The organism is Cryobacterium arcticum (genome assembly GCF_003185895.1).
Classification (GTDB): domain Bacteria; phylum Actinomycetota; class Actinomycetes; order Actinomycetales; family Microbacteriaceae; genus Cryobacterium; species Cryobacterium arcticum.
In genome coordinates this window covers 1,188,138-1,244,821 of the sequence record NZ_QHLY01000012.1, presented here as the reverse complement: position 1 = coordinate 1,244,821, position 56,684 = coordinate 1,188,138, and the positions used below count along the sequence as shown (strand labels likewise).

Sequence of the window (56,684 nt, the reverse complement as noted above, 5' to 3'; positions counted from 1 at the left end):
GGGAGTCGTTCTCTGACCACTCGCTCTCGAGCGGGGTGAGATAGGTGTAGCCGAAGGCTGCGGTCGCATCCTCGGCGGTGCCGTCATCGGTTCCGAGGCCGGAGGTCAGCCCGAGGAACTCCGGGAACTCGGCTGCGCAGGCTTCCTCGGCCGCGGCCACGATGACCCCGGCGCCAGGGAAGGTCCCATCGGATGCGGCGCCGACCTGGATCTGGAAGTAGACCTCCCAGTCGTGGCTGTCGGTGCAGGGCACGCCGTCGATACCGGCGAGCAGGCTGCCGGACACGGCGTTGAGGCAGTCCCCGAGCGCAAGGTCCGACGGGCTGAGGTCGCCCCGCACCTCTTTGTCGCTGCCGGGGTCCGCGTCCGCATCCCCGGAGAAGACCGCGGTGACGGCCGCGCATCCGGAGAGGGCGGTCATCCCACCGCAAACCAACCCACAGGCCAGCAGCACGGGAACGGAGAGCCGGGGCAGGCGCACGGTGCGGGTCAGGCCGTCGGGGGGGCCAGCGCCGTGAGCGCCAGCTCGTGCAGGCGGCCGTTGGTGGCCAGCGCGCTGCCGTGCCACGGTCCCTCCTGCCCGTCGACCGAGGTGAACCGGCCGCCGGCCTCCTGCACGATGGGCGCGAGCGCGGCCATGTCGTAGGGCTGCAGGTCGTACTCGGCGGCGAGGTCGAGATGGCCCTCGGCCACGAGCATGTACGACCACAGGTCACCGTAGGCACGGGTGCGCCAGACCTCGCGGGTCAGCGCCACCAGGGTGTCCAACTGGCCGGCCTGGTCCCACTGCTGGATGCTGCCGTAACTGATGGATGCGTCGGCGAGGGTCTGCACACCGGAGACCGCCAGCCGGCGGGGTGCGGCGCCGGGGAAACGGGCGTCGCTCGACCAGGCGCCGCCGCCGGTGGCCGCCCACCAGCGCTTGCCCAGCGCGGGGGAGCTCGCAACGCCGAGCACCGGCACGCCGTCGATGGCGAGGGCGATGAGGGTGCCCCAGATGTCCACGCCGCGCAGGAACCCGGCTGTGCCGTCGATGGGGTCGATGATCCACTGCCGGGTGGTCGAACCGGCTGTGCCGTACTCCTCGCCGAGGATCCCGTCCGAGGGGCGCCGCTCGGCCAACAGCTCGCGGATGGCCCGCTCGACGGCCTGGTCGGCATCCGTGACCGGCGTGCGGTCGGGCTTGGTGGTGACGACGAGGTCGAGGGACTCGAAGCGCGCCATCGAGATGGCATCGGCGGAATCGGCCAGCTCCAGCGCGAGGGCCAGATCGTCGGCGAGGGTGGGCGGCAGGGTCTCGGTCACGCTCCCCAGAATAGTGAGTGCGACCCGACACGCCGATATTCGCCCTCGATTGGCGCGGGGCCGGAAACTGATGGTAATGTCTCATGTCGGCGGGGGAAGCCCCGCCTCAGAAATATGCACCTCTAGCTCAATTGGCAGAGCAGCTGACTCTTAATCAGCGGGTTCCCGGTTCAAGTCCGGGGGGGTGCACCAGAGCTAGCGAGAAAGACCCCGACCGGCCGGTCGGGGTCTTTTTTTGTGCCCGGATGCGCTCGACCGGTCAGGCCCGGGCGATCGACGACTCCCGCGGCACCAGGTGGGTGGCCAGCTGCAGGCGGGAGGAGATCGGCCGCCGACCCTCCGCCATGCCGATCACGGTTTCGAGTGCCAGCTTGCCGATCTCGTGCATGGGCGTGTGCACGGTGGTGAGGTGGGTCACCGAGGCGACGATCGAATAGGTGTCGTCGTAGCCCACCACGCTCACGTCCTCCGGCACGCGCCGGCCCGACTGGTGCACGGCCCGGACGACGGCCATGGCGTCGCCGTCGTTGGTGACGAAGAAGGCCGTGGGCGGGTCGGCGAGCTCGAGCATCCCGGGCACGGCCGCGGCCGCGGTGGCCATACCCGTTTCGGAGACCAGCTCGGGGTCGTAGTCGACGCCGGCGGCGGCCAGCGCCTCCCGGTAGCCCGCCAGCCGTTCACGAAGGCCGGGGATCGCAGCATCCCCACCCAGGAAGCCGATGCGCCGGTGACCGAGCTCGAGGAGGTGCCGGGTGGCGTCCATCCCGCCGCTCCAGTGGTTCGAACCGATGCTCACGACGGATGCGTCCACCAGGTTGGGCGCGTCGACGGCGACGAGCGGCACGCCGTACTGCGCGCAGGCGCTGACGAGAGCGGCGTCGATCGAGGTCGTCACCACGATCAGGCCGGAGTGTCCCTTCGCGGCCAGCCGGCGCACCCAGGCGCGGTTCAGCACGATGTCGGTGCCCTGCTTGGAATCGGTGACATTGGTGACCAGGTCCACATCCAGCGCCTGGGCACCGTCGACCAGGCCGCCCAGGACGCACAGCGAATACAGCGCGACGAGGTTGTCGAATACCGCTGTCACGGTGCGATTGTCGGCGGGGGCGCGCTCGCGGGTGATGGCCACATAGCCGAGCTCCCGCATGACCGACTCCACCCGCAGGCGAGTCTCGTCTGATGTTCCGCCGCGGTGATTGAGTACCTTCGAGGCCGTCGCCTTCGAGACGCCGGCGGCTGTGGCGATGTCGCTGAGGGTGACGCGGCGGGGAATTCGCACGAAGGTCTCCTAAAGGCGTCCGCGACGCCGCGGAAACAGTTTCGTCTGCATGAGCTTGTAGTTCGCGCGCCCGGGCGGCTAGCGTACTTTTGTTCACTGAAATCTACGAAACAGTTTACCTCACTTGAAGGACGAAGATGTCACAGCACCCCCGATCGACGGTTTTCAACGTCGATCCCAACGACGACACGCTGACAACCACAAACGTGGTGGTGGGACGCACGTCGCTTTCGAAGTTCAATTGGCGCATCGCGGTGGCGCTCTTCATCGCGGGGATCCTCTGGATCGGTCCATACATCGGCAGCATCGCGGTTCTGCTGCCCGCCGCCGTGGAACAGGTCGCCCCGGCCGACAAGGTACAGCTTGTGGGTGTGCTGGGCATCCTGGGCGCCGCGCTGTCGCTGGTCGCGAACATCGTGTTCGGTGCGCTGTCCGACCTCACCCGGTCCCGCTTCGGTGCGCGCACGCCCTGGGTCATGGTCGGTGCGATCGCAACGGCCGTCGGCCTGTTCGGCCTGAGCACCGCGCAGAGCCCGACCGCGCTCATTCTGTGGTGGGCCTTCTACATGCTCTTCCTCAACTCGATCATCGCCCCGATGGTCGCCGTCATCTCCGACAGCGTTCCGGTGAAGTACCGCGGCACGGTGTCGGCCATCTACGGCGTCTCCCTCACCGTCGGCGCGTCGCTGAGCACCATCATCGGTGCCCAGTTCGTCGGAACCCCCGGCACCGGCCTGGTCGTCTTCGCCATCGCGACCCTCGCCTCCGGCGTCGTCTTCGCCGTGCTGATGCCCAACCGGTCCAACCGTGACCAGCCGCGCGCCACCCTGTCCGCGCGGGAGTTGCTCAAGAGCTTCTCCTTCCCGCGCACGGGTGCCCGCGACTTCTACTTCGCCCTCGGCGGCAAGTTCTTCCTCCAGGCCGGCATGTTCTCCATCACGAACTACCAGCTGTACATCCTCACCGACTACATCGGCCTCGACACCGGTGGGGCCGCCGGCCTGATTGCGATCAGCGCCACCATCACCCTGGGCGCGTCGATCCTGTTCGGCTTCATCGCCGGTCCATTGTCTGACCGGGTCGGCCGCCGCAAGCCCTTCGTGATCGGTGCGGCCCTGCTCATCGCGATCGGTGTGGTGTTCCCCCTGGTCGCCCCGTTCGCCTGGGCGATGATCGCCTTCGCCGTCTTCTCCGGCTTGGGCAACGCCACCTTCACCTCGGTCGACCAGGCCCTCAACATCGAGGTCCTGCCCGACAAGGCCACGGCTGCCAAGGACCTCGGCCTGCTCAACATGGCAAACTCCGGCGGGCAGATCCTCGGTCCGGTGGTGACCAGCGTGCTCGTCGCCTCCACCGGCGGCTACCAGGCCACCTTCATCGCGGCCTTCGTCATGCTCGCGCTCGCGGCAGGCCTCATCCTGCCGATTAGGAAGGTGCGCTGAGCGCCCGTTCCTCCCGAGCACCCGCCCGACCCGGCCTTCTCTCGCACCCCCCGATCGGAGTTCTCCCATGACCACCACTTCATTCACCGACGACTGGACCTACCGCACCCCCCTCGGCCCGTTCGCGGCCGCTGGGGCGGAGGCCGTGATCGCCACGCCGGTGCGGCTGCCGCACGACGCCCTCCGCGACGCCGATCGCTCGGCCGAGGCGCCCAGCAAGGGCGGAACGGCGTATTCGCCTGCCGGCGCGTACACCTACCTCAAGGAGTTCGACGTGCCCGCCGCGTGGGCCGGCAAGGTTGTGCGACTGGAGATCCAGGGTGCCTACCGCCGCGCCATGGTCTTCCTCAACGATGAATTCGCGGGCAACCGGGCCGACGGGTTCGCCCGCTTCTTCGTCGACCTCACGCCCTTCCTCCGTTTCGGCGCGTCCAACACCCTGCGCATCGAGGTGCGGTCGGGGGAGGACTCCCGCTGGTACGCCGGCGCCGGCCTGCACCGGCCGGTGCTGCTCCACGTCGATGAGGCCGTGCACATAGTTCCCGACGGCGTGCGGGTGACGACGGTGCGGGTGGAACACGACCAGGCGGTCGTCGAGGTTGCCACCACGGTCACCAACCTGGGCCTCACCACCGCGCAGGTGGATGTCAGCACCGACGTCACCGGGCCGGACGGCGCGCGGGTGGAGGGCGACGTGACACCGGTCACCCTCGCCCCCGGCCGCACCTCGGTGGTGCGGCAACGCCTGTACGTCCAGCAGCCCGAGCTCTGGAGAGTGGACGCCCCGGCGCTGTACTCCGCGCACACCCGCCTCAGCGACGGCAGCCCGGGTGTTGTGACCACGGTCGGCATCCGTACCGTCACCGTCGACCCGCACAAGGGCCTCCGCATCAACGGCGAACCCGTGCTGCTCCGCGGCGCCTGCGTGCACAGCGACAACGGCCCGCTCGGAGCGGCGTCGATCGCCCGAGCGGAGGAGCGCCGCATCCAGCTGCTCAAGGACGCCGGCTTCAACGCCATCCGCGCCGCGCACAACCCCGCCTCACCGTCGATGCTCGACGCCTGCGATCGCCTCGGCATGCTCGTCATCGATGAAGCGTTCGACATGTGGACCCGCGGCAAGACCAACTACGACTATGCCGCCGATTTTCCGCAATGGTGGGCGGCCGACCTCGAGTCGATGGTGGCCAAGGACGTCAACCACCCCAGCGTCATCATGTACTCGATCGGCAACGAGATCATCGAGGTCGGCACCCCGCACGGTGCCGCCTGGGCCCGCGACCTCGCAGAGCACGTGCGCGCGCTCGACCCGACCCGCCTGGTGACCAACGGCGTGAACGCCTTCCTCGCCGTGATCGACGAGCTGGCCGACATCCTGGCGAAGGATCAGGGCCTCAACGAGCTGATGGGTGACATGGGTGGTGGCATGAACGCCCTCAGCACCTCGGATGCCGTCACCCGGCGCACCGCGGAATCGAGTTCGGTACTCGACGTGCTCGGCCTCAACTACGCCGAAGGCCGCTACACCACCGATGCCGAACTGTTCCCGCACCGGGTTCTGTTCGGCTCGGAGACTTTCCCGACGCAGATCGGTAGCCTGTGGCCGCTCGTGGTCGATAATCCCAACGTGATCGGCGACTTCACCTGGACCGGCTGGGACTACCTCGGCGAGGTCGGCATCGGCGCGACCGCCTACGCGGAGGACCCGGGGGCCGTCGCCGCGCTCGAACGCGAGTACCCGTACCTCACCGCGTGGAGCGGCGACCTCGACATCACCGGCCACCGCCGGCCGGCCTCGTACTACCGCGAGATCGTGTTCGGGCTGCGCAGCGAACCGTACCTCGCGGTGCTGCGCCCCGGGCGGCACGGCCAGACGGTCACGATGCAGTCGCCGTGGGCGTGGAGCGACTCCGTTTCTTCGTGGACCTGGCCGGGCTACGAGGGTGCACCCGTCACCGTCGAGATCTATGCGGATGCCGACGAGGTTGCCCTGCTGCTGGACGGCACCGAGGTCGCCCGCGGCGCCGTCGGGGGAGTCCGCCCGATGCTCGCCACCCTCGAAACCGTTTACACCCCGGGCACCCTCACTGCCGTCGCCTACACGGCGGGCGCCGAGACCGGGCGCACCTCGGTGTCGTCGGCTACCGGACCGACGCGTCTGACCGCAGCCGCCGACCGCGCCTCGATTCGCGGCGACGACACCGACCTGGCCTACGTCGCGATTGAGCTGCGCGACGCCGCCGGCGTGCTGGTCACCGGGGCCGACCGTGCCGTGCGGGTGACGGTGGCCGGTGCCGGTCTGCTCGCCGGGCTCGGCAGTGGCAACCCGAAGACCGCCGAGCGTTTCGATGCCGACACCCGCGACACGTTCGACGGTCGGGCGCTCGCGATCGTGCGGCCCACCGGAACCGGCGACATCACGGTTACCGTGAGCTCGGCAGAAGACGAGATCGTGCTCGAGATCGTGGCCGGAACCGTCTAGGTCACAGCCCGGTGCCCGTGAGCCACGGCGGGCACCGGTTCGCACCAAACTGTGAGCCCGCTGTGTGTGCCATGAGCCGCGGAACAGCCCGCCCTACCCCGGCGTTATCTCCCTCGAGTTGATCGTTGCAGCCAGCAGCGACACCGCAGAAGGAGAAGCGCATGCCGATCGAATGCCGCAAGACCGACGAGGCCGTCTCGAGCCTGACGCCCCTGCAGTACCAGGTGACCCAGGAGGCGGCCACAGAGCCCGCGTTCCGCAACCGGTTCTGGGACAACAAGAGCGCAGGCATCTACGTCGATATCGTCTCGGGGGAGCCTCTGTTCGCCTCCACCGACAAATACGACAGCCGATCGGGCTGGCCGAGCTTCACCGTGCCGATCGATCCGGCCAATGTCGTGTTGAAGACCGACCGGGAATATGGCATGGTGCGAACTGAGGTGCGTTCCGCCAATGGCAACAGCCACCTCGGCCACGTCTTCGACGACGGCCCCGTCGAACAAGGCGGGCTGCGTTACTGCATCAATTCGGCCGCACTGCGATTCATCGCGGTCGACGATCTGGAAAAAGAGGGCTACGGAGATTTCCGCAGCCTGTTCACGAACGAGGAGAGCACACGATGAGCGGAACGACTGAGAAGGCGACACTGGCGGGCGGCTGCTTCTGGGGCGTCGAAGAGCTCGTGCGCAAGCGCGAGGGCGTTCTGTCCACCCGGGTGGGCTACACCGGCGGCGACACCCCGAACGCCACCTACCGCAACCACGGCGACCACGCCGAGGCGATCGAGATCACCTTCGACCCCGAGCGCACGAGCTTCCGCGAGCTGCTGGAGTTCTTCTTCCAGATCCACGACCCGTCCACCAGGGACCGGCAGGGCAACGACCGCGGTCGCAGCTACCGCTCGGCGATCTACTACGCGGATGCCGAGCAGGAGCGCGTCGCCCGCGACACCATCGCGGATGTAGACGCATCCGGCATCTGGCCGGGCCCGGTCGTGACCGAGGTCGAGCCGCTGGGCGACTTCTGGCTGGCCGAGCCGGAGCACCAGGACTACCTGCAGAACTACCCGGAGGGCTACACCTGCCACTTCGTGCGACCCGGCTGGGTGCTGCCGCGGCGCGAGCAGGTCGCCAACTAACGGTCTCGCTCAACCAAGTACCGGCCCGGTCGTGTTCCACACGACCGGGCCGGTCTATTCTGGCCGGATGACCGAGGCTCACGACTCGCCCAGCCGGGCCACGGGCCCGGTCATCCTGACCTTGCCGTTCGAGGGCCGGTGGCTGGCCAGGAACAGCCCGGCCCGGCGCCTCCCGAGCCACGGCACCGACCTGCTGGGGGAGCGCTACGCCATCGATTTCGTCGGTGTCGATGACGCCGGCCGCACGGCCGCTGCCCGCGACTGGGGCACGTTCTTCGGCACCGAGCCCGCCGAGCGGTTCTTCGCGTTCGGCCGATCGATCCTGGCGCCGGCCCACGGCACCGTGGTGCAGGTGCACGACGGTGAGCCCGATCACGAGGCCCGGCGCTCCCAGCTCAGCCTGTTGCCCTATGTGCTCGGCCAGGCGGCCAGGCTGCGGCAGGGGGTGGCCGCGATCGCGGGCAACTTCGTCGTTCTCGAACTGGCGGACGGTGCCGGCTTCGCGGCCCTGGTGCACCTGCGGGCCGGGTCGGTGCGTGTGAACCCGGGCGAACGGGTGGTCACCGGCGACCCCCTGGCGCAGTGCGGCAACTCGGGCAATTCCACTCAGCCGCACGTGCACGTCCAGGTGATGGACAGCGCGGACCTGACCGTGGCGCGCGGCGTGCCGATGGCCTTTCGGCAGTACCACGAGTGGCCGGCCGGCCGGGGCGATCCGATTCCGACCGATCTCGGCATCCCCGCCCAAGGCGCCGTGGTGGAGTCGCTGTCAGCGTCGTCGTGACCAGAGACGCCAACGCCCGCCCCGTCGGCTCGGTGCGGCCGGGCTGTGTACCGTCGTAGTACACGCCCTGAATCGCACCCCGTTGGGAGACCCATGACCACCTTTCTTCGACTCGGACCGCTCGCACACGAGATACCCGCCATCGAGGTGGATGGTGTGGTTTACGACCTCAGGCCCGTCACCGGCGACATCGACGGGGCATTCCTCGCCGACGACGGCATCCGGCGAGCGCGCGATGCCGCGAACGACGGCGCGCTCCCGGCGCTGCCGAACGCGGCAGAGTTGCGCGTCGGTGCCCCGATCGCCCGGCCGCAGGCCGTGCTCTGCATCGGCCAGAACTACGCGGCGCACGCGGCCGAATCCGGCAGCGCACCGCCCACCGTGCCGATCCTGTTCTTCAAGCACCCGAACACCGTCGTCGGCGGCTTCGACGACCTGATGCTGCCGAAGAGCTCGACCCAGGTCGACTGGGAGGTAGAACTCGGCGTCGTCATCGGCACACGTGCCAGCTACCTCGACTCGATCGAGGATGCCCTCGCGCACGTGGCCGGTTACGTGGTCAGCCACGACGTCTCCGAACGGGTCTGGCAGAAGGACCTCTCTGGCGGCCAGTGGTCCAAGGGCAAGATCGCGGCCGGGTTCAACCCGCTCGGCCCGTGCCTGGTTCCCGCCGACGAGGTGGACCCGCAGGCGCTGCGCATCTGGTCCCGCGTCAACGGAGAACAACGCCAGGACTCCAGTACCGCCGACATGATCTTCTCCGTCGCCCACCTGGTCTGGCACCTCTCGCAGTTCACCGTGCTCGAACCGGGCGACCTGATCAACACCGGCACCCCGGAGGGGGTCGCGATGTCGGGCCGGTTCCCCTTCCTGGCCGCCGGCGACACCATCGAGCTGGGAATCGAGGGCCTCGGCAGTCAGTCGCAGCAGGTCGTGGCCTGGACACCGGCCGGCTGAACCCAACTGGGGCCGGCCCATTGACAGCCCCCGGCGGCGGGACAATCGTAGGCACTTCCAGCACTGTTGCGAAGAAGGGCCGCCCCATGACCGAGCATCCCACTGTCGCCGATCGTGCCGCCCGCGGCAAGGCGGCACGCACGGACACCCCGTTGACCAGCCTGCGTGAGTGGCAGCCGGCACCCGACCGGCCAGACCCCGTCGCCCTCCTCGAGGAACAGAACCTCACCAGGGAAACCGATCTGGTGCCGGTGCGGCACGGCCGCATGATGGTCTCGCCGTTCACGTTCTACCGGGGCGCGGCCAAGATCATGGCCTCAGACCTGCGCCACATCCCGCGGGCCGGGCTGATCACACAGCTCTGTGGTGACGCCCACCTGTCGAACTTCGGCGTGTATGCCTCGCCGGAACGCAACCTCCTGTTCGACCTCAACGACTTCGATGAAACCCTTCCCGGACCGTTCGAATACGACGTGCTGCGGATGTCGGCGAGCTTCACCATTGCTGCGCGCAACAACGGTTTCGCGGCAGCCGACATCCGCGCGGTAACCCTCGCCTCCGTGCGTGCCTACCGGGAGGCGATGGCTGAGTTCGCCGCGATGCGCACCCTGGATGTCTGGTATGCCCGGTTGTCGGAGAAGGAGTTGGTCGAGGCGCTGGGTGCGGCCAGGGGTACGCAGAAAGGCAAGGCGGCACGCAAGGCGTCGAAGGCGGTTGAGAAGAACACCCTGCGGGGCGCCGAGAAAGCGCGGTCCCGCGACAGCCTGCAGGCTCTGGCCAAGCTCGCCGAATTCGTCGACGGACGATACCGTATCGTGAGCCAACCGCCGATCGTGGTGCCGGCCCGGGAAATGGCGGTGTCATTGGGATTCACCCCCGAGGCGACCGAGGCCGCCGTCCGCTCGCAGCTGCAGGCGTACCGGGAGACGCTGCAGGCCGACCGCCGGCAATTGCTCGAGCGCTTCGAGGTGGTCGACGTCGCCCACAAGGTGGTCGGCGTCGGTAGCGTCGGCAACCGAGCGTTCATCGCCCTGCTACAGGGCCGCGACGAACAGGATCCGTTGTTCCTGCAGGTGAAAGAGGCGACGTCTTCCGTGCTCGAAGACCATCTGCCGGTGAGCGAGTACGAACAGCCCGGTGAACGGGTGGTGCAGGGCCAGCGCCTGATGCAAGCCGCCAGCGACATCTTTCTGGGCTGGACCAGAGGGGTGCAGGAGGGGAGGTTCCTCTATTGGCGGCAGCTGCGTGACATGAAGGGCTCTGCCGTGGTGGAAGCGATGGTGCCGCTGGGAATGACTCTCTACGCCAACGCCTGCGGTTGGACGCTCGCCCGAGCGCACGCCAGGGCGGGGGATCCCGTGGCACTCGCCGCGTACCTCGGCTCGAGCGACAAGTTTGACCGGTCTGTCACCGACTTCTCCCAGCGCTACGCCGACCAGAACGAACGCGACTACCAAGCCTTCCTCGACGCGGTTCGTACTGGCCGCCTGGTCGCCCGCGCCGGCGTCTGACCCGCATCCCCGTCTCCGCCCCCACCCGCGCCTAACTGTTCCCCGTGCGGACATGTGCGGCCGGTGCGCCGGGCGCATTTGTCCGGTTCGGCAACCGAAGGCGCCGGTCGGGCGCGGGATCCGGCGCGGGTGCGCCGTACGATGGCAGAACACCGTGCCACCGGCGCCGGTGCCGAGGCGAGGAGGCGACAGCGTGGCGAAAGCCCCCACCGTCTACGACGTCGCCGAGCGATCCGGCGTCTCCATCGCCACCGTCTCCCGGGTCTTCCGGTCGCCGGCCACGGTGCGCGACGACACCCGCCAGCGCGTGCTGGCCGCCGTCAACGAGCTCGGCTACGTGCCCAGCGCCGCTGCAAGGGGCCTCGCCGCCCGCCGCACGAACGTGATCGGGCTGTTCTTTCCCGGCCACGACGAGACCGTGCCCGACAAACCCGTCGACGCGGCCCGCGGCGACACCGTGCCCATCGTCGACGAGGACTCCGACCGGGCACCGGATGCCGAGAATCTCTACTTCGACGAGGTGCTGCGCGGTGCCGAGATCGAGGCCTGGCGCCGGGGGTTCGCCCTCATGGTCGCCGCCGGCCGGGGGAACGCCCGCGAGGCCCTGGTCACCGACATCGCCGGCCGGGTCGACGGCCTCGCCGTGCTCGCCCGAACCGTGCCGGACGAGCTCCTCGCTTATGTCGCCCGCCGCATCCCGGTGGTGATCCTCGCCGGCGCCCAACGCGCCGACGACTTCGACCACGTGAGCGCGAGCAACGGGCCGGGCATGCGCACCCTGGCCAATTACGTGCTGCAGGACCACGGGGTGCACGACGTGGTCTACATCGCCGGCCCCGCCGACTCGCCCGACGATGCGGAACGCCTGGCCGGGTTCCGGGACGCGCTCGCCGACTCCGGCCTGGCCGAGAGCGGCGTGCGAATCCTCCGCAGCGACTTCACCCGGGAGGGCGGCCGGGCGATCGCGACCCGGCTGCTGGCCGAACGGCGCCCGCGCGGCATCCTGTGCTCGAACGACGAGACCGCTCTCGGTGTGCTTGACGTGCTCGAGCGGCGGGGCATCCGGGTGCCGGAGGATGTGCTGGTCACGGGGTTCGACGGCATCTCCGCCGGCCGTAATTCCCGCCCGCGGCTGACCACCGTGCACCAGCCGATGGTGGAACTCGGCCGGGCCGCCGTGCATGCCATCACGGCCAGGCTCGACGATCCGGGCCTCGCACCGCAGTCGTTCACGCTGCCGGTCGAGGTCGTTCTGCGGGAGAGTTGCCCACGCGTGTAACCGGCCCGGTGCCGCCGGAACGGAGCGTGCACGCTTGCACTCCGCGATGTATGCGCATACACTCGAACCAGATCACGCGTCGCTTGACGCAATCAGCTCAACGATGACTGAGGAAAACCGGTAGTAATGATGCAACCATCACGATCTCGGCCCCGGCCGCTCCGCCGCACGCTGGCCGCACTCGCGCTGGCCGTCGCAGCCTCGACGCTCGCCGCCTGCAGTATCCAGATCCAGAGTGCGCCGGATCCGTCCATCCCCGACGACACCATGCTGATCGCCGCCGATAACGGTTCGCCCCTGTTCGAGAAGAACTTCAACCCGTTCATGATCAACAAGCGGGTCGCGGCGTTCTACATGTACGAGCCGCTGATCGTGCTCGACAACCTCACCGGCGAAGAGCACCCGTGGCTCTCCACCGGTTACGCCCAGCCCGACCCCTCCACGATCGTGTTCACGATCCGCGACGGCGTCACCTGGTCCGACGGTGAGGACTTCACCGCCGCCGACGTCGGCTTCACCTTCCAACTGCTCAAGGACAACCCGTCGCTGGACCTGCAGGGCATCTGGAGCTACATCGACACCTTCGAGGTCGGCGACGACACCGTCACGGTGCACCTCACCGCACCGGATGTGCCGGCCGCCCAGCTGATCGCCTCCACGACCCTGATCGTGCCCGAGCACATCTGGGCGGATGTGGAGGACCCCACCACCTGGCGGAACCCCGACCCGGTGGGCACCGGCCCGTACACTCTGGGCAACTTCGCCCCGCAGCAGTACACCGTGGACAAGAACCAGGACTACTGGCAGGCCGATACCGTGGCCGCCGAACACCTGATCCTGCCGGCCACCAACACCCAGCTCGACGTGGCCACCAAGGGCTACGACTGGGCCTACTCGTTCATCAGCGATGTCGAGGGCGCCTGGGTGGATGCCGGCAACCAGAACACCTACTGGTTCCCGCCGGGCGGCACCATCGCCCTGTTCCCCAACCTCACCAAGGCGCCGTACAACGACGTCAACGTGCGCCTGGGCCTCTCCACCGCGCTGGACCGGGCCGCCGTCGGTGACGCCGCGGCCGAGGGCTACATGGACACGGCCGGGCAGACCAACATCCTGCTGCCCAACCAGGAGGACGTGCTCAACCCCGACATCCCCGATTCCGGCCTGATCACGCAGGACACCGCGCAGGCGCTGGAGTACTTCGCCGCCGCCGGCTACACCCAGCAGGGCGGCAAGCTGGTCGACGCATCCGGTGCCCAGCTCAGCCTCACCATCACCACGGCCGCCGGCTACAACGACTGGCTCAAGGGTGTGCAGGAAGTGCAGAAGCAGTGGGGCGCCATCGGCGTCGACGTGAAGGTCGAATCCCCGCAGCCCGCCGCGTACACCCTGGCGCTGCGCAACGGCGAGTACGACTTCGCCATGGGCGCCACCGGCGGCACCGGCAACACCTTCCGTGACTTCAACAACCTGCTCTCCAGTGAATGGGTCAAGCCGGTCGGCGAGGAGGCCAGCAACAACTTCGAGCGGTTCAGCGACCCGGCCGTCGACGAGATCCTGCAGCAGTACAAGGTGGCGCTGGACCCGGCGGTGCAAGCCGACCTCGCAAACCAGCTGCAGGAGGTCGTCTACGACCAGATCCCCTCGATCAGCCTCTACTACGGCGGCTCCTGGGGCCTGTTCAGCAACGCGAAGTTCACCGGCTGGCCCAGCGCCGACGACCCGTACGCCTCGCCGAAGACGTACGAGTCCACCCCGCTTCTTGTTCTCACCAATCTGAAGAAGGTCAATGATGACTAGCACCCAAGCGGCGCCGCGCGGCGTCGATGGCGCCGCGCCCACGGGCACGAGCCCCACGGATGCCGCGCACGCCCCCAGCCCCGCGCTGGCCGCCGTCGGCTACGTGGCCCGCAAACTCGGCCTGTTCGCCCTCACCCTGTGGGCGGCCGTCACGGTCAACTTCCTGCTGCCACGGCTGATGCCCGGCACGCCGGCGGATGCCGCGCTGGCCAAGCTGGCCCAGAACGGCCCGGTCTCCGAGGCCACCAAGGCCGCCATTGAAGCCCAGCTCGGTGTGCCCACCGGCAACATCGTCGAGCAGTATTTCGCCTACCTGCACCAGGTGGTGACGCTGGACTTCGGCATCTCGTACACCTTCTACCCGCAGAGCGTGGGGGAACTGGTCTCGGCCGCGCTGCCGTACACGCTCGTGCTGGTCGGCCTGGTCACTGTGGTCGCGTTCGTCCTGGGCACCCTGCTCGGGGTGCTGGCGGCCTGGAAGCGCGGCACCTGGCTCGACAGCGTGCCCACGCTGGTGGGCTCGTTCCTGAGTGCCTTCCCGTACTTCTGGACCGCGCTGCTGCTGCTCTTCTTCGCCGGTTACGTGCTGCGGCTGTTCCCCACCTCGGGCGCCTACGGCCCCACCGCCACCCCGAACCTCTCGTTCGAGTTCTTCGGCGACGCGCTCTACCACGGGGTGCTGCCGGCTCTCACGATCCTGATCACCTCGCTCGGCGGCTGGATCCTGGGGATGCGCAACACCATGATCTCCACCCTCGGTGACGACTACGTGACCTTCGCCGAGGCGAACGGGCTCAAGCCCCGCACCATCGCCCTCCGCTACGCCGCGCGTAACGCCATCCTGCCCAACCTCACCTCCTTCGGCCTGGCCCTGGGCGGTGTCGTCGGCGGCTCGATCCTGGTGGAACAGGTCTTCGGCTACCCCGGCATCGGCTACCTGCTCTTCAACGCCGTCACCAACCAGGACTACCCGTTGATGCAGGCACTCTTCCTGATGATCACCGTGAGCGTGCTCATCGCCAACTTCCTCGTCGACATTTTGTACGGCGTGCTGGACCCGAGGACCCGACGATGACTACCTCACTGCCCCCCACCACCGCCATCCTGCGCGCGCCGATCACGCCGGCCGGCGAGGCCCCCTCCGCCTGGAAGGTCGTCGCCCGCGTCGCGTCAACGGTCTGGTCGAACGGAAAGGCCCGCATCGGCCTGATCATGCTGGCCGTGTTCGTGCTGCTGGCGATCTTCGCCCCGCTGATCGCGCCATACGGCGCCAGCGAGACCGGCTTCGAACGCAGCGCCGACCCCAGCGCGGCACACTGGCTCGGCACCACCGCCGCCGGTGAAGACGTGCTCAGCCAGTTGCTCTACGGCGCCCAGATCAGCATCTTCGTCGGCCTGGTCGCGGGCCTGCTCTCCACCGTGATCGCCGTGCTGATCGGCCTCAGCTGGGGATACGTGCGCGGGTTCGGCGCCGACGTGATCAACTTCATCGTCAACCTGTTCCTGGTCATCCCGGGCCTGCCGCTGATGATCGTGATCGCGGCCTACCTCTCCGGCGGCGGCATCGGCATGATCATCATCGTCGTCGTGGTCACCGGTTGGGCCTGGGGCGCCCGGGTGTTGCGCAGCCAGACCCAGTCGCTGCGCTCCCGCGACTTCATCACCGCCGCCGTGTTCAGCGGTGAACGACCGTTCCGCATCGTGTTCCGCGAGATCCTGCCCAACATGACCTCGCTCATCGTCGGCAACTTCTTCGGTGCGGCCACAGCGGCGATCCTCGCCGAAGCCGGCCTGGAGTTCCTCGGCCTCGGCGACTCCACCGTGGTGAGCTGGGGCACGATGCTCTTCTGGGCGCAGAACTCCAACGCCCTGCTCACCGGGCAGTGGGCACTCCTGTTCGCTCCCGGCCTCTGCATCGCCCTGCTGGCCACCTCCCTCACCCTGATCAACTTCGGCGTCGACGGCATCAGCAATCCCCGCCTCCGGGAAGGAACGAAGAAATGACCCCCGCACCCTTCACCCCGGCACCGCCCGCTGCCAACGACACCCTGCTCGAGGTGCACGACCTCTCGGTGCACTACGGTTACGGCGAATACGCGACGCAGGCCGTGCAGAACGTCTCCTTCCGGCTGGCCCACGGCGAGTTCGTCGGCCTGGTGGGGGAGTCCGGGTCGGGCAAGTCCACCCTCGGCTTCGCGCTCACCGGCCTCTCCAAGCCGCCGGCGCACATCGAGAAGGGCCGCATCCTCTTCGGCGGCAAGGACATCGCCAGCCTGGATGCCGAGCAGCTGCGCGAGCAACGCCACGGCGGCATCGCCATGGTGCTGCAGTCCGGCATGAACGCGCTCAACCCGGTGCGCAGCATCCGCAATCACTTCGTCGACATCTTCCGCGCGCACGGCCACGTGGAGCGGTCCCGCTGGGCTGCCCGCGCCACCGAGCTGATCGGCAAGGTCGAACTGACCCCGCAGGTGCTGGATCGGTTCCCCGGCGAACTCTCCGGCGGCATGCGCCAGCGGGTGTCCATCGCCCTGGCGCTCTCGCTCGAACCCGAGCTGATGGTCTTCGACGAGCCCACCACGGCCCTCGACGTGCTTGTGCAGCACGCCGTGATGAACACCATCATCGAACTGCAGAAGGCCGAGAACTTCACCGCGATCCTGATCAGCCACGACCTGGGTATCGTGCTCGAGTCCGCGCAGCGGGTGATGGTGATGCACGAGGGCCGCATCGTGGAGGATGCCCCGGCCCGGCAGATCCTGGAGAACCCGCAGGCCGACTACACCCGGATGCTGCTCTCGCACTACGCCGACCCGCGCGCCGAGGTGGTGGAGCTGCCCGGTTTCGCCGACCGGCAGCAGCGCCAGAACGACGGTGCCGCGCGCGCCGACGGGGCCACTCACGCGCCGACGGTCTCGCCGCGCACCCGGCGCACCGACCAGCACACCATGATCGTGGAGAACGTCTCCAAGGTATACCCGGCTCCGCGCCGCGGTGAAGCACCGGTGCGGGCCGTGGACAACGTGTCGTTCACCCTCGAGCCCGGTTCGGCGCTGGCCCTGGTCGGGGCCTCCGGCTCGGGTAAGTCCACCCTCGCCAAGCTCATCACCGCGGTGGAGAAGCCCACCAGCGGCAGCATCCGCTTCGGCGACCTCGACGTGGGCACGCTGAGCCGCCGCAACTTCCGCCAATTGCACCGCGACGTGCAGATGGTGTTCCAGGACCCGTACTCCGCGCTCAATCCGCTGCACACCGTGGAGTACGCCCTCACCCGCCCGGTGATCAACTTCACCGGCCTGCACGGCACCGAGGCCCGCCGCCGGGTGCTCGAACTGCTCGACATCGTGGGCATGAAACCGGTGGAGGAGTTCGCGGCCAAGCTGCCGCACCAACTCTCCGGCGGCCAGCGCCAGCGGGTAGTCATCGCCCGCGCCCTGGCCAGCGACCCGCAGGTGATCATCGCCGACGAACCGGTCTCGATGCTCGACGTGTCACTGCGCGCCGGGGTGCTCGCGCTGCTCGAAGACCTGCGCGAACAGTGGGGAGTGAGCCTGCTCTACATCACCCACGACCTGCTCTCCGCCCGCGTGGTCACCGACAACATCATGGTGCTCAACCACGGCGCCGTGGTCGAGCGCGGGAACACCGCCGATGTGCTGCGCAACCCGCAGGACGACTACACGATCCGGCTGCTCGACGCGATTCCCAACCCCCGCAAGGAGGTGGCATGACCGCCCCGTTCGGCACCCTGCCACTCGCCCCGGCCATCGAGCACTTCACCGTCGACTCCGCGGCCGGTCCACTCACGGCCTTCCGCATGATGCCGTCGGTCGAGCCTCGCGGCGTGGCCCTGCTGGTGCCGGGCTTCACCGGTTCCAAAGAGGACTTCCGGCTGCTGCTGCCGCTCATCGCCGCCCACGGCTGGGAAGTGGTGAGCTACAGCCAGCGCGGCCAGGCCGACTCGGCCGCGCCCGTGGGGGTGGAGCACTACCGGCTCGAGGACTTCGCCGAGGATGCCGTCACCGTGGCCCACACTGTGGGTGCCGGTGCCCCCGTGCACCTGGTGGGCCACAGCCTCGGCGGCCTCGTCGCCCGCGCCGCCCTGCTGCGGAGCCCCGCCCTGTTCACCGACCTCACACTGCTCTGCTCCGGCCCGGGTGGCCGGCCCGGATCGCACGAGGCCGACGCCAGGTTGATCAGCGAGCACGGCACTTTAGGCGTTTGGGCGCTCGACCACCCCGAGGGCACCGTGCTCACGGCGGACGACGAGTTCGTGCGCGATCGCCTGACCGCCTCCTCCGTCGACAACATCCTCGGGGGCATCCGCATCCTCCAGTCCACGCCGGACTCCACCGCCCAGGTGCGCGCCACTCGCGTTCCCACCCTGGTCGCACACGGCGACACCGACGACGCCTGGCCGATCGCCGCGCAGCGACTAATGGCCGAGGAGCTCGGCGCCCAGTACCGGGTGATCCCGCACGCCGGCCACCTGCCCAACCTCGACAATCCCGGCTTCACGGCTGCGATGCTCAACGACTTCTGGGCATCCACCAGCTGACCACGCCGGCCACAACTTCTTCGTACTCCGCACCACCGCAACCCAAGGAGATCCTTCCATGCTCACTTTCCCCGATGGCTTCCTGTGGGGCGCCGCAACCGCCGCCCACCAGATCGAGGGCAACAACGTCAACAGCAACTGGTGGCCCAAGGAACACGCCCAGGGCACCACCATGGTCGAGCCGAGCGGGGACGCCGCCGACAGTTTCCACCGCTACCGCGAAGACATCAAACTTCTCGCCGACCTGGGCCTGAACTCCTACCGGTTCAGCATCGAGTGGGCGCGCATCGAGCCGGAACGCGGTTTCACCTCCCGTTCGGCGGTTGACCACTACCGCCGCATGGTCGACACCTGCCACGAGTTCGGCATCGAGCCGATCGTGACGCTCATGCACTTCACCGTGCCCCGCTGGTTCGAGAACGACGGCTTCTGGCGTGCGCCGGATGCCGCCGACCTGTTCGCCCGCTACACCGAGCTGGCCCTGCCGGTGGTGGCGGAGGGCGTGAACTACGTCTGCACGATCAACGAACCCAACATCGCCGCGATGTTGGCCGGGGGAGAGGACGCCGCGAACCTGGTGGCGCACGGCCTGGCCAACCCCGACCTGCAGGTGGCGGATGCGCTGCTCCTCTCGCACCAGCGCTCTCGCGAGGTGCTGTCGCAGGTGAACGGCCTCAAGACCGGCTGGACCATCGCCACCCAGGCCTTCGTGGCCGTGGACGAGGAGGGCGCAGACGAGAAGCTCGCCGAATACGCCTACCCGCGTGAGGACTGGTACCTCGAGACCGTGAAGGGCGACGACTTCATCGGGGTGCAGGCCTACACCCGCACATTCATCGGCCCCGAAGGCCCCCGCCCGGTCGCCGAGAACGTGGAGACCACCCTGACCGGCTGGGAGTTCTTCCCGCCGGCGGCCGGCATCGGCGTGCGGGCCGCCTGGGAGCTGACCGACCATGTGCCCGTGATGGTGACCGAGAACGGCATCGCCACCGCCGACGACAGCCGCCGGATCGCCTACACCCAGGGCGCACTGGAGGGCCTGCACGCCTGCATCGACGACGGCATCGACCTGCTCGGCTACCTGCACTGGTCGGCGCTGGACAATTACGAGTGGGCCTCGGGCTTCGCGCCCACCTTCGGCCTGATCGGCTGGGACAAGCAGACCTTCGCCCGCACCCCCAAGCCCAGCGCCAGCTGGCTCGGCGAGGTCGCCCGCCGCAACGGCCTCGAGGCCTCTGCCGTTCCCGTCGCCGGCGCCACCGCGGTCTAGCCCCTCCGTTGGTCGAGCTCGTCGAGACCCGGTGAGCCGGTCTCGGTACCGACCTGTCCCGCTGGTCGAGCTTGTCGAGACCCGGTGAGCCGGTCTCGATACCGACCCGTCCCGCTGGTCGAGCTTGTCGAGACCCCGTGACACACAAGCACGTCGCGGGGTCTCGACAGGCTCGACCGGCGATCGCGGCGCGCGGGCGCGGGCGCGTCGCGGTGTCGGCGCGGGTCAGACGAAGCGCTCGAGCACCGTGCCGTCACGCATCCGCTCGACGCGCTTGACGTGCTTGGTGATGTCGCGCACTCCGCGGTACACCGCGAGCTCGGCCACATCCACCACCTTGGTCGAGGCATGCGCCCGGGTGGGGTGGGAGAACTCCTCGATCGACTGAAAGCTGTCGCGGCCGCGGGGCTCGGCGCTGAACCGTTGGGCGAAGCCGGTGTTCACGGTGGTGAGTTCGATGTCGTCCTCATGGGCGGCCACCAGGCTGCGGGTGTCGACGGTGATCACGGTGTGGGCATCGTCCCGGTACGACCGGGCCGCGAGCAGCTCGTTCAGCCGCGTCTTCTGCAGGAAGAAGAACACCCTGTCGTTGAGCATGGCGTACCACTCGCTCGGCGTCAGGTCATCCTCGAGCGCAGCCGCCAGCGACGACTCGTGCATGGCTTTCTGATGGCGGATGACCGCGGTGCCGTAGTCCGGATGCTCGAGCTCCAGAGTTTCGCCCCGGCGCCTGGTGAGGATCGCGGCCTGGGGAGCGCCTTGGCGCACACCCCACCGGGTGACCAACGCACTGACGCTGAGCAGGCCGTGCCGTTCGATCGCCGGCCAGCTGCCGTCCGCCGCCACGTGGTACAGCTCGGGGTAGAGACGGATCAAATCCTTCGTGAGCACGGGGCAAGCGTACCGCGCAGGCTCCCGGCCTTCGAGCGGTGCGGGCGGCGGTCGGCGGTCTAGAGGTCGAAGGCCAGCTTGAGGCCGAGCAGGAGCATCACCACGGCGATGAGGGCGTCGAGCACCCGCCACGCGCCGGGGCGGGCGAAGACCGGGCGCAGCAACCGGGCGCCGAAGCCGAGGCCGGCAAACCAGAGCAGGCTGGCGAGCATGGCCCCGCCGGCCCACCACCAGCGTTCGGCCGGGGTCTGCTGCGAGGCCACGGCGCCGAGGAAGACGACCGTGTCGAGGTAGACGTGCGGGTTGAGCCAGGTGAGTGCGAGCGCTGTGCCGATGGCGACCTTGGTGCCGGTGCGGGTGGCCGAGCCGACGCGATGGGAAACCATCGTCGCGGACCCGCCCGTGCCTGCGGCCCCGCCCGCGCCTGCGCTCCCGGCGACCGGAGCCGCGGGTTCGTCCGCGACGACCAGCGCCCCCGGCCGGAGCGCGCGTCGGGCCGCGAAGACGGCATACCCGATCAGGAACGCGGCGCCCAGGATGCGCACGACCACCATGGCCACCGGAGCCGTCTTCACCAGCGCGCCCATTCCGAGCACGCCCGCGAGGATGAGCACGGCATCGGAGAGGGCGCAGATCAGCACGACCGGAAAGATCACCCGGTTGCGTCCCTCGATGCCCAGTCGCAGCACGAAGGCGTTCTGGGCGCCGATGGCCACGATCAGGGAGAGCCCGGTCAGCATCCCCAGGAGCGCGGGCAGGAGGGTGGTGGTGAAGGTCATGTCTCCACGGTAGGGACCCCACGATAAACAGTCCAGCTAACTTTTCTGATGCTGCGTAAGCTGAGCTTATGCAGCGCTTCACTCTCGACCAGCTCGGCACCCTGCTCGCCCTGGTGGAGGCCGGCACCTTCGATGCGGCCGCGCGCCGCCAGCACGTCACGGCCTCCGCGGTCTCGCAGCGGGTGAAGGCGCTGGAGCAGGCCTGCGGCCGGGTGCTCGTGCAGCGCACCACCCCGGTCACTCTCACCGAGGCGGGCGAGGTGGTGCTGCGCTATGCCCGCCAGATGGCGCTGCTCGAGGCCGACACGGTGCGGGCACTCGAGGGCACGGCGGCGGGGGAGCGGGCCGTGACCGTGGCTCTGGCCGTGAACGCCGACAGCCTGGCCACCTGGTTCCTCGGCGCGCTGGCCGGGCTCGGTGACAACCTCGATGTGGCCTTCGATCTGCACCGGGAAGACCAGGAACACACGCTCTCGCTGTTGCGCTCCGGCGCCGTGATGGCGGCCGTCACCTCGAGCCGCGAGCCCGTGCAAGGCTGTGTGACCGAGCCGCTCGGCACCATGCGTTACCTCGCTGTGGCCACGCCGGCGTTCGTGCAGCGCTGGCTCGGGTCCAGCGGCCCTGGCAGTGCGCTCGCGGCCCTGCCCGACGCCCCGATCGTGGTGTTCGACCGCAACGACGACCTGCAGGATGCGTTCCTCCGCGACCGCACCGGTCGCAGCAGCACCGCGCCGGGTCACTTCATCCCCACCTCGCACGACTTCGCCCGGGCGGTGCTCCTCGGCCTGGGCTGGGGCATGCTGCCCGAGCAGCAGTGCCTGGCGGAGGTCGGCGACGGCCGGCTGCTGCAGCTGGCGCCCGCGCATCCGGTGGACGTGCCGTTGTACTGGCAGCGCTGGAACCTGTCGTCTGCGCTGCTCGACGCGGTGTCGGCGGCCGTGCGGGCAGAGGCTGGGCGCACGCTGCGGCCGCTCGCCGCCTGACGCGCTACAGGTCGCTGTGCGCGAGCGGGGTGCCGCTCGCACTGGCGCGGATCTCGACGCTCCTGATCTGATCGCTGGGCAGGTCGGTCGAGGCCGCGAGGTTCTCGGTGCTCGGGCTGGTCGCCGTCCAGGTGGCGAGCACGGTGGAGGTGCCGGTCAGGTCGGTCATCACCATGTCGTAGCCCTGCGGGCCGTTGTCTTTCCAGAGCTGGTTGAGGTACACGCACGACCAGTCGAACCGGGTGCCCCAGTCGGTCTCGGTGATGGTGAGCGCCGCGGTCAGGGCGTCGGGCTCGAGCGGTTCCATCGCCACGACGTGGGCGGTGGTGGTCACGGTCGGCGCCTCGGCCGGCGTGGTCGGCGGGGCGGTGGTTGCGGCCAGGGGGGTGGTCGGGTTCGCCAGAGTGGCCCCGAGCAATCCGCCGCCCACCGCGATCACGGCGGCGGCCAGGCTGGCGGCGACGATCAGCCGGATGCGGGTGCGCCTGGTGCGCCGCACGGCAGCGCCGGCGAGTCGTTGAACAAGCCCGGGCTGGTGCAGCGCGGTGCGCAGGTGCTCGTCACCGGCGGCGGCGGGGGCGGCCTCGAGGATGGCCACGGCCTCGGCCGCGGGGAGCGCGCTGAGGATCCCGGGCAGGCCGGCGAGTTCGGCGACGGCCGCGGCACAGGCCGGGCAGGTGGGCAGGTGGCGTTCGAAGGCGCGCCGGTCCTCGGCGCTGAGGGCGCCCAGCACATAGGCGGCGTCCCACTCACGGAAGGCGTCTGGGGTGGAGGTCATTGCGTGACCCCTCTTTCCTGTAGGGCGAGCCGCATCGCTCGCAGGGCGTAGTGCAACCGGGATTTGACGGTGCCCTCCGGCACCTGCTCCCGGCGGGCGATCTCGCTGATCGGCTGGCCGAGGTAGTACGCGCTCACGAGCACGGTGCGGTGTTCGGGGGAGAGCGCGATGAGGGCATCCGTGAGCAGCCACCGGTCGAGCACTGCCTCGGTGGCATCGGCAGCGGCGCTCTCGGGCAGGTTGTCGGTGCTGATCTCCCGGGCATACCGGGCGCTGCGCCGGTCGTCGATCACGAGGTTGCGTGCCACGGTGAACAACCATGCGCGCGCGGACTCGTCGTCCTGCTCGAGCAGCGCCGGGCGCTTCCAGGCGCGCAGCAACGCCTCCTGCACCACGTCTTGCGCGAACCCGTAGTCGCCGGTGAGCCGCACGACGTAGCGGAACAGGGCTGGACCGTGGGCATCGTGCAGCGCACGGAGCAGCTCCGCCTGCGGTTCTGCCACGATCACCTCCGGGTCTGTGGGGATTACTGAGCACGCGCCCCGGGCACGTACCTCCCGGTACGTGCCCGCGCGTCTGGCCTAATTCTGCGCGACGTTGAGCGAGAACTCGATCGCGCCGGCATCTTCAACCGAGACGAAGCCCAGATCCGGGGCTTCGACGTCGTAATCGCTGAAGGTGACCGGGATGCTGCCGACGACCTGGCCGCCTGCGTCGGTGAGCGCCGCCTGCAACTCAACGGTGACCGGCTGGGTGACCCCGTGCATGGTCAGTTCGCCGACCGCGGAGACGGTCTGGGCGACCCCGGCAACGGGGCCTTCGATAGTGACCGGCTCGGTCAGGGTGAAGGTGGCGGTGGGGAACTCGGCAACGTTCATCGCGTTGTCCCGGAAGTAGGCGTCCCTGGCGCTCTCGTCGGTGGCGATGCTCGCCACGTCCACGGTGATGGTGGCCGCGGTGAGGGAGAGGGCGTCCACTGTGAGGTCCCCCGTGACATCGCTCGTGCGGCCGGTCACGGTCACGTCCTGGTTCTGCAGCACCTCGTCGACCCGGTAGCCGGCGAAGGAGTCAGCGCCGACGCTCCAGCTGCCGGAGAGGTCGTCGGCGTTCACGGCCGGTGCGGTTGCATCCGTCATCGGGGAGCTGGTCGCGGGCGCGATGGTGGGGGCCGCTTCGACGACGCTGTTGGCGTAGCCGGCGTAGACGGACGGCCCGATCACCAGGGCAGCACCGCCGAGAACGACAACTCCGCCCGCAATCCACAGCCCGATTTTCGTCTTCTTCTGCATGTCACCCTCGTTCGTTGATTGTGCGGATGCGAGTCATCCACCCTGAACAACGAGCCCGCCCGGCAAAAGGTTCACCGATTCCCGAAATTAGTGTGCGCGCCGTCCCTGCCGGTGACGCCGGCTCGCTCAGCCGGCCCGGCCGTTGATGCGCCGGGACAGTTCGGCGGCGGCCCGTTCGACCTCGGCGGCGAGCTCACCCCACCGTTCGGGCGGCAGGCTGGTGCGGGCGAAAGTCACGGCGATACCGGCGGCCGGCCAGCCGGTGTGGTCGCGCACCGCGACGGCGACGGATGCGATGCCCTCGGTGACGTCGCCATCTTCGGCGGCGTAGCCCTGGCTGCGCACCTCCGCCAGGAGTCGGCTGAGCTCGCGGTAGCTCTGCACGGCCGGGGCCGGGTGGTCGCCGTCGTCGCGTGACCGGTGCGCGAAGGCCGACGGGTCGGGGAACAGGGCACGCAGCTGGGCCAGCGGCAGGGTGGCCAGCAGCGCCCGGCCGCTCGCGGTGAGGTGGCTGGGCAGGCGCACGCCGACATCGGTGACGAGCGCCGGGCGGCGCGGCGCCCGCTCCTCCACGAGGTAGATCACGTCTCGGCCGTGCAGCACGGCCAAGTGCGCGCTCTCGCCGATCTTGTCGACCAGGGCGGCGAGGATCGGCCGACCGAGCCTGGCCAGCGGTTCCTGCCGGGAGAACCCGGAGCTCAGCTCGAACGCGGCCAGGCCGATGCCGTACCGGCGGGCCTCCGGGTAGTGCAGCACGAAGCCCAGGTCCTGCAGAACGCCGAGCAGTTTGTACACGGTGGAGCGGGGCAGGCCGAGTGCCGAGGCGATCGTGGAGGCCGGTACCGGCCCGCGCTGGGCGGCGAGGTGCGACAGGATGCCGAGGGTGTGGCGTGCGGCGGGAACAGCATTGTGCGCGCCTGCCGCGCCGGGCTCAGCCGACCCACCCATCCGTACCTCTTTTCCGCACGATTCACTCTAACCATCCGGCCCAGGGCAGCCGGGCGGCCTCAGTCGCTGCGGTGACGGCTTTCGATCCGCTGCAGCCGAGCGGCGAGCTCCGCACTGTCGACGACGGTCGTGACGGTGCCCAGCGGTGTCGCTCTGGTGCGGGTGCGCCCGGGAGTGGGAACAGCGGATACCTGGCTGACCAGCAGTTCCCTGCTGGCGGTGACGTGCAGCTCGTCCTGAACCGTGCGCCCGCTCTGCATCAGCGCGGCGATACCGGGCGGCAGCGAGAGGTCGTCGATGGCGGTCGGTGGAAGCACGGCCCCACGGGATCCCTGACGTGAGGGCAGGCCGAGCAGCTGTGCGGCCCGGTCGCTGTAGTACACGACTCGGCCGGCCCGGTCGGAAAGGACCAGGCCCTCCCGCACTGAATTCAGCGCCGAAGCCGCGTAGCCGTAACGTTGTGCCAGTTCCTCCGGCCCCCAGCCCAACGTGGACCGGCGCAGGTAACGGCCGAGCAGCCCGGCGGCGATCGCCCCCACCAGCAGCAGCGCGACCGTGAGGGCCAGAGTGGCCGGCAGCCGGGCATCGAGGGCAGTCTGCAACGAACTGCTGCGCACCCCGGCCGCGACCAGTCCCACCACGGTGCCGTCGGGGTCGACGATGGGCACGACAGCCCTCACCGACGGACCCACGGTGCCGGCGGCCACCTCGGTCAGTGGCCGCCCGGCCAGCGCTCCAGCGGTCTGCCCGGTGTACGTCCGGCCGATCTCGGCGGCGTCCGGGTGGGTCCACCGGATGCCGGACGGGCTCAGCACCGAGATGAAGTCCGCGTCCGCGTGTTCGCCGACCTCGAGCGTGTAGGCCTGCAGGGCCAGGGTGGGGTCGGGCGACTGGGCCGCGGTCACGACGAGGGGGCTGTCGGCGATCGCCTTGGCGACAGAGAGCATGCGGTCGGCGGTGGCCTCGTAGCCGCGATCGCGGGTGTCGACGAACGCGGCCGTACCCACGAACACCGCCGCGACGACTATGAAGACCACGTAGGCCAGGAACAGCCGCCCGGCCATGCCCCAACCGCCCATGATCGCCCTCTCCGTCGTCGTTTGCAGCCGTCTTCGCCACCTCTATGTGACGCTTATGGGGGTGACCGTACGCCTGCCGGGCCGTCTCGCAAACACATGCGGCCTGATTCTGTCGCCGCGCCGCTGGCAGGGCCCGCCGCAAAGTGCCCGAGCCGTGCATGAATGATCGGCTTGACCAGCACTTTCAAATCTTGACCAGCGGTAAGTGCAAACGCGTTAAATAGTCTCACGCGCCCCATCGTGTTAGGCTCGGCAACGGTCTTACGACCCTTCACCAGGACGCGAACGCGAGAGCCCCCAGCCAGTACGTGGGCGCAGCGCGTGCGTACGGTGAGGCCCAGACGGATGCGACCCCATGGTTGCCCCAGCCCACGCCGCTTGCTGGTGTAGAGGCCGGTCTCGGCCTACCCGTCCGACACAGCGAGTACCCGTGTTGTCGACCGCTCAGGCGGTCCGTTCGGCGTGCTCCGGAGAATCCGTGACCGAAATCATCGCCGTCAAGCCAGAAGAAACCGCCAATGGGGCGGAACCCACGCAGATCAGCCCAGAAACCGCAGCACCGAGCATCGCCGTCAAGGCCGACAAGCTCTACAAGGCCTTCGGCCGGAAGCCGCACGAGATCGTCAAGAAGCTCCAAGTCGGCGCCGGCCGCGACGAGCTCGCGCACCTCGGAACGGCGGCCGTGATCGACGCCTCGTTCGAGGTTCAGCGTGGCGAGATCTTCGTCGTGATGGGCCTGTCCGGTTCGGGCAAGTCCACGCTGATCCGCATGCTGAACGGCCTGCTCGAGGCCACCAGCGGCACCGTCAGCGTCGGAGGCACGAACATCACCGGCATCCCGGCAGCCAAACTGCGTGATGTGCGCCGGCAGAGCATCTCGATGGTCTTCCAGCACTTCGCACTGCTGCCGCACCGCACCGTGATCGACAACGTCGCCTACGGCCTGGAAGTGCAGGGCATGCCCCGCGAGAAGCGCCTCGCCAAGGCGCGCACCATCATCCGCCTGGTGGGACTGGACGGTTGGGCCGACAACCTGCCCGCCGAGCTCTCCGGTGGCATGCAGCAGCGCGTCGGCCTCGGCCGCGCCCTGGCCGCCGACACCGACGTGCTCCTGATGGACGAGGCGTTCTCCGCCCTCGACCCGCTGATCCGCCGCGAGATGCAGGAACAGCTGATCGAGCTGCAGGCCGAGCTCGGCAAGACCATCATCTTCATCACCCACGACCTCAACGAGGCCATGTTCCTCGGCGACCGCATCGCCGTGATGCGGGACGGCCGGATCGTGCAGATCGGCACCCCGGAGGAGATCCTCACCGACCCGGCCAACGACTACGTGGCCCAGTTCGTGCAGGATGTCGACCGGGCCCGGGTGCTCACCGCCGGCAGCGTGATGGAGCCGGTGCGTTCGGTCGTCACGGTGTCCGCTGGCCCGCGGGCAGCCCTCCGCACCATGCGCGACCTGCAGACGTCGGCGACGTTCGTGTTGCGCCGCGACCGCAGCTTCGCCGGGGTCGTGCGCGACCGCGACGTGCTCACCCAGGTCAAGGCCGGCGACGGCGACCTGCGCTCGATCATCCTGGAGGCCACCGCGGTGACCGCCGACACCGCCCTGGTCGACCTCGTCGAGCTGGCCGTGGAGAGCGACCTGCCCATCGCCGTCGTCGACGAGCGCAACCGCCTGCTCGGGGTGATTCCCCGCGTCACCCTGCTCGCCGCCCTCGGCAACGTGACCACGGGCACGGGGGAGCTGCCGGTCATCGAACCGCCGGCCACCATCTCGATGAGCATCATCACCGAAACCCTGCGCGAAACCGCGCCGGAAGGAGTCCAGCCGTGAGCACCGCAGCCCTGATCAACACCGCCATGGTGAACACGGCCGACTTCCGCATTCCGCTGGGCAGCTGGGCCGATTCCTTCATCGACTTCGTCACCGACACCTTCGGGTTCTTCTTCGACTTCGTGCGCGCCATCTTCAGCGGCGCCTACGACCTCGTCGACCTGGTGCTGGCCACCCCGCCGTTCTGGGTGATCATCCTCGTCGCCGCCGCGCTGGCGTTGATGATCCGCGGCTGGAAATTCGCCGTGGGCACCGTCGTGGGACTCGTCGTGATCGTCGGCGTCGACCAGTGGGAGAACGCGATGGACTCCCTCGCCCTGGTACTCGTCGCGAGCATCCTGGCGATCCTCTTCAGCGTGCCGCTGGGCATCCTGTCGGCCAAGTCGAACCTGGCCTCCGGCATCATCCGGCCGATCCTCGACTTCATGCAGACCATGCCGGCCTTCGTCTACCTGATTCCCGCGCTGATCCTGTTCCGGGTGGGTGTCGTGCCCGGCATCGTCGCCACGATCATCTTCGCCATGGCTCCCGGCGTGCGCCTGACCGATCTGGGCATCCGCAACGTCGACCACGAGGTCGTCGAGGCCGGTCAGGCCTTCGGCGCCTCACCGTGGCGCATCCTCCGCCAGATCCAGCTGCCGCTGGCGATGCCCACCATCATGGCCGGCATCAACCAGGTCATCATGCTGTCACTCTCGATGGTCGTCATCGCCGGAATGGTGGGGGCCGGTGGCCTCGGCCAGCAGGTCGTCGCCAGCCTGAACCGCATCGATGTCTCCCTCGGTTTCGAGGCCGGCCTGTCTGTCGTGATCCTCGCGATCTTCCTCGACCGCATCACCGCGGCGTTGGGCACCGGCAACACCCCGATCGGCCGCATCCGCGCCGCACGCAAGCACCGAAGCGCCCCGCTGACGCCGGCGCCGACCAGTGACGAAATCGTGCACGAGGCCGCCAAGCGGCCCGGCGTGCTCATCGGCTCCTGAACTTCCCTCCCTGCACCATCCGCTGCCCTCACCGGCGGCATGAAAGGAACACATGAAGAACCGTTCACTCAGCATGATCGCACTCGGGGCCGCCGGCCTCCTCGCCTTCTCCGGTTGCGCCGCAGCCGAAGCCGAAACCGTCGGCGAGGGCAACTCCGACAACAAGGACCTCACCATCGCCGTGTTCAACGGCTGGGACGAGGGCATCGCGGCCTCAGAGCTGTGGAAGGCCATCCTCGACGAGAAGGGCTACAACGTCGAGCTCGAGTACGCCGACGTCGCCCCGGTCTACGCGGGACTCTCCACCGGTGACTACGACCTCAACCTCGACGTGTGGCTGCCCAACACCCACAAGTCCTACCTCGAGGAGTACGGCGACGACATCGCCGAACTCGGGGCGTGGAACGACGAGGCGAAGAACACCATCGCCGTGAACGCGGATGCCCCGATCGACACCCTCGCCGAACTGGCCGAGAACGCCGACCTGTTCGACAACCGCATCGTGGGCATCGAGCCCGGCGCCGGCCTCACCGAGGCTGTCACCGACAACACCATCCCCACCTATGGCCTCGAGGACATGGACTACCAGACCTCCTCGACCGCGGCGATGCTCACCGAGCTGACCGCGGCACAGAAGTCCGGCGAGAACATCGCCGTCACCCTCTGGGAGCCGCACTGGGCCTACGGCTCGTTCGACCTGAAGAACCTCGAAGACCCCGAGGGCACGCTGGGCACGGCGGAGACCATCCACGCCTACGGCAAGAAGGACTTCTCCACCGACTACCCGCAGGTGACCGAGTGGCTTGCCGACTACAAGATGGACCTCGATCAGCTGTACTCGCTCGAGACCGCCATGTTCGTCGACTATGACGGCCAGGACTACGAGCCCATCGTGGCCAAGTGGATCGAAGACAACCAGGAATACGTCGACTCGCTGACCAAGTAACAGCGTTCGGCACACGAACGGCCCGGCTGTGACCGGGCCGTTCGTGCGTTAACCACGAGAAGCGCTGATCAGGCGGTCGTGCCCAGCGCCGACCCGATGCCGGCCGCCCAAGCCTTGGCCTTGTCGACAGCGTCGGCCGCAAGGGGGCCCTCGGTGCCCTGCACGGTGAAACCCTGCGGGTCGGCCACGATGGTGGCGCCGGCCTTCTTCAGGGCCTGGGAGATCCGCCCGGCGGCGTCGCCGTGGAACAATTTGATGCGGGTGTCGAACCCGGCCGCCCGCACGCCGGCGAGCGAGCCGGGAGCGAGCCCCTGAAGAAACTCCTGGATCTTGGTGGTCGGACGCCAGGAGTTGATCGGGCTGCCCACGACCAGCAGATCGATGCCGGCCAGGTCGGCGGCGGTGACGTCGACGACGTTGAGAAGCAGGGCCTCCCCACCCAGCTCCGACACGATCAGTTCAGCGATCGTGCGGGTGTTGCCGTAGTTCGAGTCGTAGACGACACGGGCGCGCATGGATGCTCCTTCATGAGGGCGGATTCGTGGGGCGGATGATCCGCCACGCCCCAGTGTGGCCCTGTTCAGCCGGGTCGCCCGACCGGATCAGGCCGTGGCGCGCAACTCGGAACCGATGAACGCCGCCCAGGCAGTGGCTTTGCGCCGGGCGTCGGCCGCGAGCGGGCCGCGCGAGCCGGTCACCAGAAAGCCCTGCGGATGCGCCACGATCGTCGCACCCGCCCGCTGCAGGGCGTGCGAGATCTTGCCGGCGGCGTCGCCGTGCAGAAAATGCTTGACCCGGGTGTCGAAGGCCGCCGCGCGCATCCCGTCGAGCGAGCCCGGGGTGAGGCCGGCCAGGAAGGCCTGGATCGGCTCGGTGGAGTTCCAGCCCACGATGGGGCTGCCGATGACGAGCACGTCGATGCCCTCGAGCGCGCCGGGAAAGAAGCCGGTGACGGGTGTGGCCGTGGTGCCAGAGCCCAGTTCGCCGGCGATCACCTCCGCGATGGTGCGGGTGTTGCCATAGTGCGTGTCGTAGAGAACGGTGGCGCGCATGCGGGGCTCCTCTTCGTCGGGACGGCGCTGTTCGACACGCCCATGGTGCCCCGGCCGGCCACGACCGACAAGGGCGGCCCCGGCCCCGCTCAGTCCACGATCACGGTGCCCGGCGCCAGGAAGTCGGACAGGGCCGCAGTGATCTCGGCCTCGGCCTCGGCCGGGCTGATCGTGGGCACCCCGTCGCCGGGCTGGGCACCGTAGGCGCCGAACGACGCGTGGCTGGCGCCCTCGATCTGCACGAAGGTGGTGCCGGCCGGCAGCAGCCCGGCCGTGTCCTCGATCTTCGCCGGAGTACTCAGCCCGTCTTCGCTGCCGCTGATGCTGAGAACCGGGAGCTCAGGGGTCTCGAGCGCGGAGGCGCAGTAGCTGCCCAGCAACACCAGTCCGCTCACCTCGGGTTCGTCGTTCGCATCCTGGGCGAACATGCAGGCGCGCACGCCACCGAGCGAATGCCCGCCCACGAGCCAGCGGTCCACGTCGGGCGCGGCCGCCGTGAAGGTATCGAGGGGGCGCAGGTCGAAGAAGGCGAGGTTGAGGGTGGGTTTGGTGATCACCACGGTGAGACCGGTCTGCTCCACGGTGCCGGCAAAGGTGGCCAGGTAGGCGTACGGGTCGACCTTCGCGCCGGGGATGAAGACCAGCCCGGTGCCGGAGGCCTCGCCGGTAGGAGCGAGGACGACGCCGGCCGCAGTGTCGGAGACGCTGACGGCGGGATTGTCGAGCACGGCCTGGGCCGCATCCCGGTCGGCCGGCATCACCAGTTGGGTCCAGATCAGCACGGCGACAATGCCCAGGAGCAGCGCGGTGAGGGCCGCCCACCCGGCGAAGCGGATGCGGCTGGCCAGTCGGGACCGGGATTTCTTCGTCGGGTGGTCCACTCAGTCGTCCAATCCGCGTGCGGCCAGTGCCTCTCCGATCGCATCGGCGGCGTACAACGAGCGTACGACAACGGGCACCGCCAGGGCGACGATCGAGCCCTCTGCGCCGCGGGCGCGCCTGGCCTCGAGCACCTCCCGCACGATCGCGGCCACCAACGGAATGCAGCGGATGGTGAGCGCGACAAGCAACCCCACCCGGTCGGCGTCCACCCAGCGGAAGAACGGTTTGAGCAGCACCTGGAAGGCCTCGAGTACGGCGGTGACGGTGGTGGTGAGGGTGAACAGGGCCGCGAGGGCGACCGCCACCACGAGACGTCCGGCCATCAGCCCCGCGGTGAGCCAGCCGGCGGCCGAGCCGCCGGCCACCAGAACCTGCACGGGAACGGCGAAGAGCAGGATCCACAGGATCGGGCCGACCTGCGGCCAGGCCGCGGTGGGCGGCATCCCGGCCAAGGCGTAGAGGCCGACGACGGCTGCGGCTGCCCAGACGAAGACGAGCGGGTCACCCACCACGCCGATCATCAGCATGCCCACCGCGAGCAACCCGAGCTTGAGCAGGGCGGGGGCGCGGTGCACGAGCGAGTTGCCTGGGCGGTAGAGGCCGATCATCTCGGGCCGTCCGGGTGGGCGGCTGCGCCGGGTGCGCTGGTCACGACAGCAGGCTGAGGTAGGTGGCCAGGGCCACAGCGGGCACGTCGTCGGCCACGACCCTGCCCTCGTCGATGACGATCACCCGGTCGAAGCCGTCGAGCACGTCGAGGTCGTGCGTGACCACGATCACCTGCTGGGTGAGCGACACCAACAGGCCGGTGATCAGCCGGGTGTTGCGAGCATCCAGCAGGGTGGTCGGTTCGTCGGCCACGACGATGCTCGGCCCGGCCACGAGCACCGCGGCGAGGGCCAACAGCTGCTTCTGCCCTCCGGAGAGCCGGTGGGCGGGGCGCTCGGCCAGGGCGGTGAGACCGAATCTGTCGAGGGCCTCCGCGGTGCGCCGGGCGATCTCGTCGGCGGGCAGGCCCCGGCGGCGCAGGGTGAACGCCACGTCTTCCTGCACCGTCGGCATCACGATCTGATTGTCGGGGTTGGTGAAGATGAAGCCCACCTCGCGGCGCACCAGCTTGGCCTGGCGGCGTACGTCCAGGCCGTTCACCGTGACGGTTCCGCTGTCGGGGGTGACCAGGCCGTTGATCATGCGCGCCAGCGTCGACTTGCCGCTGCCGTTGGCGCCGACGATGCCGATGCGTCGCTCGGTGAGGTTCAGGTCGATGCCCTGCAGCACGGGGTGCGCATCGAACCCGTGCGACACCGACTCGAAGCGGATGCCGGCAGCGGTCACGCTCGCGCCCGGGCAGCGGCCGAATCGGCGGGAACGCTCTCGGTCCGGCGACGGGGGATCAGCCCGGGGTAGGCACGGTGCACCTGGGCGGCCACGAGCACGGTGACGACCACCTTGACCAGGTCGCCGGGCAGGAACTTGGCACTGTCGAGCAGGGCCGCCCAGAGCGGCAGGCCGAGGTTGATGGCCGTGACCGGCACGCCGATCAGGTAGACCGCCACGATGCCGCCGAGCGCGGTGGCGCCCAGCGCCGGCCAGAACGGGTAGCGGGGCAGCAGCCGGGCGGTGAGGTAGCCGATCACGACCACGCCGAGCAGCCAGCCGTAGGGATATCCGGCCGAGGGGGACGAGGTGAACCAGACCAGGCCGCCCCGGCCTCCGGACAGCAGCGGAAGGCCGGCCGCGGCGAGCACGAGCAGCAGCAGCACGGCCAGGAAGCCCTTGCGGGCCCCGAGGATCGCTCCGGCGAGCATCACGCCGAGGGTCTGCAGGGTGATCGGCACGATGCTCGCACCGAGGGAGATCGCACCCGGGAATCCCAGGGCGGCGATGAGGGCGGCGAAAATGGCGATCTGCGCGAGGTCGCGCACGCTGAGGCGGGCTGTCATGGTTTTCAATCTAGGATTCGCCCGCGGGGTGCCGCAGTGGAATACCTACAAAGAATCCCGCCGAACTCTGCTGTCGGCTCTGATTCGCGGGCCGTAGCCCGGGCTGAGCGCCTATCGGCACGAGGGGTGCGGATTTATGATCACAGCAGCCGGCCGGCGAATCCACCGACGCCGGGTCGTGAAAGGCACATCATGGGTTTCCTGAGTTTCCTCTTACTCGGCCTGTTGGCCGGCGCCCTGGCCAAGCTGATCCTGCCCGGCACGCAAGGCGGCGGCTGGTTCATCACCCTGTTGCTCGGTGTGGTCGGCGCGCTCCTCGGTGGCTGGTTGGCGGGGCTGATCTTCGGTGTCGACATGGGCTCGTTCTTCGATCTGCGCACCTGGGTGATCGCGATCCTCGGCTCGATCGTCGTGCTGCTCATCTACGGTGCGGCCACCCGCAACCGAAGCAGCAGCTCCTCCTGACCGGCTCGTGTGGGCCGCCGCCTCGATCGCGTCCGCGGCCCGCACGAGCGCCAGGTGGGTGAGCGCCTGGGGCGTGTTGCCGGCCTGGTGACCCGTCGTCACATTGAATTCCTCCGACAGGAGCCCGACATCGTTGGCCAGTGCGACGAGCCTGGTCATCAGGACAACGGCGTCGTCGGTGCGCCCCGATCCGGCGAGCTGCTCCACCAGCCAGAACGAACAGGCCAGGAACGGATGCTCACCGCCCTGGATGCCGTCCAGCGCCGGCGTCGTGCGGTAGCGCAACACCAGGCCGTCGCGCAGCAGATCGGCCTCGATGGCGCGTACGGTGCCGAGCATGCGCGCATCCGTCGGCTCGCAGAAACCAACCTGGGGTAGCAGCAGCAGCGAGGCGTCGACCTCTTCGCTGCCGAAGTACTGGGTGTAGCACCCTCGGGCCACGTTGAAGCCGCGCTCCTCGATGTCCCGCCGGACCTCGTCCCGAATGCGCCGCCAGCGGTCCAGCGGGCCGGGCAGGCCGTATTCGGTGATACCGCGCACCGCCCGGTCGAATGCTGCCCAGACCATCACCCGGGAGTGGGTGAACTCTCGGGCCGGCCCGCGCACCTCCCAGATGCCCTGGTCCGGCCGCTGCCAGTTTTCTTCGAGGTACTTCATCAGGGCGAGCTGCAACGGCCAGGAGAACTCGGTCTCCTCCACGCCGGCGCCCCGGGCGGAGTGCAGGGCCATCATCACTTCGCCGACGGCGTCGGCCTGGAACTGACCGACGGCACCGTTGCCGACCCGCACCGGCGCGGCGCCACGGTGCCCAGGCAGGCTTTCCAGCTCGCGCTCGGGCAGGTAGCGCTCACCCGACAGGCCGTACATGATCTGCAAGTCGTTCGGGTCGCCGGCGATGGCCCGCAGCAACCACGCCCGCCAGTCCTGGGCCTCGCTCTCATAACCGTGTGACAGCAACACCTGCAGAGTCAGCGACGCATCACGCAGCCAGACGTAGCGGTAGTCCCAATTGCGGGTACCGCCCTCGATCTCCGGCAGCGACGTCGTGGCGGCCGCGACGATGCCGCCGGTGCGCTCGTGGGTGAGCGCGCGCAGCACGAGCAGCGACCGCACCACGCTGCCGCGGAATTCGCCGGAGTGCACGCAGGCGTCGGCCCAGGATTCCCACCACTCCCGGGTGTGAGTAAAGGCCTCTGACACGTTGAGTGGCGCCGGCAACGGTCGGTGCGAGGGATACCAGGTGAGGTGCAACGGGACGAACTCGTTGGCGCTGACGGTGAACGTGGCCGTGTGCCGGTGATCGGAGGCGTGCAGCGCGGGCCCGCGCACCACCACGGCGTCCGGGCCGGCGATAGCGATCAGCCCGGGCGTCTTCTCGTGGGTGAGCTGGCGCACCCAGGGAACCGTCGTGGCGTAGCCGAAGCGCAGCCGCAGGTCTTGCCGCATCTCCACGTGCCCGGAGATGCCGCGCACCGAGCGAACCACGTCGGCGCGACCGTCACCGTGTGGCATGAAGTCGAGCACCTCGACCTGTCCGGTCTTCGTCGTCCAGATCGTGGAGAGGATGAAGGTGTCACCCACGTACGAGCGGATGCTGGTCGCGCCGGGATCGGAGGGTGCCAGCAGCCACCGGCCGTGGTCCTCCGTTCCGAGCAAGGCTCCGAACATCGACGCGGAGTCGTATCGCGGCAGGCACAACCAGTCGATGCTGCCGTCCCGGCCCACGAGGGCTGCCGAATGACAGTCGCTGATCAGTGCGTAATCCTCGATGTGCAGCGCCATGGAGTTATCCTTCCATGCGCGCCCACACAATCACCCCGCAGCGCTCACGGGAGGGGAAGAGGGTTACGCGACGAGGCGGCGGGCCCGGTCGGCGCCGGTGCGTGCGGCGTTGCCGGAGTCGGGTTCTGCCCACACCGAAATCGGAGCGGGGTTCCACGGCAGTGCGGTCGGCTCCGCACCGGAGGCGACCAGGATCGCGCCGGTGCTCACGGTGCCGGGCACCGCGGTGATGCCGTCGACCGGGGTGTCGGTGCGCGGCTCGGCGATGTTCGCGGGAGCGGCCGGAGCCTCGGTGCGCAAGCGCACGGTCTCGGCGGCCAGGAGCTCGGTGAGGGTCGCCGCGATCTCCTTGGCCTTGAGGCCGTGGAAGATCACATCGGTGTCTTCCTCGGAGCGCGGCACCAGGGTCCAGGCGCCGTCGGCACCCACGAGTTCGGCGAGTGCGGCGTGCAGGTGCTGGTACACCTGGGCGTTACTGAGCTCGGGTGGGGCGGGGGCAACCGGTGCCTGGATGACGGCTGCGTTGCGGCGTCGACGACCGAACATCGTGTGCCCCTTCCTTCTCGAAAACGTAAGAAGTCCAGTTTCGCTCCCTGACCACCGAATCAGGGGGTTGACACGCCGCAGGCGGGCACTCGGGGGGCCCGAACGGCTACTTCTTCTTCTTCTTCTTCGAGGCGGTGTCCGTGCTCGACAGCTGCTTCTCGTCGGCATCCTTGATCACGTTGCCGACGGCCACGGCCACACTCAGCCCCCAACCCAGCCAGGTGAGCAGCAGGCGCCAGTCCCTCGGCCCGTGCCGGGTGGCCTGCACGATGTTCCATCCACCGGTGACGACGCCGATCATGGCGCTGTTGAACAAAAACTTCCGCATGTGTTCCTCCTGGTTCTACGCTACCGGGACAGCACGTTGATCAGGGCTAACGGGCTGCGGTATTCGGGATGTGGATACTAATCTGGCGGGTCAGGTTTCACCGACACATGGAGAGCGATGCGCACGGCACTCATCGGAGCGGGACTGGTTCTGGTTGGGATCATAGCCGTGATCACCGGGGTGCTGCCGTGGCCTGCCACGATGGAGCTGGTCAACCGGGTGCTTCCGATCCTGGTGTTCGTCGTCGCGATCACGGTGGTCGCAGAACTGGCCGCGGCGGCCGGGGTGTTCACCTTCGTGGCGGAACGGCTCACCGTGTGGGCGCGGGGTCGCACCTGGTTGCTCTGGCTCCTGGTGGTGGTCCTGGCCGTGCTCAGCACGATCTTCCTCTCGCTGGACACCACGGCGGTGTTGCTCACTCCGGTGGTGGTGGTGATGGCTCGCCACGTGGGGCTGAGCCCGCTGCCGTTCGCCCTCACGACCGTGTGGCTGGCGAACACCGCGTCCCTGCTGTTGCCGGTGTCCAATCTGACCAACCTGCTGGCGGAGGGGCGCATCAGCGCCATGGTCGGGCACCGGGTGACCCCGCTCGAGTTCGCCGGGCTCACCGCGGTGCCGGCGCTCACCGCGATCCTGGTGACCGTCGGCGCCATCTTCCTGGTCTGCCGCCGGCCGCTGCGACAGGGATACACGATGGCGCCGCCGGGACGCGTGGCCAATCCGGTGCTGTTCGGCACCAGCGCCGTCACCGTCGTGGCTCTCATTCCGGCCCTGTTGTCCGGTTTGCCGGTATGGATTCCCGCGGTGCAGGCCGCGCTCATCCTCACCGTGATCTTCTTCGTGCTCGACCGCTCCACCCTGCGACTCTCGCTCGTACCCTGGCCGCTCGTGCTGTTGGCGTCCGGACTCTTCCTGGTGATGGACGCCCTGCACGAACTCGGGCTGGGGGAGTTGCTCGACGCCGCGGCCGGCACGGGCAATGACCCGCTGAGCCTGCTCCGGCTGGCCGGCGCCGGCCTGCTGGGCGCCAATGCCATCGACAACCTGCCGGCCTATCTTGCGCTGGAGCCCGTCGCGAACACACCCGTGCGCATGGTCGCCTTGCTGATCGGTGTGAACGCCGGCCCGCTGATCACGCCCTGGGCGTCGCTGGCCACGCTGCTCTGGCACGAGCGGCTCAGCAGCCTGGGGGTGGAGATCTCCTGGCGGCGGTACCTGCTGCTGGGCCTGATCGTGGCCCCGGTCACCGTGGTGCTGGCGACGCTGGCGCTCGCCGCGACGGCCTGACTGAACGTTTCCCGACAATCTGACCGATCGTGCAGATGCTGACCGATCGGTCAACTAGCGTGTTCGGGTGACCACAGACACCTCCTCGCGCCAGACGACCAGCGACGAACTCCGATTGACCGCGCTCGAGCAGTTCGCCTCCGTCGGCTTCGCCGGGGCATCCCTGGCGCACATCGCGGAGGTCGCCGGCTACTCCAAGTCGAGCGTGCTCTACCACTTCGCCTCCAAGGAGGCGCTGCTCGAAGCGGTGCTCACCCCGGCCATCGACCGACTCGAGGTCATCCTCGAACAGTTCCTCGCGCAGCCGGAGACGACCGCCACCCGAATGCGCTTCGTCGACGACTTCATCGATTTCATCCTCGAATTCCGCCTCGAACTGCACACCTTCATCAACCAGGCCCAGTCGCTCAAGGGCATTGCCGTGATCGACCGGGCCGGGGTGCTGATCATGCGCCTGTCCAACGCGATCTGCGACAACAACGCCAGCGTCGAAGACCAGATCCGGTTCGGCATGGCGCTCGGCGGTGCCGCTTACACCCTGGTGGCCGGCATGAACTTCAGCACGCCGGTGAACCGGGCCACCACCTCACCCGACGAGATCCGCAGCGCACTGCGCGTGGTGATGATCGACCTGCTCGCCCCCGTCTCGGTGCGGTCGACACCCCCCGCCACGCCCACCCCGCCATCTGCCGCACCGCTTCTCACGCCGATCGAAACCGGGAAATAGACCATGGCAACGTTCCTCTATCGCATCGGCCACTTCGCCTACCGGCGGGCCTGGCTCGTCATCGGCGTCTGGGTGGTCATCCTCGGCGGCATCCTCGGCGCCAACGCCGCCCTCGGCGGCCAGACCCAGGAGTCCTTCGCGATCCCGGGCACGGAGTCGCAGGACGCCATCGACAAACTCGCCGAGGTCTTCCCGCAGGCCGCGGGCGCCGCGGTGCAGGTGGTCTACCAGGCGCCGGACGGCGCCTCGGTGAGCGACCCGCAGTACGAGACCGCGATCACCACGATGGGCACAGCGCTCGCCGACGTCGATGGCGTCAACAGTGTGATCGACCCGTTCTCGGAGTACGCCTCCGGCGCCATCTCCGACGACGACAGCACCGCCTTCACCCAGGTGCAGCTCGCCGGGCAGTCCTCCGATGTGTCCGACGCCACCCTCGACGCCATCACCGACACCGCGGCCACCGCCGAAGCGGCCGGGCTGACCGTTGCCTTCGGCGGGCAGGTCTTCCAGGACAACACCTTCGGCATCACCGTCACCGAGGTCTTCGGTGTGCTCTTCGCCGGGGTGGTACTGCTCATCACCTTCGGCTCGCTGATGGCGGCCGGGATGCCGCTGCTGATGGCCCTGGTCGGCGTGGGGGTCGCCATCGGCGGCATCGGCACCGTGTCGGCGTTCGTGGCGGTGTCAAGCACCGCGCCGATGCTCGCCATGATGCTCGGCCTCGCCGTTGGCATCGACTACTCGCTCTTCATCCTGTCCCGGCATCGAAACCAGATGGCAAACGGCGTCGACCCGCACGAGTCGGCGGCCACGAGCGTGGCCACGGCCGGGAGCGCCGTGGTCTTCGCCGGCATCACCGTGATCATCGCCCTGCTCGGCCTGCTCGTGGTCGGCATCCCCTTCCTCTCGGTGATGGGCCTGGGCGCCGCGTTCGCCGTGCTCATCTCCATCGCGGTGGCCATCACCCTGCTGCCCGCCGTGCTCGGCCTGGCCAAGGGGCGCCTGGCACCCAAGCCCGGCAGCCGCGGTCACCGCCGCGCCACCACGCCCGACACCGGCCGGCCCACCCTCGGCCACCGCTGGGTCGCCATCGTGCTCAAGGCCCCGGTCGTTGCGGTGCTGGCCGTCGTCGGCATCCTGGGCGTCATGGCCATCCCGGCGCTCAGCCTCGACCTCAACCTGCCCGACAGCGAGTCCGAACCCGTCGACTCCACCCAGTACCAGGCGTTCAAGCTGATCGAGAGCGGCTTCGGGCCCGGCTACAACGGTCCGCTGATCGTGATGGTCGACATCACTCAGACCACCGACATCTTCGGCGACCTCGACACCATCACCGCAGAGCTGCGCGACCTGCCTGACGTTGCCCACGTCAGCGACGGCCAGCCCAACGAGACCGTCGACACCGCCATCATCCAGGTGATGCCGGAGAGCTCGCCCAGCTCACCGAAGACCAAGGAGCTCGTGCAGGCGATCCGCGACCTGGCCCCGTCGATCAACGACGACCTCGGCACCCCGGTCACCGTCACCGGCGCCACCGCGGTGTCCATCGACATCTCCAACCGGCTCACCAACGCGCTCGTACCGTTCGCGTTGATCGTGGTGGGCCTGTCGATCATCCTGCTCACCATGGTGTTCCGCTCGATCTTCGTGCCGATCAAGGCGGCCCTCGGCTTCCTGCTGTCGGTGTTCGCCTCCCTCGGCGCCACCGTGGCGATCTTCCAGTGGGGCTGGCTGGCCGACCTGCTCGGGGTGTCGAACCCGGTGCCGATCCTGAGCTTCCTGCCGATCCTGCTGATGGCCGTGCTCTTCGGCCTCGCGATGGACTACGAGGTCTTCCTGGTCTCTGGCATGCGGGAGGAATTCGTCAAGACCGGCAACGCCAGACGATCGGTTGTGCACGGCTTCTCGCATGCGGCCCGGGTGGTCACCGCTGCGGCGCTGATCATGTTCTTCGTCTTCTTCGCCTTCGTGCCGGAGGGCTCCGGCGCCATCAAGGGCATCGCCTTCGCGCTGGCCGTCGGCGTCTTCCTCGACGCCTTCCTGGTGCGGATGACCCTGGTTCCGGCCGCCATGGCCCTGGCCGGCAACGCGGCCTGGTGGCTGCCGCGCTGGCTCGCCCGCATCCTGCCCAACGTCGACATCGAGGGCGAGGGGCTGCGCCAGCACCTGCACGACAGTGCGTGGGCCCGCGCGCAGACCGATGACATCACCGCCGACGGTCTCGTGGTGGGGCTGCCGGAATCCAGGCTCGGTCCGATCGACCTTGCCGTCGACACCGGCTCGCTGCTCGTGCTCACCGGAGCCGACGCGGACCGGCGGGTGCTCGCCGCCACCCTGGCCGGCCGGCTCGACCCGGTCGCGGGGCGCCTGCAGGTGCGCGGGGCTGCGTTGCCCTCCGACCGGGCGGTCGCGATGCGCTCCGTCGCCCTCGCCGACGCATCCGACACCCGGGACAACGGGCTGACGGTGGGCGAGGTGCTCGCCGAACGCCTCGACCTGGTGCAATCGCTGTTTCAGTCCAGAAACCGGGCCGCCGAACTGCAGGCCTGGGTCGACCGGCTCAACCTGGCCCTGGCCGGCTCCGCTTCGGTGCGCCTCTCGCTCGATTCAAACCTGTCGCAGCTTTCGGCGCTGGCCAGGGCGGCCACCCTCGTCGCGGCTGCGCTGACCGAACGCCCCGGCGTGCTGATCGTCGACCTCGGCGGGGGCATTCCCGCCGAGGCCGGACAGAACCCTGCGGCCGTCTTCTCCGCACTGGCACCGGCAGACACCACACTCATCCTCAGCGCGGCGCAGCAGGGCGATGTCGACCCGGCCACCGCGCAGGACCGTGGCCTGCAACGGCTCGACCTCGGCAGCATTCCCACTTCTTCCACCGACACCCGAAAGGCCCTGCAGCTATGAGCACCAGAGAAGCGGCGAGCACCAGGCTCGAGAGGCTCTTCAGCCGCACTCCCGGTCAACGCCGCGGCGCCGCCGTGGCCGGTCTGGCCGCCCTGATCGTGGTGCCCCTCGCCGTGGCCGGCCTGTTCGCCGGTGCGCTGAACACCGTGGACGAGCGCATCGACACCCTGCCGGCGCTCGTGGTCAATGACGACGAGTTCGTCAACACCACCCTGCCCGACGGTACCGAGCAGATGGTGCTGGCCGGCCGGCAACTCGTGACCGAGCTGACCAAGCCCGCCGGCGACGGCGCCTCGACCGGGTTCGCCTGGGAGATCTCCAACGATGAAGACGCCAAGGCGGCTCTCGCCGACGGCACCGCATACGCCGTGTTGACGATCCCGTCCGATTTCTCCGCCTCGGTCACCTCGCTGTCGGGCTCGACGCCTACCCAGGCCGATCTGGCCATCCGCACCGACGACGCCCATTCCTTCCTGGCCGGCTCCGTCGCGCAATCGGTGGGCACCGCTCTGACCGGCGCCTTCGGCACCGAGATCACCAAGCAGTACCTCGGCGGGCTTTACACCAGCCTCGGCACCCTCGGCGAATCGCTGCAGGCGGCGGCGGATGGTTCAGCGCAGTTGGCGACGGGTGTCACCGGTGTGGCCACCGGCCTCGACTCTCTCGCGGACGGCACCCAGGCCACGGCCGACGGTGCGGCCTCGGCCGCCACCGGTGCGGCCAGCTTCGCCACCGGTGTGAATGCCTACACCGGGGGAGTGGACTCCCTCAGCACCGGGCTCGGCAGTCTGGACGCCGGCGCCGCCGGGCTCAGCCAGCTCAGCGACGGGGTGACGCAGTACACCGGCGGGGTGCAGTCCGCCGCCGACGGCTTCACCCAGCTCAGCGCCGGGGCCGGTTCGATCCCTGCCGCCGCGCTCGCCCCGCTCGACCCGCAGACGAAGGCGGCGGTGCAGGGCATCCTCGGCGGAGTGGTGCAGACCCAGGCCGGGCTCGACGCCCTCGCCGAGGCCGGCACGGCGCTCAGCCAGCAGACCACGGGCGCGGTGACCGGCCTCCAGGGCGGCATCTCGCAGAGCGCCGCCGGCGCCGCGCAACTCGCCGCCGGCTCCGAACCGCTGCGCACCGGCGCCGGCGACCTCGCCACCGGCATCGGCAGCCTGTCCGACGGTGTGGCCCAGCTCGCCACCGGATCCGCCGCGGCCGCCGACGGTGCCCACCAGCTCGAGACCGGCGCGAGCGACCTCGCCACCGGCCTGGCCACGGGCGCCGAGAGCGCCTCCGCGCTCACCGGCCTCGACCCGGAAGACACGGCTGCCGTGATCGCCGAGCCCGTCACGGTGGACGCCGCCCGGGACAACCCGTTGGATTCCATCGGCCCGATCATCGGCATGCTGTTCGTGCCGGTGGGCCTGTGGATCGGCGCGCTGGCTATCTTCCTGGTGCTGAAGCCGCTCTCGGCCATCGCCCTGGCCTCCACCGCCACGACCGGCCGGCTGGTCTGGCGTTCGCTCGGCCGCGGCTTCGCGATTGCTGCGGCCCAGGCCGTGGCCGTTGCCCTGCTGTTGCACGGAGTGCTCGGGGTGTCCTGGACCCTGCTGCCGGCCACGCTCGGCTTCTCGCTGCTGATCGCCTTCGCCTTCGTTGCCGTGCACCACCTGCTCACGGCCGCGTTCGGCCGGATCGGCATCGTGGTCTCCCTGGTGCTGCTCGCCCTGCAACTGGTGGCGGTCGGCGGCCTCTACCCGGTCGAACTGGTTTCGGCGCCGTTCCGGGCGATCAGCCCCTTCCTGCCGCTGACTTGGGCGGTGCAGGGCATCCAGGCGATCGTCTCCGGCGGAAGCGGTGCCGCCGTGGGCGGCGCGGCAGCCGCGCTGGCGATCTTCGCACTGGCCTCGGTGGCGCTGTCGCTGCTGGTGGTGGCCCGCAAGCGCGGCGCGCGTTCCTTCGCCCTCGCCGCCGCCTGACCCCTTCCGCGAGCTGTGACCTAAGCCCCAAAATCCTGAGGATTCTGGGGCTTAGGTCACAGCTCGCGGGGTGATGTGGTGGTGTGCTCGCGCGCGAAGGCGAGCGTCTCGGCCAGCAGGGCCAGGCGCTCGCCTTCGGTGCGGGCGGCGCGGGTGTTGATCTCCGCCACCACCGCGCCGGTCCAGTCCCGCGCCGCCAGCGCCCGCAGAACCTCGGCGACGGGCTCGCCGCCACGGCCCGGCACCAGATGTTCATCGAAGACCTTGCCCTCGTCGAGCGAACCCGACCCGTCGCAGAGGTGCACATGCCGCAGCCTCTCGCCCAGGCTGGTCGCCATGGCGAGGCTGTCGTGTCCGCTGAGCGCGCAGTGTGAGAAGTCCAGGGTGACGGCGTCGCAATCCATCCGGGTGGTGTCCCAGCCGGGGGAGTAGGCCTTCATGCTCCGCCCGCCGATCTTCCAGGGGAACATGTTCTCCACCGCGATCTCCATCCCGGACTGCCCGCTCAGCTCCCGCACGATGTCCAGGAACGACTCCGCATACCCGGCCTGCCAGCGAAACGGCGGATGCACGACCACCGTCGACGCGTTCACCGCCGTCGCCAGGGCCACGGTGCGCTCGAGCTTCACCCGGGGGTCGCGGCCCCAGACGAAATGGGTGAGCAGCAGCACCGGGGCGTGGATCGACAGGATCGGCAGCCGGTACTGCTCCGACAGGGCGAGCAGGGCGGCGGCATCCTGGGTGGCTTCGTCCCGCGTGACCATGACCTCGATCCCGTCGTACCCGGCCTCGGCGGCGAGCCGGAAGGAGTCGGCCAGGGGCAGTGGATAGGCGCACGTTGTGCTCATGCCGATGCGAATCACGGCGTCAGCATAGTCTTCGCTGGTAACCTCGAGGTGCAGCCAGGTGCGCCACAAGTGCGGCCACCGGAATGGACGAGTCATCGAAACCGCGCCCGATACCGCCGATCAGAACACCGATCAGACGAACGCCGCCGAGCAGAACCCGCCGGCAGAGCCCCGCCTGGAGCCGGGCCCGGACACCGTCGCGCCCGGGCACTTCGATCTGGTCGTGGTTTCCAACCGGCTGCCTGTCGACTACGAGCTCGCCGAAGACGGCACCGAGAGCTGGCGCACCTCGCCCGGCGGACTGGTCACGGCGCTCGAGCCCCTGATGCGCGCCTCCGACGGCGCCTGGGTGGGCTGGCCCGGTGTGGCCGACCGCGAGTTCGAACCGTTCGAGAACGACGGCATCTCCATCGTGCCGGTGCGCCTGAGCACCGAAGACCTCGAGCTCTACTACGAGGGTTTCTCCAACGACACCCTCTGGCCGCTGTACCACGACGTGATCGCCTCGCCCAGCTACCACCGCGAATGGTGGGAGTCGTACGTGCGGGTCAACCGCCGCTTCGCCAAGGCTGCCGCCGCGGCTGCCGCACCCGGCGCCACGGTGTGGGTGCACGACTACCAGCTGCAGCTGGTGCCGCGGATGCTGCGCGACGCCCGCCCCGACCTCGTGATCGGGTTCTTCAACCACATCCCGTTCCCGCCGTACGGCATCTTCGCCCAGCTGCCCTGGCGCAAGCAGATCCTCGACGGCCTGCTCGGCGCCGACCTGATCGGGTTCCAGCGCCTGGCCGATGCCGGCAACTTCTCCCGCGCCGTTCGTCGCCTGTTCGGCTACTCCACCCGCGGCGTGGCCGTCGACGTGCCCAGCCAGAACGGCCAGCACCGCCGGGTCATCGCCAAGCACTTCCCGATCTCGATCGACGCCGCCGCCTACGAAGAAATGGCCAAGCGACCGGAGATCCAGGCACGCGCCCGCCAGATCCGCGAAGACCTCGGCAACCCCAAGACGATCATGCTCGGCGTCGACCGGCTCGACTACACCAAGGGCATCGGCCATCGCATCAAGGCCTTCGGTGAACTGCTCGAAGACGGCCAGCTGAACGTGGAAGACGTCACCCTGGTGCAGGTCGCCAGTCCGTCCCGGGAACGGGTCGCCACCTACATGCAGCTGCGCGACGAGATCGAGCTCGCCGTCGGCCGGGTCAACGGCGACTACTCCACCATCAGCCACACCGCGATCAGCTATCACCACCACGGCTACCCGCGTGAGGAGATGGTGGCGCTGTACCTGGCCGCCGACGTGATGCTCGTCACGGCGCTCCGCGACGGCATGAACCTGGTGGCCAAGGAATACGTGGCCGTGCGCCACGACGGCGACGGCGTGCTGGTGCTCAGCGAATTCGCCGGCGCCGCCGACGAGCTCAAGCAGGCCGTTCTGATCAACCCGCACGACATCGACGGCATGAAGGCCGCGATCGTGAAGTCGATCACCATGCCCAAGCGCGAACGCACCCGGCGGATGCGGGCCCTCCGCCGCAAGGTCTTCGACAACGACGTGGCCGCCTGGAGCGCGTCATTCCTGCAGACCCTCACCGGGGGAGCGGCCGTGCCCAGCGGAGTGCCGGAGAACCTGGTCAACGCCCTCCGCGACCTGAGCCAGGCCGAGACCATCCTGGTGGCCCTCGACTTCGACGGCACCCTGGCGCCGCACGTGGACGAGCCCGAAGACGCCCGCGCCGTGGACGGAACCCACGACGTGGTGCAGCGCCTGCTGGATCTGCCCGGCGTGCGGGTTGCCTTCGTCTCCGGCCGGGCCCTGGTGAGCCTCAAGCACGTGGCCGAACCGCAGACCCAGGTGCTGCTCACCGGCTCGCACGGCATCGAGGTGCAGCTCGACGAGAACGGCATCGAGCTGGGCCTGGTGCCGGCCGAACTCGAGCAGCTCGACACCCTCACCCGGGTGCTCGAGCGCATCGCCGGCCCGGTGTTCGGCACCTGGATCGAGCAGAAGCCGGCCGGGCTGGCCGTGCACACCCGTCTGGCCAGTGCGCAGGACGGCCAGGCCGTGCAGCGTCAGGCCCGCGACGAGCTGGCCGAACTGCTGCCGTCGCTCACCGTGCGCGAGGGCAAGAACGTGCTCGAGTTCTCGGTGCGCTCCAGCACCAAGGGCGACGCCCTTGAGCGTCTCCGCGTGCACACCGGCGCCGACCGGGTGCTCTACGCCGGCGACGATGTCACCGACGAAGACGCCTTCACGGTGCTGGGCGAGGGTGACCTCGGCCTCAAGATCGGGCCGGGCGCCACGCTGGCCGGGTACCGGGTGCGCAGCCCCAAGGAAGTCACCCAGGTGCTCGCCCTCCTGGCCGATTTCCGTGGTGCGGCCCAGCAGGCCGCCGCGGAGTAGCTCGTGCGTCGCGCATGATGCCGAAAGCAGCATGCGCGACGTTCTAGACTCGGTGCATGCCTGAGTTCGATATGAAACCCCGTAGTCGCGACGTCACGGATGGCATCGAAGCCACCACTTCCCGCGGCATGCTCCGCGCGGTCGGAATGGGCGACGCCGATTGGGACAAACCCCAGATCGGCATTGCCAGTTCGTGGAATGAGATCACCCCGTGCAACCTCTCTCTCGACCGCCTCGCGCAGGCGTCGAAGGAAGGCGTGCACTCCGGCGGCGGCTACCCGCTGCAGTTCGGCACCATCTCGGTCTCCGACGGCATCTCCATGGGCCACGAGGGCATGCACTTCTCCCTGGTCTCCCGTGAGGTCATCGCCGACTCCGTCGAGGTCGTCATGCAGGCCGAGCGCCTCGACGGCTCCGTGCTGCTGGCCGGTTGCGACAAGTCCCTGCCCGGGATGCTCATGGCCGCAGCGCGCCTCGACCTGGCCAGTGTCTTCCTCTACGCCGGGTCGATCGCTCCCGGCTGGGTGAAGCTCTCCGACGGCACCGAAAAAGACATCACCATCATCGACTCGTTCGAAGCCGTCGGCGCCGTCAAGGCCGGCCGCATGAGCGTCGAAGATGCCAAGCGCATCGAGTGCGCCTTCGCCCCCGGCGAAGGTGCCTGCGGCGGTATGTACACCGCCAACACCATGGCCAGCGTGGCCGAGGCCCTCGGCATGAGCCTGCCCGGCTCCGCCTCGCCCGCCTCCGCCGACCGCCGCCGGGACTACTACGCCCACCGCTCCGGCGAGGCCGTCGTCAACCTGTTGCGCCTGGGGATCACCACCCGGGACATCCTCACCAAGAAGGCGTTCGAGAACGCCATCGCCGTGGCCATGGCCTTCGGCGGCTCCACCAACGTGGTGCTGCACCTGCTGGCCATCGCCCAGGAGGCCGAGGTCGAGCTCACCCTCGACGACTTCAACCGGATCGGCGACAAGGTTCCGCACATCGGCGACCTCAAGCCGTTCGGCAAGTTCGTCATGAACGACGTCGACCGGCACGGCGGCGTTCCCGTCGTGATGCGCGCCCTGCTCGAAGCCGGCCTCCTGCACGGCGACTGCCTCACCGTGACCGGTAAGACCGTGGCCGAGAACCTCGCCGAGATCGACCCGCCCGACCTGGACGGCACGGTGCTCCGCACCCTGGACAACCCGATCCACGCCTCCGGCGGTATCACCATCCTCAAGGGCTCCATCGCCCCCGAGGGCGCCGTCGTCAAGACCGCCGGCTTCGACAGCGACATCTTCGAGGGGCCCGCCCGGGTCTTCGAACGCGAACGCGCCGCCATGGACGCCCTCACCGCCGGGGAGATCCTCAAGGGCGACGTCGTCGTCATCCGCTATGAGGGCCCCAAGGGCGGGCCCGGCATGCGCGAGATGCTCTCGATCACCGCGGCCATCAAGGGCGCTGGGCTCGGCGCCGATGTACTACTATTGACTGATGGTCGATTCTCAGGCGGCACAACCGGACTGTGTATCGGCCATATAGCACCCGAAGCGGTGGACGCAGGTCCCATCGCCTTCGTGCGCGATGGTGATCTGATACGGGTCGATATCGCAGCTCGCACGCTTGACCTACTGGTCGACCCAGCCGAGCTGGCCGCCCGCCGAGAAGGCTGGGCTCCACTTCCTCCCCGTTACACCCGCGGCGTTCTCGCCAAGTACTCCAAGCTCGTGCAGTCCGCGGCCCTTGGTGCTACCACGGGCTAACCGACACCATCCGTCACCGACTTAGGGATCTGCCTCTCATGACCACGGAACATCTGCCCGTGCCATCTCCGTCCATTCCAACGCCGTCAGCACCCCTTCCCGGCGCCCCGTCCGCTTCAGCGGGCGAGAGCGCCGCGGGCACGCCAGAGATCCTCACCGGCTCCGGCGCGATCCTGCGCACCCTCAAGCTCCTCGGCGTCACCGACGTCTTCGGGCTGCCCGGTGGCGCGGTCATCCCGCTCTATGACGAGCTGATGAACCAGGACGACATCCGCCACATCCTCGTTCGCCACGAACAGGGCGCCGGTCACGCCGCCGAGGGCTACGCGTCCTCGAGCAACCGGGTCGGGGTGGCCATCGCCACCTCCGGCCCCGGCGCGACCAACCTGGTCACCGCGATCGCCGACGCCTACATGGACTCGGTGCCGCTCCTGGCAATCACCGGCCAGGTGTTCAGTACCCTGATGGGCACGGATGCCTTCCAGGAGGCCGACATCGTCGGCATCACCATGCCGATCACCAAGCACTCCTTCCTGGTGAAGCGGCCGGAAGACATCCCCGCGGCCATCGCGTCGGCGTTCCTGATCTGCAACACCGGCCGCCCCGGCCCGGTGCTGGTGGACATCACCAAGGACGCCCAGCAGATGAGCGCGCCGTTCATCTGGCCGCCCAAGCTCGACCTGCCCGGTTACCGGCCGATCACCAAGGCGCACGGCAAGCAGGTGCAGGCCGCGGCAGCGCTGCTGGCCGGCGCCTCGAAGCCTGTCTTCTACGTGGGCGGCGGCGTCATCCGCGCCAAGGCCTCACCCGAGCTGCTCGAGCTGGCCGAACTCACCGGCACCCCCATCGTCACCACCCTGATGGCCCGCGGTGCGTTCCCCGACTCGCACAAGCAGCACCTGGGCATGCCCGGCATGCACGGAACTGTCGCCGCGGTGCTGGCGCTGCAGGAAGCCGACCTGATCATCGCCCTCGGCGCCCGGTTCGACGACCGGGTTACCGGAAAGGCCAGCGAGTTCGCCCCGAACGCCACCATCGTGCACGTGGACGTCGACCCCGCCGAGATCGGCAAGATCCGGGCCGCCGACGTGCCCATCGTGGGCGATGCCAAGGACGTGATCGCCGACCTCACCGTGGCCTACCGTGACGCCATCGCCACGACCACGCCGGACATCACCGAATGGTGGACCTACCTGAACGGCCTGCGCGAGAAGTTCCCGCTGGGCTACTCCGAGCCGGCCGACGGTCTGCTCGCCCCGCAGTACGTGATCAAGCGCATCGGCGAGCTCACCGGCCCCGAAGGCGTCTACGCCGCCGGCGTCGGCCAGCACCAGATGTGGGCCGCGCAGTTCATCAAGTACGAGCGACCCAACTCCTGGCTCAACTCCGGTGGCGCCGGCACCATGGGCTACTCGGTTCCCGCGGCGATGGGTGCCAAGGTCGCCGAACCCGACCGGGTGGTCTGGTCGATCGACGGCGACGGCTGCTTCCAGATGACCAACCAGGAGCTCGCCACCTGCACGATCAACAACATCCCGATCAAGGTGGCGATCATCAACAACTCGTCCCTCGGCATGGTGCGGCAGTGGCAGTCCCTCTTCTATGACGGACGGCACTCCTTCACCGACCTCAACACCGGTCACGGCACCGCGATGGTGCCCGACTTCGTGAAGATGGCGGATGCGTACGGCGCCCTGGGCATCCGGGTCACCAGCGCCGATCAGGTCGACGACGCGATCAAGCTGGCTCTGGCCACCAACGACCGCCCGGTGGTGATCGACTTCATCGTGAGCCGCGACGCCATGGTCTGGCCGATGGTGCCGCAGGGTGTCAGCAACAGCTTCGTGCAGTACGCCAAGGACCACGCCCCGACCTGGGAAGAGGAGTAGCCATGAGCACTCACGTTCTGAGCCTCCTCGTCGAGGACAAACCGGGCCTCCTGACCCGGGTCGCCGGCCTGTTCGCCCGCCGCGGGTTCAACATCGAGAGCCTCGCCGTCGGCCACAGCGAGATTCCGGGCCTGTCGCGCATCACGATCCTCGTCGACGTCGAAGACGCCCCGCTCGAGCAGGTGACCAAGCAGCTGAACAAGCTGATCAACGTCATCAAGATCGTCGAGCTCGACCCGGCGCAGTCCGTGCACCGCGAGCACCTGCTCGTGAAGGTGCGGGCCGACAACAGCACCCGTTCCCAGGTGCTTGAAGCCGTCACCCTCTTCCGCGCCCGCGTCGTCGACGTGGCCACGGATGCCGTCGTCATCGAGGTGACCGGCGACTCCGGCAAGATCCAGGCCTTCCTGCGCGTGGTCGAGCCGTACGGCATCAAGGAGATCGCCCAGTCGGGCCTGCTCGCGATCGGTCGGGGATCCAAGTCGATCACCGAACGCGTCTTCAAAAACTAACTACTACAGTCCAACAACCAAGGAGAACACCACATTGTCTGAAATCTTCTACGACAAAGACGCCGACCTGTCCATCATCCAGGGCAAGAAGGTTGCCGTCATCGGCTACGGCTCGCAGGGCCACGCCCACGCGCAGAACCTGCGCGACTCCGGCGTCGAGGTCGTCATCGGACTCAAGGAGGGTTCGAAGTCGCGTGCCAAGGCCGAAGAGGTCGGCTTCACCGTCAAGAGCGCCGCCGAGGCATCCGCCTGGGCCGACGTGATCGTGGTGCTCGCTCCCGACCAGGTGCAGCGTCACCTCTACAAGGACGACATCCTCCCGAACCTCGCCGAGGGCAAGGCGCTCGTCTTCGGCCACGGCTTCAACATCCGCTTCGGCTACATCGAGGCGCCCGCCGGCGTCGACGTGGTCATGGTCGCCCCCAAGGGCCCGGGCCACACCGTGCGCCGCGAATTCGAGGCCGGCCGTGGCGTTCCCGTCATCGTCGCCGTCGAGAAGGATGCCTCGGGCAACGCCTGGCCGCTCACCCTCAGCTACGCCAAGGCGATCGGTGGCCTGCGCGCCGCCGGCATCAAGACCACCTTCACCGAAGAGACCGAGACCGACCTGTTCGGTGAGCAGGCCGTTCTCTGCGGTGGCGCGTCGCAGCTGATCCAGTACGGCTTCGAGGTTCTTACTGAAGCCGGCTACCAGCCGCAGGTTGCCTACTTCGAGGTGCTGCACGAGCTCAAGCTCATCGTCGACCTGATGTGGGAGGGCGGCATCGCCAAGCAGCGTTGGAGCGTCTCCGACACCGCTGAGTACGGCGACTACGTCTCCGGCCCGCGCGTGATCGACCCGAGCGTCAAGGAGAACATGAAGGCCGTTCTCGCCGACATCCAGAACGGTGCCTTCGCCGAGCGCTTCATCAACGACCAGGACGCTGGAGCTCCCGAGTTCCTCGCCCTGCGCAAGAAGGGCGAAGAGCACCCGATCGAGGCCACCGGCCGCGAGCTGCGCAAGCTCTTCGCCTGGAACGCCTCGAACGACGACGACTACGTAGACGGCGAAGCCGCCCGCTAGTCAGAACCCGTTTCACCGAAGGGGCCAGTCATCGCGACTGGCCCCTTTGGCGTGCCCTGGGCAGATGCCGATTGCCGCGAGATGACAGTTGAGGCCAGTTCCAGCGCGCTTAACTGCCCTCTCACCAGGGACGCGCTATGCGGCGAGCGTGGATGCCGTCTCTGGGTGCCCGGGGGCCCGGTAGGCTTCCCGCGTGAGCGAGCGTGACTTCCCGGACAACCAGACCAACGGAGCACCGTATGCCACAAGCCGTCGGGCCTTCCGCTCCACCCGGGTTCTTGCGACGGTCGCCGTGGTCGGGGCCGTGCTCTACGTGCTGGTCGACATTCTGCTGCAGCTCTTGCCGCCGCACTACAGCGTGATCTCCGAGGCCGAGAGCAACCTCGCCGTGGGCCCGTACGGCTGGATCATGAACCTGAACTTCCTGGCCAGGGGAGTGGTCACGGTCTGCGCAGTTGCCGCCCTCGCGAGGTTCGGTCCGCGCAGCCGCCTGCAGAGGGTAGGCCTGGCGCTGCTGCTGGTCGCCGGCGCCTGCTCTGCGGCGCTGGCGTTCCTGCCCACCGACATCCCGGCCGCGGATGCCCCGGGTCTGGCCCCCACGACCGCGCTCGGCGCCGCGCACCTCACTGTCGCCGTCGTGGGTTTCGTCACCGCGCTGGCCGGCTTCGCGCTGCTCACGCTCTGGCTGCGCGGCAGCGACCGCCTGCAGGCGGCCTACCCGGCCGCGGCCATCCTCACCGGCGTCGCCCTCCTCGGCCTCGCCTGGCTGGGAATGGCGGCCACCGTCGCACCCGGCATGATCGGACTCGCCGAACGCCTCTGCCTGGCCGGCGTGCTGGGCTGGGTGATCGCGGTGTCCGCGGTCATCCGCAGGTCCTGAGTAGCTGGTGAGGGACTGAGATATTACGGGTCGCAGACAGAGCCGTTTCGTCGTCGGTGCGGCCGACCGGCTCTATAGTCTGGACACATGACTTCTTCTCGGGATAACGACGCGCTCGGCTGGGCCGGCGACGACGATCCCACCCTCGTCTCCGGCCGCAGCGTCGACCCCGAACCCGCACCAGGCGCCGCGCCGACCGCCGAGGCAACCGAGACCGAGCTGCCGGACGGCTGGACGGTCACCGGCTCGCCCGGCGGCTATGTGGATGCCCCGAAAGAGCCCGCAGCGATGTCTTCTCCCGCCCTCGTCGGCCTCGGAATTCTCGGCGGGGTGTACCTGCTCTACACGATCGGTTGGTTCATCGGGATCGGACGCCTCACCAACCCGTTCACCGACCCGCTGGCCCAGTTCATGTTCTCCCTGGGCACCTGGCTGGCCATCGCCGCCCCGGTGATCTGGTTCGCTTCCTCGTTCTGGCTCACCCGTGGCAAGCCTCGCCTGCGCTGGACCTGGCTCATCCTGGGAGTCGTGCTTCTGGCCCCACTGCCCTTCATCGCTGGATCCGGGGGACTCTGATGAGCACTGACGACACCACCACGACAACCGCGAGCGCCACCCGCATCCGCCGCACGCCCGGCTGGCTGGCTGCCACGATCGCCATCTTCTTCGGCTTGTTCTACGCCTACAGCGCCTGGTACGGCCTCGGCAACCTGCTGGGCCTGAACGACGCGGCCGCGGCCTTGGACACCTCCCTGAGCGGATTCGGCTGGGGACTTCTCCTGGCCGGCGTGCTGGTTCCGATCGCGGTATTCGGCCTCGCCTTCTGGCTCGGCCGCCGCCGGGAAGCCGGACCGCAGGCGCTTCTGTTGCTGGCCGGCCTGGCGCTGGTCTCCGCCCTCCAACTCGACATCTTCGTCTTCGGGCTCGGCAGCCTGATCGTCTAGATCGGCAGCGACACCGCGAGCACCAGGGCAATCAGCACCAGCTGGCCGAGGAGCCGGGGAACGAGCGGGATGGCGACAGCGCCGAACCGCTCCTTGTGCCGGGCCGCATAGGCGTTGGCCGGAAACACCGCGACCAGAAACACGGCCAACGCGACTCCGGACGTAACACGGGTGACATCGATCAACAATCCGATGCCGCCCGCGATCTCGCAGAGCCCGGTGACGATCACCAGGGTGCGTGGCGACCAGAACCCGCCGAATCGCAGGGCGGGCGGGATCATCGCGGCCATCGTGCGCTGCACGGCCGGCGTGAAATGGGTGATCCCGGCGAAGACGAACACGGCGGCGAGAACGACCCGCAGCACCGTCAGGACGTTGGTCACAGTCTCTGGGCTCATCGCTCTATTCTGCAGCCAGTAAAGTGTTGTGGTATCTGGCGCCCCATGCGCGAGGCGCGAGCTTCCCTCGCCTGACGCTTTCTAAGGATCTGTTTTCGTGTCGAAGCCCGTTGTACTAATCGCCGAAGAACTCTCGCCCGCCACCGTCGACGCCCTCGGGCCCGACTTCGACGTTGTCAACGTCGACGGCACCGACCGTGCCGCCCTGCTCTCTGCGCTGGCCTCTGCCAACGCCATCCTCGTTCGTTCCGCGACCAAAGTCGACGCCGAAGCCCTCGCCGCCGCCCCGAACCTGCAGGTCATCGCCCGCGCCGGCGTCGGGCTCGACAACGTCGACATCAAGGCCGCCACCGCGGCCGGCGTCATGGTGGTCAACGCGCCCACCTCCAACATCATCTCCGCCGCGGAACTGACCGTCGGCCACATCCTCAGCCTCGCTCGCCACATCCCGCCCGCTCACGGCGCTCTGGCGCAGGGCCAGTGGAAGCGCTCCAAGTACACCGGCATCGAGCTGTATGAGAAGACCGTCGGCATCATCGGCCTCGGCCGCATCGGCGCCCTCGTGGCCGCGCGCCTGCAGGCGTTCGGCGTGAACATCATCGCGTTCGACCCGTACATCACCTCGGCCCGCGCCCAGCAGCTCGGCGTGCACCCGGTGACCCTGGACGAACTGCTCGAGCAGTCCGACTTCGTCACCATCCACATGCCGAAGACGCCCGAGACCACGGGCATGATCAGCGCCCCGCAGCTGAAGCTGATGAAGCCCACCGCCTACGTCGTCAACGTCGCCCGCGGCGGCCTGATCGACGAAGCCGACCTGTACACCGCACTCGTCGACGGCACCATCGCCGGCGCGGGCCTCGACGTCTTCGTGAACGAGCCGCCGACCGGTTCGCCGCTGCTCGGCCTCGACAACCTGATCACCACCCCGCACCTGGGCGCGTCCACCGACGAAGCGCAGGAGAAGGCCGGTGTCTCGGTCGCCAAGTCGGTACGCCTCGCGCTCTCCGGCGAGCTCGTGCCGGATGCCGTGAACGTCGCCGGCGGCATCATCGACCCGACCGTGCGCCCCGGCATCCCGCTGGTGGAGAAGCTCGGCCAGGTCTTCTCCGGCCTCGCCGCCCACAGCCCGCTCACCAGCGTGGACGTCGAGGTGCGCGGCGAGATCGTCGAGTTCGACGTCTCGGTGCTGAAGCTCGCCGCCCTCAAGGGCATCTTCACCAACGTGGTCAGCGAAACCGTCTCCTACGTGAACGCGCCGCTGCTCGCCGACCAGCGCGGCGTTGCCGTGCGCCTCATCACCGAGGCCGAGTCGCCCGAGTACCGCAACCTGATCACGCTGCGCGGCGCCCTCGCCGACGGCTCGCAGGTCTCGGTCTCCGGCACCCTGGTGGGCACCAAGCAGATCGAGAAGATCGTCGAAGTCAACGGCTACGACGTCGAGGTGCCGTTCGCCGAGCACCTCATCGTGATGCTCTACACCGACCGCCCCGGAATCGTCGCCGTCTACGGCCGCGAATTCGGCGAGGCCGAGATCAACATCGCCGGCATGCAGATCGCCCGCCACGAGGCCGGCGGCAAGGCGCTGAGCGTTCTGACCGTCGACTCGCCCGTGCCCGCGACTCTGCTCGACTCGCTGCGGTCGGCCATCACCGCTGACGTCATGGTCGCGATCGACATCACGGATTAACACCCGAACGAGAAAAGCCCCGGATGCGAATCCGGGGCTTTTCGTGTTCGGCGCCGGTGAGGCGCGGGGTACTGAGTTGAGCTACACGTCGTCGATCGACC

Annotated in this window: 53 protein-coding genes, 1 tRNA gene and 1 pseudogene (2 of these 55 cut by a window edge); 33 read left to right on the top strand and 22 right to left on the bottom strand. The window is 68.9% G+C overall.

Annotated features, from left to right (window positions below):
• Positions 1–421: the 5' portion of a hypothetical protein gene (locus CTB96_RS15545; protein WP_110127730.1), read on the bottom strand. It extends 89 nt beyond the left edge of the window; 421 of the gene's 510 nt are visible here — the first part of the coding sequence; it begins with the start codon at positions 419–421; its stop codon lies beyond the left edge, outside the window.
• Between the two features lie 68 nt (positions 422–489).
• On the bottom strand, positions 490–1,305 hold the full coding sequence (gene hisN / locus CTB96_RS15540) for a histidinol-phosphatase (RefSeq protein ID WP_248283400.1): 816 nt from the start codon (positions 1,303–1,305) through the stop codon (positions 490–492).
• A 116-nt stretch (positions 1,306–1,421) separates the two neighbouring features.
• On the opposite strand from hisN, the gene CTB96_RS15535 reads away from it, so the two are divergent.
• Positions 1,422–1,497, top strand: a tRNA-Lys gene (locus CTB96_RS15535).
• Positions 1,498–1,564: 67 nt separating this feature from the next.
• Here the strand turns inward: CTB96_RS15535 and CTB96_RS15530 are convergent.
• On the bottom strand, positions 1,565–2,584 hold the full coding sequence (locus CTB96_RS15530) for a LacI family DNA-binding transcriptional regulator (RefSeq protein ID WP_110127729.1): 1,020 nt from the start codon (positions 2,582–2,584) through the stop codon (positions 1,565–1,567).
• A 137-nt stretch (positions 2,585–2,721) separates the two neighbouring features.
• Here CTB96_RS15530 and CTB96_RS15525 point away from each other — a divergent pair, with 137 nt between their 5' ends.
• The 14 genes from CTB96_RS15525 to CTB96_RS15460 all read left to right on the top strand — a co-directional run bounded on the left by CTB96_RS15525 (position 2,722) and on the right by CTB96_RS15460 (position 19,805).
• Positions 2,722–4,026 (top strand): MFS transporter, encoded by a 1,305-nt coding sequence (locus tag CTB96_RS15525; protein ID WP_110127728.1) that lies wholly within the window; start codon positions 2,722–2,724, stop codon positions 4,024–4,026.
• Between the two features lie 67 nt (positions 4,027–4,093).
• The gene (locus CTB96_RS15520) at positions 4,094–6,508 is read left to right on the top strand and encodes a glycoside hydrolase family 2 TIM barrel-domain containing protein (RefSeq protein ID WP_110127727.1); all 2,415 of its coding nucleotides are present in this window, start codon (positions 4,094–4,096) and stop codon (positions 6,506–6,508) included.
• Between the two features lie 161 nt (positions 6,509–6,669).
• Positions 6,670–7,131 carry a peptide-methionine (R)-S-oxide reductase MsrB gene (gene msrB, locus CTB96_RS15515; RefSeq protein WP_110127726.1) on the top strand — a complete coding sequence of 154 codons (462 nt, stop codon included), beginning with the start codon at positions 6,670–6,672 and terminating at the stop codon, positions 7,129–7,131.
• Entirely contained in the window at positions 7,128–7,646 is a 519-nt protein-coding gene (msrA, locus tag CTB96_RS15510; protein ID WP_110127725.1) for a peptide-methionine (S)-S-oxide reductase MsrA, read from the top strand. Before msrB ends, msrA begins: the two co-directional genes overlap by 4 nt.
• 67 nt (positions 7,647–7,713) lie before the next feature.
• Positions 7,714–8,430, top strand: a complete 717-nt coding sequence (locus tag CTB96_RS15505) for a M23 family metallopeptidase (RefSeq protein WP_110127724.1) — start codon at positions 7,714–7,716, stop codon at positions 8,428–8,430.
• A 93-nt stretch (positions 8,431–8,523) separates the two neighbouring features.
• A complete protein-coding gene (locus CTB96_RS15500; protein ID WP_110127723.1) occupies positions 8,524–9,387 on the top strand; it encodes a fumarylacetoacetate hydrolase family protein in 864 nt (287 codons plus the stop codon).
• 86 nt (positions 9,388–9,473) lie between these two features.
• Positions 9,474–10,898, top strand: coding sequence for a DUF2252 domain-containing protein (locus CTB96_RS15495; RefSeq protein ID WP_110127722.1), 1,425 nt, complete (start codon positions 9,474–9,476; stop codon positions 10,896–10,898).
• A gap of 193 nt (positions 10,899–11,091) precedes the next feature.
• Positions 11,092–12,177 (top strand): LacI family DNA-binding transcriptional regulator, encoded by a 1,086-nt coding sequence (locus CTB96_RS15490; RefSeq protein WP_219993268.1) that lies wholly within the window; start codon positions 11,092–11,094, stop codon positions 12,175–12,177.
• A 126-nt stretch (positions 12,178–12,303) separates the two neighbouring features.
• The gene (locus tag CTB96_RS15485; protein ID WP_248283399.1) at positions 12,304–13,977 is read left to right on the top strand and encodes an ABC transporter substrate-binding protein; all 1,674 of its coding nucleotides are present in this window, start codon (positions 12,304–12,306) and stop codon (positions 13,975–13,977) included.
• Positions 13,970–15,052 (top strand): ABC transporter permease, encoded by a 1,083-nt coding sequence (locus tag CTB96_RS15480; protein ID WP_110127720.1) that lies wholly within the window; start codon positions 13,970–13,972, stop codon positions 15,050–15,052. The genes CTB96_RS15485 and CTB96_RS15480 overlap by 8 nt, the downstream gene beginning before the upstream one ends.
• Entirely contained in the window at positions 15,049–15,981 is a 933-nt protein-coding gene (locus tag CTB96_RS15475) for an ABC transporter permease (RefSeq protein ID WP_110127719.1), read from the top strand. Before CTB96_RS15480 ends, CTB96_RS15475 begins: the two co-directional genes overlap by 4 nt.
• Positions 15,978–17,708: an ABC transporter ATP-binding protein gene (locus tag CTB96_RS15470; protein ID WP_110127718.1), complete on the top strand. Its 1,731-nt coding sequence runs from the start codon at positions 15,978–15,980 to the stop codon at positions 17,706–17,708. Before CTB96_RS15475 ends, CTB96_RS15470 begins: the two co-directional genes overlap by 4 nt.
• The gene (locus CTB96_RS15465) at positions 17,705–18,535 is read left to right on the top strand and encodes an alpha/beta fold hydrolase (RefSeq protein WP_110127717.1); all 831 of its coding nucleotides are present in this window, start codon (positions 17,705–17,707) and stop codon (positions 18,533–18,535) included. Before CTB96_RS15470 ends, CTB96_RS15465 begins: the two co-directional genes overlap by 4 nt.
• A gap of 58 nt (positions 18,536–18,593) precedes the next feature.
• The gene (locus CTB96_RS15460) at positions 18,594–19,805 is read left to right on the top strand and encodes a glycoside hydrolase family 1 protein (RefSeq protein ID WP_110127716.1); all 1,212 of its coding nucleotides are present in this window, start codon (positions 18,594–18,596) and stop codon (positions 19,803–19,805) included.
• A gap of 225 nt (positions 19,806–20,030) precedes the next feature.
• Here CTB96_RS15460 and CTB96_RS15455 read toward each other — a convergent pair whose 3' ends face one another.
• Positions 20,031–20,696: a DUF7002 family protein gene (locus tag CTB96_RS15455; RefSeq protein ID WP_110127715.1), complete on the bottom strand. Its 666-nt coding sequence runs from the start codon at positions 20,694–20,696 to the stop codon at positions 20,031–20,033.
• Between the two features lie 59 nt (positions 20,697–20,755).
• Positions 20,756–21,475 carry a LysE/ArgO family amino acid transporter gene (locus CTB96_RS15450; protein WP_248283398.1) on the bottom strand — a complete coding sequence of 240 codons (720 nt, stop codon included), beginning with the start codon at positions 21,473–21,475 and terminating at the stop codon, positions 20,756–20,758.
• Between the two features lie 68 nt (positions 21,476–21,543).
• On the opposite strand from CTB96_RS15450, the gene CTB96_RS15445 reads away from it, so the two are divergent.
• Positions 21,544–22,458 (top strand): LysR family transcriptional regulator ArgP, encoded by a 915-nt coding sequence (locus tag CTB96_RS15445; protein WP_110127714.1) that lies wholly within the window; start codon positions 21,544–21,546, stop codon positions 22,456–22,458.
• A gap of 4 nt (positions 22,459–22,462) precedes the next feature.
• Here the strand turns inward: CTB96_RS15445 and CTB96_RS15440 are convergent, their stop codons facing one another.
• The 5 genes from CTB96_RS15440 to CTB96_RS15420 form a co-directional block, all read right to left on the bottom strand.
• Positions 22,463–23,236 (bottom strand): anti-sigma factor family protein, encoded by a 774-nt coding sequence (locus tag CTB96_RS15440; protein ID WP_110127713.1) that lies wholly within the window; start codon positions 23,234–23,236, stop codon positions 22,463–22,465.
• Entirely contained in the window at positions 23,233–23,739 is a 507-nt protein-coding gene (locus CTB96_RS15435) for a sigma-70 family RNA polymerase sigma factor (RefSeq protein WP_110128520.1), read from the bottom strand. The genes CTB96_RS15440 and CTB96_RS15435 overlap by 4 nt, the downstream gene beginning before the upstream one ends.
• A gap of 78 nt (positions 23,740–23,817) precedes the next feature.
• Entirely contained in the window at positions 23,818–24,525 is a 708-nt protein-coding gene (locus tag CTB96_RS15430; RefSeq protein WP_110127712.1) for a YceI family protein, read from the bottom strand.
• Between the two features lie 126 nt (positions 24,526–24,651).
• Entirely contained in the window at positions 24,652–25,473 is an 822-nt protein-coding gene (locus CTB96_RS15425; protein ID WP_110127711.1) for an IclR family transcriptional regulator, read from the bottom strand.
• A gap of 59 nt (positions 25,474–25,532) precedes the next feature.
• Positions 25,533–26,552 (bottom strand): sensor histidine kinase, encoded by a 1,020-nt coding sequence (locus CTB96_RS15420; protein ID WP_110127710.1) that lies wholly within the window; start codon positions 26,550–26,552, stop codon positions 25,533–25,535.
• Between the two features lie 538 nt (positions 26,553–27,090).
• Between CTB96_RS15420 and CTB96_RS15415 the strand changes: the two genes are divergently transcribed.
• Genes CTB96_RS15415 through CTB96_RS15405 form a run of 3 tightly spaced genes read left to right on the top strand, consistent with a single transcriptional unit; the run spans position 27,091 to position 30,318 of the window.
• Positions 27,091–28,389, top strand: coding sequence for a quaternary amine ABC transporter ATP-binding protein (locus CTB96_RS15415; RefSeq protein WP_248283491.1), 1,299 nt, complete (start codon positions 27,091–27,093; stop codon positions 28,387–28,389).
• A 26-nt stretch (positions 28,390–28,415) separates the two neighbouring features.
• Positions 28,416–29,372 (top strand): ABC transporter permease, encoded by a 957-nt coding sequence (locus tag CTB96_RS15410; RefSeq protein WP_110128519.1) that lies wholly within the window; start codon positions 28,416–28,418, stop codon positions 29,370–29,372.
• A gap of 52 nt (positions 29,373–29,424) precedes the next feature.
• On the top strand, positions 29,425–30,318 hold the full coding sequence (locus CTB96_RS15405; RefSeq protein ID WP_110127708.1) for a glycine betaine ABC transporter substrate-binding protein: 894 nt from the start codon (positions 29,425–29,427) through the stop codon (positions 30,316–30,318).
• Between the two features lie 68 nt (positions 30,319–30,386).
• On the opposite strand, the gene CTB96_RS15400 is transcribed toward CTB96_RS15405, so the two are convergent.
• The 6 genes from CTB96_RS15400 to CTB96_RS15375 all read right to left on the bottom strand — a co-directional run bounded on the left by CTB96_RS15400 (position 30,387) and on the right by CTB96_RS15375 (position 34,195).
• Entirely contained in the window at positions 30,387–30,833 is a 447-nt protein-coding gene (locus CTB96_RS15400; RefSeq protein WP_110127707.1) for a flavodoxin family protein, read from the bottom strand.
• 87 nt (positions 30,834–30,920) lie between these two features.
• Positions 30,921–31,370 carry a flavodoxin family protein gene (locus CTB96_RS15395; protein WP_110127706.1) on the bottom strand — a complete coding sequence of 150 codons (450 nt, stop codon included), beginning with the start codon at positions 31,368–31,370 and terminating at the stop codon, positions 30,921–30,923.
• An 89-nt stretch (positions 31,371–31,459) separates the two neighbouring features.
• Entirely contained in the window at positions 31,460–32,251 is a 792-nt protein-coding gene (locus CTB96_RS15390; RefSeq protein ID WP_248283397.1) for an alpha/beta hydrolase, read from the bottom strand.
• Entirely contained in the window at positions 32,252–32,860 is a 609-nt protein-coding gene (locus CTB96_RS15385) for an energy-coupling factor transporter transmembrane component T family protein (protein ID WP_110127705.1), read from the bottom strand. It lies immediately after the preceding gene.
• 40 nt (positions 32,861–32,900) lie between these two features.
• Positions 32,901–33,587, bottom strand: a complete 687-nt coding sequence (locus CTB96_RS15380) for an energy-coupling factor ABC transporter ATP-binding protein (RefSeq protein ID WP_110127704.1) — start codon at positions 33,585–33,587, stop codon at positions 32,901–32,903.
• Positions 33,584–34,195 (bottom strand): biotin transporter BioY, encoded by a 612-nt coding sequence (locus tag CTB96_RS15375; protein ID WP_110127703.1) that lies wholly within the window; start codon positions 34,193–34,195, stop codon positions 33,584–33,586. Before CTB96_RS15375 ends, CTB96_RS15380 begins: the two co-directional genes overlap by 4 nt.
• Positions 34,196–34,387: 192 nt before the next feature.
• Between CTB96_RS15375 and CTB96_RS15370 the strand changes: the two genes are divergently transcribed.
• Positions 34,388–34,660 (top strand): GlsB/YeaQ/YmgE family stress response membrane protein, encoded by a 273-nt coding sequence (locus CTB96_RS15370; protein WP_110127702.1) that lies wholly within the window; start codon positions 34,388–34,390, stop codon positions 34,658–34,660.
• A 12-nt stretch (positions 34,661–34,672) separates the two neighbouring features.
• On the opposite strand, the pseudogene CTB96_RS15365 reads toward CTB96_RS15370, so the two are convergent.
• From CTB96_RS15365 to CTB96_RS15355, 3 genes and pseudogenes are all read right to left on the bottom strand, one after another.
• A pseudogene (locus tag CTB96_RS15365) lies at positions 34,673–36,472 on the bottom strand (glycoside hydrolase family 15 protein); the annotation flags it as partial.
• Between the two features lie 33 nt (positions 36,473–36,505).
• Positions 36,506–36,988, bottom strand: a complete 483-nt coding sequence (locus tag CTB96_RS15360; RefSeq protein ID WP_110127701.1) for a hypothetical protein — start codon at positions 36,986–36,988, stop codon at positions 36,506–36,508.
• A gap of 106 nt (positions 36,989–37,094) precedes the next feature.
• Positions 37,095–37,316, bottom strand: a complete 222-nt coding sequence (locus tag CTB96_RS15355) for a hypothetical protein (RefSeq protein WP_110127700.1) — start codon at positions 37,314–37,316, stop codon at positions 37,095–37,097.
• Between the two features lie 117 nt (positions 37,317–37,433).
• On the opposite strand from CTB96_RS15355, the gene CTB96_RS15350 reads away from it, so the two are divergent.
• The 4 genes from CTB96_RS15350 (at position 37,434) to CTB96_RS15335 (ending at position 44,204) form a co-directional block, all read left to right on the top strand.
• Complete coding sequence (locus CTB96_RS15350; RefSeq protein ID WP_110127699.1) at positions 37,434–38,603, top strand: SLC13 family permease; 1,170 nt, start codon at positions 37,434–37,436, stop codon at positions 38,601–38,603.
• A gap of 67 nt (positions 38,604–38,670) precedes the next feature.
• The gene (locus CTB96_RS15345; protein ID WP_110127698.1) at positions 38,671–39,330 is read left to right on the top strand and encodes a TetR/AcrR family transcriptional regulator; all 660 of its coding nucleotides are present in this window, start codon (positions 38,671–38,673) and stop codon (positions 39,328–39,330) included.
• Positions 39,331–39,333: 3 nt separating this feature from the next.
• Complete coding sequence (locus CTB96_RS15340; protein WP_110127697.1) at positions 39,334–42,237, top strand: MMPL family transporter; 2,904 nt, start codon at positions 39,334–39,336, stop codon at positions 42,235–42,237.
• Entirely contained in the window at positions 42,234–44,204 is a 1,971-nt protein-coding gene (locus tag CTB96_RS15335; protein ID WP_110127696.1) for a YhgE/Pip family protein, read from the top strand. The genes CTB96_RS15340 and CTB96_RS15335 overlap by 4 nt, the downstream gene beginning before the upstream one ends.
• Before the next feature lie 56 nt (positions 44,205–44,260).
• Here CTB96_RS15335 and CTB96_RS15330 read toward each other — a convergent pair whose 3' ends face one another.
• The gene (locus CTB96_RS15330; RefSeq protein ID WP_110127695.1) at positions 44,261–45,067 is read right to left on the bottom strand and encodes a sugar phosphate isomerase/epimerase family protein; all 807 of its coding nucleotides are present in this window, start codon (positions 45,065–45,067) and stop codon (positions 44,261–44,263) included.
• 160 nt (positions 45,068–45,227) lie between these two features.
• Here CTB96_RS15330 and CTB96_RS15325 point away from each other — a divergent pair, with 160 nt between their 5' ends.
• From CTB96_RS15325 to CTB96_RS15290, 8 genes are all read left to right on the top strand, one after another.
• Positions 45,228–47,456, top strand: a complete 2,229-nt coding sequence (locus tag CTB96_RS15325; RefSeq protein ID WP_110128517.1) for a bifunctional alpha,alpha-trehalose-phosphate synthase (UDP-forming)/trehalose-phosphatase — start codon at positions 45,228–45,230, stop codon at positions 47,454–47,456.
• Between the two features lie 56 nt (positions 47,457–47,512).
• Positions 47,513–49,207, top strand: coding sequence for a dihydroxy-acid dehydratase (ilvD, locus tag CTB96_RS15320; protein ID WP_110127694.1), 1,695 nt, complete (start codon positions 47,513–47,515; stop codon positions 49,205–49,207).
• A gap of 38 nt (positions 49,208–49,245) precedes the next feature.
• Positions 49,246–51,096, top strand: coding sequence for an acetolactate synthase large subunit (locus tag CTB96_RS15315; RefSeq protein WP_110127693.1), 1,851 nt, complete (start codon positions 49,246–49,248; stop codon positions 51,094–51,096).
• A gap of 2 nt (positions 51,097–51,098) precedes the next feature.
• The gene (ilvN, locus tag CTB96_RS15310; RefSeq protein WP_110127692.1) at positions 51,099–51,608 is read left to right on the top strand and encodes an acetolactate synthase small subunit; all 510 of its coding nucleotides are present in this window, start codon (positions 51,099–51,101) and stop codon (positions 51,606–51,608) included.
• Positions 51,609–51,642: 34 nt separating this feature from the next.
• A complete protein-coding gene (gene ilvC, locus CTB96_RS15305; protein ID WP_066596434.1) occupies positions 51,643–52,671 on the top strand; it encodes a ketol-acid reductoisomerase in 1,029 nt (342 codons plus the stop codon).
• A gap of 193 nt (positions 52,672–52,864) precedes the next feature.
• The gene (locus CTB96_RS15300) at positions 52,865–53,551 is read left to right on the top strand and encodes a DUF998 domain-containing protein (protein ID WP_110127691.1); all 687 of its coding nucleotides are present in this window, start codon (positions 52,865–52,867) and stop codon (positions 53,549–53,551) included.
• Between the two features lie 87 nt (positions 53,552–53,638).
• Entirely contained in the window at positions 53,639–54,127 is a 489-nt protein-coding gene (locus CTB96_RS15295; protein WP_110127690.1) for a DNA polymerase III subunit gamma/tau, read from the top strand.
• Positions 54,127–54,495, top strand: a complete 369-nt coding sequence (locus CTB96_RS15290; protein WP_110127689.1) for a hypothetical protein — start codon at positions 54,127–54,129, stop codon at positions 54,493–54,495. The genes CTB96_RS15295 and CTB96_RS15290 overlap by 1 nt, the downstream gene beginning before the upstream one ends.
• Here the strand turns inward: CTB96_RS15290 and CTB96_RS15285 are convergent.
• Positions 54,492–54,893: a DoxX family protein gene (locus CTB96_RS15285; protein ID WP_110127688.1), complete on the bottom strand. Its 402-nt coding sequence runs from the start codon at positions 54,891–54,893 to the stop codon at positions 54,492–54,494. The genes CTB96_RS15290 and CTB96_RS15285 overlap by 4 nt on opposite strands.
• A 97-nt stretch (positions 54,894–54,990) precedes the next feature.
• On the opposite strand from CTB96_RS15285, the gene serA reads away from it, so the two are divergent.
• On the top strand, positions 54,991–56,583 hold the full coding sequence (gene serA / locus CTB96_RS15280; protein WP_110127687.1) for a phosphoglycerate dehydrogenase: 1,593 nt from the start codon (positions 54,991–54,993) through the stop codon (positions 56,581–56,583).
• Between the two features lie 81 nt (positions 56,584–56,664).
• Here the strand turns inward: serA and CTB96_RS15275 are convergent, their stop codons facing one another.
• Positions 56,665–56,684, bottom strand: partial view of a DUF6458 family protein gene (locus CTB96_RS15275; protein WP_110127686.1) — the end only. It continues 232 nt past the right edge of the window; only the last 20 of its 252 coding nucleotides appear in the window; the start codon falls outside the window, past its right edge; its stop codon occupies positions 56,665–56,667.

What these genes read in the sequence shown, in the direction of transcription:
- CTB96_RS15525 (WP_110127728.1), top strand. Translation starts at nt 2,722, where the DNA reads ATGTCACAGCACCCCCGATCGACGGTTTTCAACGTCGATCCCAACGAC.
- CTB96_RS15520 (WP_110127727.1), top strand. Translation starts at nt 4,094, where the DNA reads ATGACCACCACTTCATTCACCGACGACTGGACCTACCGCACCCCCCTC.
- msrB (WP_110127726.1), top strand. Translation starts at nt 6,670, where the DNA reads ATGCCGATCGAATGCCGCAAGACCGACGAGGCCGTCTCGAGCCTGACG.
- msrA (WP_110127725.1), top strand. Translation starts at nt 7,128, where the DNA reads ATGAGCGGAACGACTGAGAAGGCGACACTGGCGGGCGGCTGCTTCTGG.
- CTB96_RS15505 (WP_110127724.1), top strand. Translation starts at nt 7,714, where the DNA reads ATGACCGAGGCTCACGACTCGCCCAGCCGGGCCACGGGCCCGGTCATC.
- CTB96_RS15500 (WP_110127723.1), top strand. Translation starts at nt 8,524, where the DNA reads ATGACCACCTTTCTTCGACTCGGACCGCTCGCACACGAGATACCCGCC.
- CTB96_RS15495 (WP_110127722.1), top strand. Translation starts at nt 9,474, where the DNA reads ATGACCGAGCATCCCACTGTCGCCGATCGTGCCGCCCGCGGCAAGGCG.
- CTB96_RS15485 (WP_248283399.1), top strand. Translation starts at nt 12,304, where the DNA reads ATGATGCAACCATCACGATCTCGGCCCCGGCCGCTCCGCCGCACGCTG.
- CTB96_RS15480 (WP_110127720.1), top strand. Translation starts at nt 13,970, where the DNA reads ATGACTAGCACCCAAGCGGCGCCGCGCGGCGTCGATGGCGCCGCGCCC.
- CTB96_RS15475 (WP_110127719.1), top strand. Translation starts at nt 15,049, where the DNA reads ATGACTACCTCACTGCCCCCCACCACCGCCATCCTGCGCGCGCCGATC.
- CTB96_RS15470 (WP_110127718.1), top strand. Translation starts at nt 15,978, where the DNA reads ATGACCCCCGCACCCTTCACCCCGGCACCGCCCGCTGCCAACGACACC.
- CTB96_RS15465 (WP_110127717.1), top strand. Translation starts at nt 17,705, where the DNA reads ATGACCGCCCCGTTCGGCACCCTGCCACTCGCCCCGGCCATCGAGCAC.
- CTB96_RS15460 (WP_110127716.1), top strand. Translation starts at nt 18,594, where the DNA reads ATGCTCACTTTCCCCGATGGCTTCCTGTGGGGCGCCGCAACCGCCGCC.
- CTB96_RS15450 (WP_248283398.1), bottom strand. Translation starts at nt 21,475, where the DNA reads ATGACCTTCACCACCACCCTCCTGCCCGCGCTCCTGGGGATGCTGACC.
- CTB96_RS15445 (WP_110127714.1), top strand. Translation starts at nt 21,544, where the DNA reads ATGCAGCGCTTCACTCTCGACCAGCTCGGCACCCTGCTCGCCCTGGTG.
- CTB96_RS15440 (WP_110127713.1), bottom strand. Translation starts at nt 23,236, where the DNA reads ATGACCTCCACCCCAGACGCCTTCCGTGAGTGGGACGCCGCCTATGTG.
- CTB96_RS15430 (WP_110127712.1), bottom strand. Translation starts at nt 24,525, where the DNA reads ATGCAGAAGAAGACGAAAATCGGGCTGTGGATTGCGGGCGGAGTTGTC.
- CTB96_RS15425 (WP_110127711.1), bottom strand. Translation starts at nt 25,473, where the DNA reads ATGGGTGGGTCGGCTGAGCCCGGCGCGGCAGGCGCGCACAATGCTGTT.
- CTB96_RS15420 (WP_110127710.1), bottom strand. Translation starts at nt 26,552, where the DNA reads ATGGGCGGTTGGGGCATGGCCGGGCGGCTGTTCCTGGCCTACGTGGTC.
- CTB96_RS15410 (WP_110128519.1), top strand. Translation starts at nt 28,416, where the DNA reads ATGGTGAACACGGCCGACTTCCGCATTCCGCTGGGCAGCTGGGCCGAT.
- CTB96_RS15405 (WP_110127708.1), top strand. Translation starts at nt 29,425, where the DNA reads ATGAAGAACCGTTCACTCAGCATGATCGCACTCGGGGCCGCCGGCCTC.
- CTB96_RS15400 (WP_110127707.1), bottom strand. Translation starts at nt 30,833, where the DNA reads ATGCGCGCCCGTGTCGTCTACGACTCGAACTACGGCAACACCCGCACG.
- CTB96_RS15395 (WP_110127706.1), bottom strand. Translation starts at nt 31,370, where the DNA reads ATGCGCGCCACCGTTCTCTACGACACGCACTATGGCAACACCCGCACC.
- CTB96_RS15385 (WP_110127705.1), bottom strand. Translation starts at nt 32,860, where the DNA reads ATGATCGGCCTCTACCGCCCAGGCAACTCGCTCGTGCACCGCGCCCCC.
- CTB96_RS15375 (WP_110127703.1), bottom strand. Translation starts at nt 34,195, where the DNA reads ATGACAGCCCGCCTCAGCGTGCGCGACCTCGCGCAGATCGCCATTTTC.
- CTB96_RS15370 (WP_110127702.1), top strand. Translation starts at nt 34,388, where the DNA reads ATGGGTTTCCTGAGTTTCCTCTTACTCGGCCTGTTGGCCGGCGCCCTG.
- CTB96_RS15360 (WP_110127701.1), bottom strand. Translation starts at nt 36,988, where the DNA reads ATGTTCGGTCGTCGACGCCGCAACGCAGCCGTCATCCAGGCACCGGTT.
- CTB96_RS15355 (WP_110127700.1), bottom strand. Translation starts at nt 37,316, where the DNA reads ATGCGGAAGTTTTTGTTCAACAGCGCCATGATCGGCGTCGTCACCGGT.
- CTB96_RS15350 (WP_110127699.1), top strand. Translation starts at nt 37,434, where the DNA reads ATGCGCACGGCACTCATCGGAGCGGGACTGGTTCTGGTTGGGATCATA.
- CTB96_RS15340 (WP_110127697.1), top strand. Translation starts at nt 39,334, where the DNA reads ATGGCAACGTTCCTCTATCGCATCGGCCACTTCGCCTACCGGCGGGCC.
- CTB96_RS15335 (WP_110127696.1), top strand. Translation starts at nt 42,234, where the DNA reads ATGAGCACCAGAGAAGCGGCGAGCACCAGGCTCGAGAGGCTCTTCAGC.
- ilvD (WP_110127694.1), top strand. Translation starts at nt 47,513, where the DNA reads ATGCCTGAGTTCGATATGAAACCCCGTAGTCGCGACGTCACGGATGGC.
- CTB96_RS15315 (WP_110127693.1), top strand. Translation starts at nt 49,246, where the DNA reads ATGACCACGGAACATCTGCCCGTGCCATCTCCGTCCATTCCAACGCCG.
- ilvN (WP_110127692.1), top strand. Translation starts at nt 51,099, where the DNA reads ATGAGCACTCACGTTCTGAGCCTCCTCGTCGAGGACAAACCGGGCCTC.
- CTB96_RS15295 (WP_110127690.1), top strand. Translation starts at nt 53,639, where the DNA reads ATGACTTCTTCTCGGGATAACGACGCGCTCGGCTGGGCCGGCGACGAC.
- CTB96_RS15290 (WP_110127689.1), top strand. Translation starts at nt 54,127, where the DNA reads ATGAGCACTGACGACACCACCACGACAACCGCGAGCGCCACCCGCATC.
- CTB96_RS15285 (WP_110127688.1), bottom strand. Translation starts at nt 54,893, where the DNA reads ATGAGCCCAGAGACTGTGACCAACGTCCTGACGGTGCTGCGGGTCGTT.